General features: G+C 33.8%; 44 protein-coding genes and 10 pseudogenes (2 of these 54 cut by a window edge). 11 read left to right on the forward strand and 43 right to left on the reverse strand.

The genetic code is table 11. From position 1 onward, the window contains the following. From MHH71_RS27295 to MHH71_RS27305, 3 genes and pseudogenes are all read right to left on the reverse strand, one after another. On the reverse strand, positions 1 to 578 hold the 5' portion of the coding sequence (locus MHH71_RS27295; RefSeq protein ID WP_006097157.1) for an IS6 family transposase. Its footprint begins 109 nt before the window's first position; 578 of the gene's 687 nt are visible here — the first part of the coding sequence; its start codon is at positions 576 to 578; its stop codon lies beyond the left edge, outside the window. A 709-nt stretch (positions 579 to 1,287) separates the two neighbouring features. Beyond that, positions 1,288 to 1,691 (reverse strand): annotated as a pseudogene (locus tag MHH71_RS27300) (IS4 family transposase); the annotation flags it as partial. A 201-nt stretch (positions 1,692 to 1,892) separates the two neighbouring features. Next, the gene (locus MHH71_RS27305) at positions 1,893 to 3,557 is read right to left on the reverse strand and encodes a M4 family metallopeptidase (protein ID WP_006097154.1); all 1,665 of its coding nucleotides are present in this window, start codon (positions 3,555 to 3,557) and stop codon (positions 1,893 to 1,895) included. A 742-nt stretch (positions 3,558 to 4,299) separates the two neighbouring features. Here MHH71_RS27305 and MHH71_RS27310 point away from each other — a divergent pair. Both MHH71_RS27310 and MHH71_RS27315 read left to right on the forward strand, forming a co-directional pair. Further along, positions 4,300 to 4,944 carry a hypothetical protein gene (locus tag MHH71_RS27310; RefSeq protein WP_006097153.1) on the forward strand — a complete coding sequence of 215 codons (645 nt, stop codon included), beginning with the start codon at positions 4,300 to 4,302 and terminating at the stop codon, positions 4,942 to 4,944. A 305-nt stretch (positions 4,945 to 5,249) separates the two neighbouring features. Beyond that, a complete protein-coding gene (locus MHH71_RS27315; protein ID WP_340725660.1) occupies positions 5,250 to 5,822 on the forward strand; it encodes a tyrosine-type recombinase/integrase in 573 nt (190 codons plus the stop codon). Positions 5,823 to 5,922: 100 nt separating this feature from the next. On the opposite strand, the gene MHH71_RS27320 is transcribed toward MHH71_RS27315, so the two are convergent. From MHH71_RS27320 to MHH71_RS27345, 7 genes are all read right to left on the reverse strand, one after another. Continuing rightward, positions 5,923 to 6,597: an S-layer homology domain-containing protein gene (locus MHH71_RS27320; protein WP_006097151.1), complete on the reverse strand. Its 675-nt coding sequence runs from the start codon at positions 6,595 to 6,597 to the stop codon at positions 5,923 to 5,925. 1,040 nt (positions 6,598 to 7,637) lie between these two features. After that, a complete protein-coding gene (locus tag MHH71_RS27325) occupies positions 7,638 to 8,207 on the reverse strand; it encodes a dihydrofolate reductase family protein (RefSeq protein ID WP_327844058.1) in 570 nt (189 codons plus the stop codon). A 667-nt stretch (positions 8,208 to 8,874) separates the two neighbouring features. After that, on the reverse strand, positions 8,875 to 9,462 hold the full coding sequence (locus MHH71_RS27330) for a hypothetical protein (protein WP_006096852.1): 588 nt from the start codon (positions 9,460 to 9,462) through the stop codon (positions 8,875 to 8,877). Positions 9,463 to 9,623: 161 nt separating this feature from the next. Then, the gene (locus MHH71_RS30725) at positions 9,624 to 9,929 is read right to left on the reverse strand and encodes an IS3 family transposase (protein ID WP_078212156.1); all 306 of its coding nucleotides are present in this window, start codon (positions 9,927 to 9,929) and stop codon (positions 9,624 to 9,626) included. Between the two features lie 87 nt (positions 9,930 to 10,016). Next, positions 10,017 to 10,154 carry a hypothetical protein gene (locus tag MHH71_RS27335; protein WP_006096850.1) on the reverse strand — a complete coding sequence of 46 codons (138 nt, stop codon included), beginning with the start codon at positions 10,152 to 10,154 and terminating at the stop codon, positions 10,017 to 10,019. Between the two features lie 152 nt (positions 10,155 to 10,306). After that, the gene (locus MHH71_RS27340) at positions 10,307 to 11,257 is read right to left on the reverse strand and encodes a hypothetical protein (protein WP_006096849.1); all 951 of its coding nucleotides are present in this window, start codon (positions 11,255 to 11,257) and stop codon (positions 10,307 to 10,309) included. Positions 11,258 to 11,875: 618 nt separating this feature from the next. Next, on the reverse strand, positions 11,876 to 12,097 hold the full coding sequence (locus MHH71_RS27345) for a hypothetical protein (protein ID WP_016115623.1): 222 nt from the start codon (positions 12,095 to 12,097) through the stop codon (positions 11,876 to 11,878). A gap of 915 nt (positions 12,098 to 13,012) precedes the next feature. On the opposite strand from MHH71_RS27345, the gene MHH71_RS27350 reads away from it, so the two are divergent. Further along, on the forward strand, positions 13,013 to 13,402 hold the full coding sequence (locus MHH71_RS27350) for a VOC family protein (protein WP_006097000.1): 390 nt from the start codon (positions 13,013 to 13,015) through the stop codon (positions 13,400 to 13,402). Between the two features lie 754 nt (positions 13,403 to 14,156). Here MHH71_RS27350 and MHH71_RS27355 read toward each other — a convergent pair. Beyond that, positions 14,157 to 14,585 (reverse strand): hypothetical protein, encoded by a 429-nt coding sequence (locus MHH71_RS27355; protein ID WP_033799353.1) that lies wholly within the window; start codon positions 14,583 to 14,585, stop codon positions 14,157 to 14,159. A gap of 891 nt (positions 14,586 to 15,476) precedes the next feature. Beyond that, a complete protein-coding gene (locus MHH71_RS27360; RefSeq protein ID WP_006096998.1) occupies positions 15,477 to 16,238 on the reverse strand; it encodes a Nif3-like dinuclear metal center hexameric protein in 762 nt (253 codons plus the stop codon). 825 nt (positions 16,239 to 17,063) lie between these two features. On the opposite strand from MHH71_RS27360, the gene ltrA reads away from it, so the two are divergent. Next, a complete protein-coding gene (gene ltrA, locus MHH71_RS27365) occupies positions 17,064 to 18,713 on the forward strand; it encodes a group II intron reverse transcriptase/maturase (protein WP_006096946.1) in 1,650 nt (549 codons plus the stop codon). A 488-nt stretch (positions 18,714 to 19,201) separates the two neighbouring features. Here the strand turns inward: ltrA and MHH71_RS27370 are convergent, their stop codons facing one another. The 3 genes from MHH71_RS27370 to MHH71_RS27380 all read right to left on the reverse strand — a co-directional run bounded on the left by MHH71_RS27370 (position 19,202) and on the right by MHH71_RS27380 (position 20,776). After that, entirely contained in the window at positions 19,202 to 19,591 is a 390-nt protein-coding gene (locus tag MHH71_RS27370; RefSeq protein WP_033799383.1) for a cupredoxin domain-containing protein, read from the reverse strand. A gap of 408 nt (positions 19,592 to 19,999) precedes the next feature. Next, positions 20,000 to 20,452, reverse strand: coding sequence for a GNAT family N-acetyltransferase (locus MHH71_RS27375; protein ID WP_006097079.1), 453 nt, complete (start codon positions 20,450 to 20,452; stop codon positions 20,000 to 20,002). Positions 20,453 to 20,590: 138 nt separating this feature from the next. Next, positions 20,591 to 20,776, reverse strand: a complete 186-nt coding sequence (locus tag MHH71_RS27380; protein ID WP_033799382.1) for a hypothetical protein — start codon at positions 20,774 to 20,776, stop codon at positions 20,591 to 20,593. Between the two features lie 864 nt (positions 20,777 to 21,640). On the opposite strand from MHH71_RS27380, the gene MHH71_RS27385 reads away from it, so the two are divergent. Both MHH71_RS27385 and MHH71_RS27390 read left to right on the forward strand, forming a co-directional pair. After that, positions 21,641 to 21,850 carry a hypothetical protein gene (locus MHH71_RS27385; RefSeq protein ID WP_006097076.1) on the forward strand — a complete coding sequence of 70 codons (210 nt, stop codon included), beginning with the start codon at positions 21,641 to 21,643 and terminating at the stop codon, positions 21,848 to 21,850. A gap of 49 nt (positions 21,851 to 21,899) precedes the next feature. After that, positions 21,900 to 22,103: pseudogene (locus tag MHH71_RS27390) on the forward strand (IS66 family transposase); the annotation flags it as partial. Positions 22,104 to 22,280: 177 nt separating this feature from the next. Here the strand turns inward: MHH71_RS27390 and MHH71_RS27395 are convergent. After that, positions 22,281 to 23,716: pseudogene (locus MHH71_RS27395) on the reverse strand (IS4 family transposase). A 689-nt stretch (positions 23,717 to 24,405) separates the two neighbouring features. After that, positions 24,406 to 25,548 (reverse strand): annotated as a pseudogene (locus tag MHH71_RS27400) (IS3 family transposase). Between the two features lie 565 nt (positions 25,549 to 26,113). Here MHH71_RS27400 and MHH71_RS27405 point away from each other — a divergent pair. Next, a complete protein-coding gene (locus tag MHH71_RS27405) occupies positions 26,114 to 26,860 on the forward strand; it encodes an ABC transporter ATP-binding protein (RefSeq protein ID WP_002130391.1) in 747 nt (248 codons plus the stop codon). 17 nt (positions 26,861 to 26,877) lie between these two features. Beyond that, the gene (locus MHH71_RS27410) at positions 26,878 to 29,448 is read left to right on the forward strand and encodes an ABC transporter permease (RefSeq protein WP_006097675.1); all 2,571 of its coding nucleotides are present in this window, start codon (positions 26,878 to 26,880) and stop codon (positions 29,446 to 29,448) included. A 531-nt stretch (positions 29,449 to 29,979) separates the two neighbouring features. Here the strand turns inward: MHH71_RS27410 and MHH71_RS27415 are convergent. Continuing rightward, a complete protein-coding gene (locus tag MHH71_RS27415; RefSeq protein ID WP_078212195.1) occupies positions 29,980 to 30,258 on the reverse strand; it encodes an AbrB/MazE/SpoVT family DNA-binding domain-containing protein in 279 nt (92 codons plus the stop codon). Between the two features lie 363 nt (positions 30,259 to 30,621). Here MHH71_RS27415 and MHH71_RS27420 point away from each other — a divergent pair, with 363 nt between their 5' ends. Continuing rightward, entirely contained in the window at positions 30,622 to 31,851 is a 1,230-nt protein-coding gene (locus MHH71_RS27420) for an IS110 family transposase (protein WP_098019289.1), read from the forward strand. Positions 31,852 to 32,001: 150 nt separating this feature from the next. On the opposite strand, the gene MHH71_RS27425 is transcribed toward MHH71_RS27420, so the two are convergent. From MHH71_RS27425 to MHH71_RS27545, 24 genes and pseudogenes are all read right to left on the reverse strand, one after another. Further along, positions 32,002 to 32,190, reverse strand: coding sequence for a hypothetical protein (locus tag MHH71_RS27425; RefSeq protein ID WP_050774425.1), 189 nt, complete (start codon positions 32,188 to 32,190; stop codon positions 32,002 to 32,004). Between the two features lie 325 nt (positions 32,191 to 32,515). Further along, entirely contained in the window at positions 32,516 to 33,178 is a 663-nt protein-coding gene (locus tag MHH71_RS27430) for a restriction endonuclease (RefSeq protein ID WP_033799477.1), read from the reverse strand. Beyond that, positions 33,171 to 34,169, reverse strand: coding sequence for a DUF3991 and toprim domain-containing protein (locus MHH71_RS27435; protein ID WP_033799478.1), 999 nt, complete (start codon positions 34,167 to 34,169; stop codon positions 33,171 to 33,173). Before MHH71_RS27435 ends, MHH71_RS27430 begins: the two co-directional genes overlap by 8 nt. A gap of 58 nt (positions 34,170 to 34,227) precedes the next feature. Then, the gene (locus MHH71_RS27440) at positions 34,228 to 35,019 is read right to left on the reverse strand and encodes a hypothetical protein (RefSeq protein WP_244268565.1); all 792 of its coding nucleotides are present in this window, start codon (positions 35,017 to 35,019) and stop codon (positions 34,228 to 34,230) included. Between the two features lie 23 nt (positions 35,020 to 35,042). After that, the gene (locus MHH71_RS27445) at positions 35,043 to 37,697 is read right to left on the reverse strand and encodes a type IA DNA topoisomerase (RefSeq protein ID WP_340725661.1); all 2,655 of its coding nucleotides are present in this window, start codon (positions 37,695 to 37,697) and stop codon (positions 35,043 to 35,045) included. A 31-nt stretch (positions 37,698 to 37,728) separates the two neighbouring features. After that, a complete protein-coding gene (locus MHH71_RS27450) occupies positions 37,729 to 37,851 on the reverse strand; it encodes a hypothetical protein (protein ID WP_257143725.1) in 123 nt (40 codons plus the stop codon). Beyond that, entirely contained in the window at positions 37,848 to 38,036 is a 189-nt protein-coding gene (locus MHH71_RS27455; protein WP_006097678.1) for a hypothetical protein, read from the reverse strand. Before MHH71_RS27455 ends, MHH71_RS27450 begins: the two co-directional genes overlap by 4 nt. 68 nt (positions 38,037 to 38,104) lie before the next feature. Continuing rightward, positions 38,105 to 39,097 (reverse strand): hypothetical protein, encoded by a 993-nt coding sequence (locus tag MHH71_RS27460; protein WP_078212207.1) that lies wholly within the window; start codon positions 39,095 to 39,097, stop codon positions 38,105 to 38,107. Between the two features lie 92 nt (positions 39,098 to 39,189). Further along, positions 39,190 to 40,620 (reverse strand): annotated as a pseudogene (locus MHH71_RS27465) (ImmA/IrrE family metallo-endopeptidase); the annotation flags it as partial. A 94-nt stretch (positions 40,621 to 40,714) separates the two neighbouring features. After that, positions 40,715 to 42,532 (reverse strand): reverse transcriptase domain-containing protein, encoded by a 1,818-nt coding sequence (locus MHH71_RS27470; RefSeq protein WP_033799744.1) that lies wholly within the window; start codon positions 42,530 to 42,532, stop codon positions 40,715 to 40,717. Between the two features lie 603 nt (positions 42,533 to 43,135). Beyond that, positions 43,136 to 43,573: pseudogene (locus tag MHH71_RS27475) on the reverse strand (ArdC family protein); the annotation flags it as partial. Continuing rightward, positions 43,566 to 43,847, reverse strand: a complete 282-nt coding sequence (locus tag MHH71_RS27480; RefSeq protein WP_340725662.1) for a hypothetical protein — start codon at positions 43,845 to 43,847, stop codon at positions 43,566 to 43,568. The pseudogene MHH71_RS27475 and the gene MHH71_RS27480, both read right to left, overlap by 8 nt. Before the next feature lie 54 nt (positions 43,848 to 43,901). Further along, positions 43,902 to 44,318, reverse strand: a complete 417-nt coding sequence (locus tag MHH71_RS27485) for a hypothetical protein (RefSeq protein WP_006096895.1) — start codon at positions 44,316 to 44,318, stop codon at positions 43,902 to 43,904. Between the two features lie 19 nt (positions 44,319 to 44,337). Next, positions 44,338 to 44,808, reverse strand: coding sequence for a hypothetical protein (locus MHH71_RS27490; protein ID WP_033799313.1), 471 nt, complete (start codon positions 44,806 to 44,808; stop codon positions 44,338 to 44,340). Next, positions 44,805 to 46,013, reverse strand: a complete 1,209-nt coding sequence (mobP2, locus tag MHH71_RS27495; protein WP_340725663.1) for a MobP2 family relaxase — start codon at positions 46,011 to 46,013, stop codon at positions 44,805 to 44,807. Before mobP2 ends, MHH71_RS27490 begins: the two co-directional genes overlap by 4 nt. Continuing rightward, positions 46,010 to 46,267, reverse strand: a complete 258-nt coding sequence (locus MHH71_RS27500) for a hypothetical protein (RefSeq protein ID WP_033799480.1) — start codon at positions 46,265 to 46,267, stop codon at positions 46,010 to 46,012. Before MHH71_RS27500 ends, mobP2 begins: the two co-directional genes overlap by 4 nt. 257 nt (positions 46,268 to 46,524) lie before the next feature. Then, entirely contained in the window at positions 46,525 to 47,397 is an 873-nt protein-coding gene (locus MHH71_RS27505) for a hypothetical protein (protein ID WP_006097426.1), read from the reverse strand. Between the two features lie 21 nt (positions 47,398 to 47,418). Next, on the reverse strand, positions 47,419 to 48,018 hold the full coding sequence (locus MHH71_RS27510) for a hypothetical protein (RefSeq protein WP_006097427.1): 600 nt from the start codon (positions 48,016 to 48,018) through the stop codon (positions 47,419 to 47,421). Positions 48,019 to 48,067: 49 nt separating this feature from the next. Further along, positions 48,068 to 48,541 (reverse strand): annotated as a pseudogene (locus MHH71_RS27515) (C40 family peptidase); the annotation flags it as partial. A gap of 110 nt (positions 48,542 to 48,651) precedes the next feature. After that, a pseudogene (locus MHH71_RS27520) lies at positions 48,652 to 49,518 on the reverse strand (group II intron reverse transcriptase/maturase); the annotation flags it as partial. A gap of 18 nt (positions 49,519 to 49,536) precedes the next feature. After that, positions 49,537 to 51,294, reverse strand: a pseudogene (locus tag MHH71_RS27525) (VirB4 family type IV secretion system protein). Positions 51,295 to 51,303: 9 nt separating this feature from the next. Next, positions 51,304 to 52,153, reverse strand: a pseudogene (locus tag MHH71_RS27530) (hypothetical protein). Positions 52,154 to 52,166: 13 nt separating this feature from the next. Beyond that, entirely contained in the window at positions 52,167 to 52,457 is a 291-nt protein-coding gene (locus MHH71_RS27540; RefSeq protein ID WP_033798162.1) for a DUF5592 family protein, read from the reverse strand. Positions 52,458 to 52,520: 63 nt separating this feature from the next. Next, positions 52,521 to 53,165, reverse strand: a complete 645-nt coding sequence (locus MHH71_RS27545) for a hypothetical protein (RefSeq protein ID WP_139358629.1) — start codon at positions 53,163 to 53,165, stop codon at positions 52,521 to 52,523. Between the two features lie 59 nt (positions 53,166 to 53,224). Between MHH71_RS27545 and MHH71_RS27550 the strand changes: the two genes are divergently transcribed. Further along, on the forward strand, positions 53,225 to 53,395 hold the full coding sequence (locus MHH71_RS27550) for a hypothetical protein (protein ID WP_006097436.1): 171 nt from the start codon (positions 53,225 to 53,227) through the stop codon (positions 53,393 to 53,395). Positions 53,396 to 56,045: 2,650 nt separating this feature from the next. After that, a complete protein-coding gene (locus MHH71_RS27555; protein WP_006097438.1) occupies positions 56,046 to 56,765 on the forward strand; it encodes a hypothetical protein in 720 nt (239 codons plus the stop codon). A 32-nt stretch (positions 56,766 to 56,797) separates the two neighbouring features. Here the strand turns inward: MHH71_RS27555 and MHH71_RS27560 are convergent, their stop codons facing one another. Further along, positions 56,798 to 57,671 carry the 3' portion of a hypothetical protein gene (locus MHH71_RS27560; protein ID WP_006097439.1) on the reverse strand. It continues 581 nt past the right edge of the window, so 874 of the gene's 1,455 nt are visible here — the last part of the coding sequence; the start codon falls outside the window, past its right edge — the gene reads right to left on this strand; it ends in the stop codon at positions 56,798 to 56,800.

Genomic DNA, 57,671 nt, shown 5'->3' on the forward strand with positions numbered 1-57,671 from the left:
ATCGTACGTGAAGCATGACGAAGATTTCGAAATCCTGCGGATTTAGCAAAACGTCTCTTTACATGCCTATGATCCTGTTCAATAAGATTGTTTAAATGCTTGATAGTACAATGGATTGTAGTTTGATAAAATCCTTGTTTTCTTAATTTGTTAAATGCGCAAAGTAATGCTGGCGCTTTGTCTGTAGTGAGAACCGTTGGTTCTCCAAAATGGTTTACTAATCTTTTCATGAAGGCATAGGCAGCTTGATGATCTCGCTTTTTACGAAGTTGAATATCTAATGTGTGTCCCTCTTTATCAATTGCACGATAGAGATAACGCCATCCTCCCTTAACTTTGATATAAGTTTCATCCAAATGCCAAGATAAGCGTGCAGATTTATTTTTCATTTTCCAAATTTGATAGATGAGATTGTCATATTCATGAACCCATCGCATGATGGTTGTTGGCTGAACTGAAATACCGCGTTCTTTCAGGATTTCAGAGACATCGCGATAACTTAAAGAAAAACGGCAGTAGTAGCCGACAGCTACTAAAATAATATCTTTCTTGAATTGTTTTCCTTTAAAATATCTCATGTCTGATTCTCCTAGATCCTGTTTTCTAGAGTGTAGCTTCATGTAGAAAACTTTGCAACAGAACCCTCATGCTCATCAATTTAAGAAATTAATTGTTCCCAAAAACAATAAAAAACTCGATTTAAAATCAGGTTGGAAATAAAAGTAAGCCTATGACCTGTTTTTTCACGTATCTCGGCTGTACCCCCCAATGGGTGATCGGGTGATCCCCCTTGATTAAGCTTTATTATAAACATAAAATGTAATTAAAAGTATATGGGAGAAATATATGAAAAATAGACCGTGGTATTTACAAAGTAAATTTTTATATACAATATGTTTAATACTACCATTAATAGGGTATATAATTGTTTTGTCTAATAAAAAAAAATTCACACATGAAGAATGGCTACCATTTCTTTTAGTAGCAACAATTATGACTGCTTTTTGGTTATTAAAATTCCTTCCAACTAATATGTTTTTTATAGGAATAATCGTAACCATTATAACAATATATATAGTTATCAAAAATTAAATCTGTACCGTCAATATTTTTGTGTGTAACTTGTTTTCTTAAGTTGATGGGCATGGGGTAGCACCACATCGTCATCAAGCTAAGGTTATATGATTTTAATTTCAAGTGATATTTTTTATTGCTTCTAAAGATCTAGTATAGGTTATTTAAAGATTTGTATACCAAATAAACCCTATCGGGTTTCGTTTTTTTAGATTATGCTACATGATTGTGAGACATAGAAAAGTTGTATACGACACCTAAGATATCAAAGACTGTTTTCTTCTCATACCTATGGGATTTTCGTCCGTTTTTATGTAAGAGATTAAACAGCCGAAACAATATTCTTGTTAATTCTTGGGTGTCTTTTTGTAGAGCTTGATAAAGAAGTAGAAAATAATCTTTAATAATATAAATCGCTTTATATTCGCTTTATATTCGCTTAATTCTCGTTTCTTCTTGATGAGGAGTAATTGACGCATTTGAAACATGGTGGAGGAACAAAGAAGGATACTTATTAATTGTCCGTATAAGTGACATTCTAATCGTTCTAATTTTACAGAATTACAATGATGAATACGAAAAAATGATTTCCATGTTTTAAAAATCCTATCTCTCTGGCTAATTGCTCTAAATCATCAGGTGACATATATCGTTGCAACTCTATAGAAAACAATTCTAGTTCATCAAAAACGCCATCCTTTCCTATGATTCTACAGAAAGAATAGCGTATTTTTTCATTTTAAGGAAATTTAGTTTAGTTAGCTTGATAGCGATGGGGCGGTACCCCATTTCAGGGATCTTTTTATGTTAAATAAAAATTATTTAACACCAACAGCATCAAATGCTTTATTTACAGAAGTAACCTCAGCTGATTGTGTTCCATATAAATCTGCGGCTGACTGTACAAGGGCTTGTCTTGCTTGAGAAAATGTTGCCGATTCTGTTAGATATTGAGTATTTGCGCGATAAAAGATTTTACCCATTTTATCTTTACCAATACCATTTACAGTTACCCCATAATGAGTACCACCCTCTGCAACGAGATACGCTGCTTTATTGATAATCCCACTATTTGTGTGTACTAATTTGCTTTGATTCGTTCCTGTATAACGTTTAGAATAATGGTCTGGATCACCGTATTGTGTTGGATCGCTCATAGAACGAAGGGCTTGACCTGATTGGAAGAATAAATCTTCCCCAATTAAATAATCAGGTTTTGAATTATTATAATATTCAATTAATGTACCGAAAATATCTGACATTGCTTCATTAAGTGCGCCAGATTCATCTTGATATATTAAATTGGATGATGACTCTGTAACTGCATGTGTTAGTTCATGGCCAACAGCATCAATTGCGGCTGTAAATGAACGTGTTGATCCATCTCCATCCCCATATACCATTTGTTTTAGTTCCGGACTCCAAAATGCGTTTCCATACTGTTGTCCAAAATGAACAGATGAAACAATTTTAGCCCCATTTCCGTCATAGGAGTTTCTTCCCTGAACTTTTTTATAATAATCATATACCATTCCTGCATAAGTATGAGCATCTACAGCTGCTTGTGCATTTTTGCTTGTAAAACTGTTAGTGTTATTACTAAAAAGGACACCTGGAAGAAACGAAGTGTCATCATCACTTCCTTGATTTTGTGCATCATACGTATAAATTCCCTGTCCACGCGTTTTATCTGCTAAATAATAAGTATTATTAGATTTTAAGAGGTTCAAATTTTGGGTATTTCCAAATGAATCTTTCCCTGTCCCAGTTGTTACTGTTTCGGTAATATTTCTTGGATTTTTTGCTGCATGTAAGACTTCAATATGGTCTAGGATTTTTCCAGTCTCTGCTTCAACAAAATAATCATGGCTACCTGGTTGTGGGGATAAAAATCCTAAATGAACATAATATGCATAGGATACTGTGTCATCTTTTGCATATACTACAAGTTCAGATGTTGGTTTCACATCATAGTTTGGTTTAAATCCTAGTTCCTTTTCAGCAAAGGACACTGCTTCATTGGCAGAAATTTTTTGATTTGGTTGTTGTAATTTTTGGTCTAAATCAGGAATAACAGTTCCTGAAAAAACAGTTAATACTCCTTTATTATCAACATGTGCAACTTGTGTAGATCCCCATACTGGAACACCATTATATGTTTGTTGTAATCGAACAACTTTTGCTCCTAACGTATCATCTTCTTGTTTCTTTACAGTGAATGATTCTTTAGCACTTTTGGTACCTAGTTTATATTTATCCTTATTTTCATCAACATATCGAAATACTACATCCTCAGTTTTTGTTGAAGATGGTGTAGTCAGCTGTCCAGAAATAAACTCTGTAGACTTGATAGCCTCATTATACTTCTCTGTAGACAGCACATTATTTGATGTAGCTGCATAGCTAGATGTCGGTAAACTAATTGATGTAGCAACAATACCAGCTGACAATAAAACTACTAAACTTTGTTTCTTTGTTTTCATATTTCTTTCTCCTTTGTTTTTACATCCTGTTTTAAACAGAATATTTATATTTTTTGAAAATTATATATATACATATACATTCTGTAAAGGTAGTCAATTGTAAAAAATGGGAAATAATTCATATTATTTCAATCTGTTTACCTGTAATTTTGGTTGTACAAGACCTTAAAGTGTTGAGTTTTCTAGATTTTCATAATAAATATGCAATTTTGCATATTCGGGTCCCGCCACATGCCCAGCAAGCTAAGATTTTGAATTGTCCCCAGAACGATTATTTTTGGGACAATCGAATAACAAGTGACTTTCGCCTGTTTTTTGTAAAAAAACTTCCCCAATACTCATCTCAAAAACTATGTTCTTAAAACGTACATTTATAATTTATTTTCTTCACAGCAAAAAAGATAAGATCAAGGACTCGATCTTATCTTTAGCATAAGGAGAAAACAATAGGGTGATAACCATCACATTTCTATTATATTATAAATTCTGGAAATTTTTAATATTAAAACCATAAATAAATATGATATCTATATTGAGAAAATTAGTTATAAAAACAATAAAAATGAAAGTAAACTTTTGAATATTAATTTGCTTTCATTTTTAAAACACTAAATTTCAATGTTCTACTTTTTTAATATGTAATATTGCATACAATTTATAGTTGATAATCATTATTACTGTAACTATAATAGTTACAGTAAGGTTAATATTAAAATTACAACATGAATGGAGATGTTATAAAATGGGTATGAAAAAAATCATTTTAGCTGGTGCATTAGGAGCCGCAGCACTTGCAGGAACAAATTTACCAGGATTAGAAGTAACAAAAGCTAGTGCAGCTTCTATTGAATCAAATATATCAACAATTGAAGGTCGTGTAGTTGAGATTAGTAATAATGTTATATTTGTAGAATCAAAACAATATACAGATCCTATCAGTATCAATTTTGATTCTATACCAAATGTAAAAATAGGAGATCAAGTAAAAGTTACTGGTACAATGATGCGTAATTTTACTGAATATATGATTGCAAATTCTATTGAAAATAAATCATTAACACCAGGAATGCATTTAAAAGAAAATGGTCGACCTGATTATGTAGTAGGAGAAATTAGTGAAAAAGGAAAAATTGATGAATACGTAGACGTACCTATAGATTATGTACTTGTTAAATATCCTAAAATCAACGGTGGAGATGAAATTCTAGAAGTTTACTTAACACAAGGACAAAAACTTAATGTCGGTGACAAAGTTAAAGTAAATAATATGGAATTTGCACAATGGGGTGGAAGTTCTATAAATTGGAGCATAGAAAACAACATTGAAAAAATTCAAGAATCGAAAACTCCAAATCAAACTAATGATGATCAATGGATTTGGTCTTAGTAAAATATTATTATTTATTTTAGTTATTCTTTTCTATTAGTTATACCAACCAACAAATATATAAAATCCTAATGTATTTGTTTAAATTGTTTGACCATTAACATTAGTACTATCTAAAAAAAGAACTTGTAGTCCTTCTACAAGTTCTTTTTTGTTTTTTTACAAAACTGAAAATAAACTTTTGAATATTTGTTTACATTCATTTCCCCTAAAATATTGACTTCACCCCAATTCCCCTGATATCCTCAAAATTAGCAAGAAAAGTATACATTCAAAACGATATAAATAAAGAGGTACAGAAACAAATGAACAAAAAAACACATCTCATTGATGTCCAACCCATCCGAAGTAAAGATCAGATTGAAGATATGAAATGGGCTCTTAAACGTCACTGTTCAGAAAGAGACTACATCTTATTCACGATTGGGATCAATACAGGTCTACGAGTAAGTGATCTACTTCAATTAGAGACTCATATGATTTTAAAATTAAAACGAAAACGTAGAAAAGAATTAAAAGTAAAAGAGGGAAAAACGAAGAAAGAACGGATTATTAATCTTACTTCTATTTTTGACGAAATATATCAATACGCCCAAACAGTAGAAAATACCTGGTTATTCCCTTCACGTAAAGGAAATCAACCCATTAGTAAAATCCAAGCCTATCGACAATTGCAAAAAGCCGGAGACTTTGCCGGTGTAGAATCCATTGGGACCCACACCATGCGCAAAACCTTCGGTTATTGGTTCTATAAACAAACAAAAGATGTAGCAATGTTGCAAGACATACTAAATCACAGTACACCACAAATTACTCTTAAATATATTGGAATCAATAAAGAAGAAAAAGATAATGTACTAGATAATTTCTATATCTAATCACATATGATCAACATAAGGAAAAATTTGATATACAATCAGATTTAAAAACAAATTCCTGCAAAGAAAAAACCAACTCGTATGAGCCAGTTTTAAATAGTTAGTTTATTTGGAGCGGCTTTGATGATGCTGAGATAGCTTTATATAAGAATACAGCCAACTGTTCACGTGTTACGAAACCCTCTGGATCAAATTTGTTATCACCTATACCACTAGTTATACCATTACTATATAAAATTTTAATCTCTTCACTTGCCCAGTGACCTTGCGTATCATTAAATTGATGATCAAATTTCCTAGTTAATCCAAAGGCAGTTCTAAACGAAACTGCAATTTCTGCTCGTTTTATATCGCGCTTAGGATCAAATTTTTCATCCTTCAGATAAGGAAAAATGCCATTATTGTATACTGCCACAATTTCCTTTTCAAAATTTGAACCATCTATGTCATTGAAAGGTTTAAGATTCTTATAAGGACCGTCAGGAACCTTAATCATTCTATATAAAAATACTGCTAATTCTTCACGTTTCACTTTATCTTTGGCACCAAAATAACCATTACCAAATCCTAGCATTATATTATGATCAGCCATGTACTGAATCTCTTTATACGCCCAATGCGATTGAGGTACATCTATAAAACTACTTGTTTGAGCGCTCGCTTCTTTTATATTCTGATTTGAGTTATTACTTGTTGTTTCAGCAAAAGAATTCTGCGCAAAAAAAGTCGAACCAAGTACCGCTGCACATACACCCGAAATAATTAATTTTTTCATTTCTTTCTCTCCTAATTATTATAATAATAAATATCTCTATATAATTATATATATATATAATTATATAGCAACAAAAATTTATTTTTATATTTGGATAAAACAAATATATTAATCAAAAAAAGAATCCCTTATTTCTTTTGGGATTCTTTTTCTAATTTCTAAGACTGCTCACACAAATGATCTGCACATCAATTCTTCTTTGATATACAGATCATTTGTATGATAATTTTTATAAATAATTGCGGAATAATAAACTTACATAAATGCTTTTAAAAGCTCTTGTACGAATGGAAGTACTCCACCTAAAAATTTTAAAACTGCCATTGCGATTGCCATGTTATTTCCTCCTCTTTTAATTTCTGAATATTAGGAATTATATAAATTCATTATATTACAGACTTAAGAATATAACAATATCTTTTTTTATTCTCTCTAAGATTTCGAAATATGCCCATAACAAAATTTTTTACGCCACATTTATTCATGATAATTAAGTTCACTTTTTTCGTTTTGGGGTGGATTTGTTTTCTTAAGTTGATGGGCATGGGTACTACCCCAACAAGACTTTTTTATTATTTTTTGGGACCGATATTGAAATAAAATCGGATCATGGCATTACGTTTTTGCAAAGTATTTTCTTTGATTTGGAAAATATTATAATGTAATTTATATAAGGAGATTTTTAAATAGAGTGATAAAACATGTTAAAAAAGAAATCTGATCCTATATTGAAGATAATTTTGATGGTTGTTGCTGCTGGTATAATAACTCTGACTTTTTTCTCAGACCAATCTAATACAATGAAATGGTTAATGCGGACTTGTTGGACCATTATATTTATCTATTGTAGCTTTGAAATAAAGTTTGATTAAAGAGGATTCTTCCTTAGCAGATTTATGTTTGGGTTTTTATAAAAAAGTTTAATTATTTTCTACCTATGTTATTCAAGAATCGCGCCTTATTGTTGAAGAAATGACAATTACTATCGAGTATTTCTTAATGATATTTATTGTATTTTATCTTTGGAATGTGCAATATTATTAATTCTCATTCAAATGATAGATTAGTTGCACAACGCCAGAGGAGAACGTTCTTGTATTAACCATTTTTAAATTCAACCTCTGCTTTATATCAATAAACAACGGTTTTCCTTCTCCCAAAATAACAGGGTGAACAGATAATCTAAATTCATCCACAAGCCCTAAATTGATAAATGTTGTAATTAGACTTGCTCCGCCATATAGCCATATGTCTTTACCAGACTTTTTCTTTAATTTATTTACTTCTTCAAGAATATTATCATTTATGAATATTGCTTTATTATCACTCCCTTTTTGTGTTCTAGAAAACACATATTTTTCTTTACTGTGAACTAATTCCCAAACTTCTTTTTCAGCTTTGGTACCTTCAATTCCTGGAGTAAATTGTCCCCATAAATCGTAGCTTTTTCTTCCATATAAAATAGTATCAATTTGATTTAAGAAATCAATAAACCCCATCTCAGAGTCCATGATACACCAATCAACTTCCCCATTTTTCCCTTCAATAAAACCATCTAAAGTAACTGCTAAATCTAAAATTATTCTTCTTTGTCTTACGTTATTGGACATAATTCTTCCTCCCCTTAATCATTTATATATTGTTTCTCCCGCCAAGTTTTTTTAAAATCCACACTATTATTTTTATAAAAATCCTTCGTATGTCTAATCTTTTATTTTTTAACTTATTATCATACACCCTAATCATACAATTGAAACAAAGTGTTTTCAGTAACTAACTAATGGATGATTAGGGTTAACCCATAATAGACAATGACAAGCTCTTTATTATAAACAGACGTAACGAAACCTAGTTATAAGTTCAATAGGTTGCGTTTGGAAATAGAAGTCAGCCTATAACTCAAAATTACACGTATCTCGGCTGTACCCCTAATTAAATCCCAGAGTGGCCCCTCATACCCCGAATCGTTTCCGTACCCCATATATCTCCACTTGGATGGGAACATATTACGTTGACAGGTGATTATGTGTGGGACTTAAACCAAAAAACAAATTTCAATAATTTAAGACCATTACGAGACAAAAATCCAGTTGTATAGAGATAATAAAGCTCTTTAATTTTATCTTCAGAAAGGCAATAACCTCACATCAACAATATGATGGGAGGTTATTAAAGTTATTTAAAATTTGTTTTTTGTTTTAATGGTTTCGATTTTTGCAAATAATAATGTTGTTTAATTTGAGAAGCGAATATTAAAAACATAACCCTTCTTGATTGCTACTTTACGATTAGTTCCTCATATTGATATCGAGGGTCTAATGTGATTGTACCGTCTTTACTCTTGACAACACGAACTTTATTACCAAAATCCGCACTATCATACGTTTCACTCTTTACCCATACCTTATCGTATTTACCATCTACAAATAATTCTAATGTTGGATGTGTGAAGATGATTTTCTCTTTTTCAACATGTTTACCTATGATTTCTGCTTCCATCGGTTTACCATCATCTATCAGTTTACTATTCTGATACCCCTCGATAATAGGAAATACAACGAACAAGATAAAAAGTACACCAAAGACGGTTACTTTCTTTTTCTTACTCCATTTCTTGTTTTCCTTCTTCTTCACTTCGTCTTCTTTTAACTCTTGTAAGATTTCTTTTATTTCTTCTATTTCTTCTTTTAGTTCTTCTAGTCCTTCTTCGTCTTCCTCTATCTCATATACATTATCCTTAACCAAACGAATGTTAGGATTGTTTTCTTTTATTTCTTCTAAGTCTTCTTCTGTTACATCAAACTTATAATGTACGTTTCCGTCTTTATCAACTACTCGAATGTGAACGACTTCTTTCTCCGACATCTGACCTACCCCTTTTAGAATAACTTTCTTCTTAACTATAAAAATACCGGAATATCCCCATTCTCATCATACAGGATAAAAAGTATAAGTTCTAATTAATACCATTTTTCAAATCATCTATTTTATTTTTGAAATGACTTTATTATTTTTTAACAACTTTATTATTCGTGAACATGAGTTCGATATTCGTATGGACTTAGGTTTTTTAATTTCTTCTGAAAACGATGATAGTTATAAAAATGAATATATTTATGTACGGCAAATTTAATTTCTTCTACTGAACGAAATGAACTCAGATTAAAACACTCCGCTTTGAAATGACTGAAGAAATTCTCCATACAAGCATTGTCCCAACAATTCGCCTTTCTGGACATACTAGCTTTCATCATATGTTTTTTTAGGAAATCATTATATTGGCGTGAAGTATACTGGGAACCCTGATCACTATGCAAAAGAATCCCTTGCACGTTTCGTTGTTTTTTTCCTTGTTTAACGTATCAATAACTAACTGTATATCATGACGATGGCTAATATGATAAGCCACAATTTCATTATTATAAAGGTCCTTTATGGCAGACAGATGTAGCTTTTTCCCATTGAAAATAAGCAAGTTCTTCTAAAAATACAGGTGTAACATATCGTTGTAATTCTTCTGCAAATGGTAGTAGTTCATCTTGAATCGAGAGATTCATAAGAAAACGTCATCCTTTCTAATTTAGCTTGTTTAGAAAGGATAACGTTTTTTTGTATTTGAGAGTATTAAAATCTCTTGAATTGATGGGCATGTATGGTGATCCTATATGGATGAGATAATAAAAAAGCTAGCAAAATGCTAGCTTTTTTATTATTTTGAAGTAAGTGCAACTAAAACATCTACTGGATAGTCAACGGAGTTTTTCACTTTATATTCTGTCGGACTTGTAAGACCCTTAAATTGATCACCAAGTTGACCGAAAACATTATCCCAAATACCATTTTGGTCAGACGTCCATTTTTTTAATTTTTCCCCTGGAATAACTGAATATGTAGCTACCTGTTGATATAATGCAGTTCTATATTGATCATATGCATAATCAGTCTTTGGATTAAAGTCAAATGTTTTTGTAACTGTATTTTCTGAATTTAAAGTAATACCATAACCAAAACTTGCAGTTAATGATTGATTTACTGTTGCAATCCCCTCAAGACCTACTTCCATCCCAATTGTATAAGATAACCCTACAGTTACATTATGCGAAATACCACTTGTAACCGCTTTGCTCCAATGATAACCTGAATTTTTATCTACTATATTTGAATCAATTAATTTCCAATTTACTTCTTTTTTCAATTTAGTATCTTCTAAAATTGGATCAGTTTTAGGAATTGCTATTGTATATAATACGTCTCCTTTGTTACCTGTTTTTTCATATTCTTCTCCAACGTTAAGCCAAGTACCATCAGCTTTTAAAATCTTATGTTTAGAATTAGCATCTATTTTTAATCCATAAACTCTTGCTCCATTACTCTTAGCAACAACATCTACATATACATAATCAATTAATTTTCCATCTTCTGTAGACACATGCCATTCACTAGGAAATTCTTCATAAGGACCTGTAGGAATGTAAGGAAGTTGCGTACCATTTTTAACAACCTGAGCTGCTGTCATAGGTGCTTTTGATCCTTGTGAATCTACTACAATTGGAAGATTTCCTACATTCGTAGTAGTATCCGCTGAAGAAAATCCTGGTGCTACAAATAAAGCTGTACTTAATACAAATGCTGCGGGAATTATTTTTTTCATACGATTCATGATATATCTCCTATTCTTTCAGTGTTTCTATAAAATTATAAAAATGAAATTATACTGTACATTGCTTATAATTTTACTGTGAAATAAAATTAAATTACCTTTGATATGTTCATCTTATTATAAAAATCTTTCAAACTACTTTCATAAATGTTACAAAAGTCTTTCATTGATTTTAAAGGCTTTGAAATTTCTAAAATACATTTATCAAACTCAAATTATAGTATTTAATTTCAGGATGATCCTTGAACCCAATAGTCGTTTTCGTTTTACTTTATGACATAAATAACTTTTGCCATGTGTAAATGTATTTGTTGTTGGTGATTCACATATGCATCAAACCATAAAATATAGCCAGCTGTAATACATTGTTCTAACAAGCTTTTCTAAAAATGAAGAAGTAAGATGTTTATGTAATTCTTCAGCAAATAATAGCTAGGATCTATGCCCATCAAGCTAAGATTTTGAAGTACCCCCAAAACGAAAATTTTGTGCCTTTTATAGCAACAAAGTTCATTTTTTTCGTTTTGGGTTTAACCTGCTCTGTTAGGTTGTTTTACATGTGGTGCTTACCCCATGTAAAACAAACCCCGCCCTTTAGAAACGGGCTTACATCACTGCTTATGTACAACACAGTGTAGCATCGCTAAAGGCATCTTCGGGAATATATACCTTACCATCTTTTATTTCATACGGAATGTTATTTCTTTTTAGTTTAGCTGTATCGACAGTGTCAACAGTGCTACCCCATTGTTCTAACTTACCGTTGTACTTTTGACAAGCAGATAACACTAAAAGAGCTGTAAAGCAGAAAAATAGATTTCTAAAACGATGTTTCTTCATAATACCCCTCCTCTTCCTTGATTGTGCCATTCGGAAGAAACGATTTGTCATAAAAATTGGATGTATATTCCATACATGCAAGGTTCACATAAAACCACTTCTCGGTAGCAAACATGTTAATGCCGTAATTACATAAAGAAAAAGAATCCCTTATGATTTCTGGGATTCTTTTTCTTGTTTAAAGTTTGCTCACACAAATGATCTGCACATCAATTCGGTTTTGATATACAGATCATTTGTATGATAATTTTTATAAATAAGTGCAGAGAATTCTATTACATGAATGCTTTTAGAAGTGTTGCTACTAATGGAATTACTCCACCTAAGAATGATAAAACTGCCATTGCGATTGCCATATTATTTCCTCCTCTTATTTTGTATAGTAAGGTAATAAACTTACATGAATGCTTTTAGAAGTGTTGCTACTAATGGGATTACTCCACCTAAGAATGATAAAACTGCCATTGCGATTGTCATATTATTTCCTCCTCTTGAAATTTCTGAATATTACGAATTCTATAAATTCATTATATTACAGATTTAAGAATATAACAATATCTTTTTTTATTCTCTCTAAGATTTCGAAATATGCCCATAACAACATTTCTCACGCCACATTTATTCATGATAATTGAGTTCACTTTTTTCGTTTTGGGGTGGACTTGTTTTCTTAAGTTGATGGGCATGTATAGTGACCCCATGTAGGTTCTATATCTCTATCAAATGGTTTTTGCACCAGAACCCTTCAAAGTCTTAGCTTGATAGGCATGAAATTCATACCAAAGTCCTACTGTTTATTAATTTATACGTCTTTCATCTTAGATAGCTCTCCCCTGAATGATGGATTTTAATCCAGATATCTCTAATATATAATAGCTATTGTAAGGCTTTTAAAATTTAAAAGGAGGGAATTGCATGAAGAATTGGGTTCAGTTTAGATTTGCAAGACCAACAGATAAATTTGAAGAAGTTATAGGTTTTTATGAAACAGGATTGGGTTTAAACCGTATAGGGGAGTTTCAAAATCATGAAGGATACGACGGGGTTATGTTTGGATTACCTGATGAAGAGTATCATTTAGAGTTCACAAGGCACGTTAATGGAAGTCCATGTCCTGCGCCGACAAAAGATAATTTACTAGTTTTTTATATGCCTAATAAAGATGAAATTGAAAAAATAACGAATCGATTAAATAAAATGGGCTATCATGAAGTTGAACCGGAAAATCCGTATTGGATAGAGAAGGGAACGACGATAGAAGATCCGGATGGTTGGAGAATTGTACTCATGAATGCAGTTGGATAAAACAAGCTTTTTTAAATATTTAATAGTAAGTATTTTTATTCCTAAGTTCCATGCAATCTAAAAAAATGCAAGAGAAATCTTTGTAAGGAAAAACGAAAAACATACAGTATTAAACCTACCAAGAAACTTTGTTTACATAAAGTTTCTTGGTTTTTTATTAGATGTACTAACGCTTTTTAGGATGTATCACTAATAATCTAGAAAAAATCCCCTGGTATTTAATTGTAATTCAGAATATTTAGATGTATAATGAGTATAGTATAAATCAATCTTTTATCCCCACTAATCAAAAAAGGGTTGTAAAGCAGAAAGCAGGAATCCATAACGGGTTCCTGTTTTCTATTTATAAAATAGTACAGCTCTGGATTCGATAACAAAAGTATCATTATTTCATTGGATTTTCTGAAATTTTAAGTGTTGAGATCCAATTTATTTTATAATGAGGATTAAATGTAAATAAGAAATGAGCTTTACAAAAGATATAAAATGTTAAACTCATAAAATCCAGTGATATCAGTACGTGTGCATGATATCACTGGGTTTTTATTTGGATATTTAACGGTGGATTTTACAAATTATAAAAAGATGTAAGCTTAGTTTTACTTTTTAAATATGAACCGTCCTAAAAAGTGAACAGCGTTTAAAAAGGTATATTCATTTTGAACACTGTCATAGTAAGGATTTTCAGTCCTTAGCATACAATTTTATTTTTCGATATGGTGAGGCTCCTACTGTGTACATATACACACACGTATTATTCTATATGAGCAAATTTAACTTTATTTGGATCTACCTTTGCGTTTATCACTTTGACCTTTATAGAATAGGTAGCTTCTTCTAGAGAATTTATAGGGGCTGAAAATGGTTGGAAAGATGAATGCTTATGATTAGGGATAGTTGCACTTGTTACATATGATAAATCACCTATTAAATTATAAAACTCAAATACTACTCGGCTTGGTTCTTGTTCATTAGCTGAACTTACATCAGCAATCCCAATAAAAGTATTAAAATAAGGGTAGTATCTTATGGCATCCCCATCATAAAGCCAAAATTCACTTTCATTTACGGATGATTTTTCATTGTTAATTTGAGCGGAAACTGTATTCTGAGCAGGACTATAAAATGTACCAAAGACTAGAAAACCTATACTCATTACCGGAATAAGAATTCTTTTCTTCAATTTAACGACTCCTTTAATTACAGTTTTTAACAATTTAATAATACTATTTTCCCTTTAAAGTGTAAATATGGAAAAATTTTTTATCAAAGAAGCAAAATGATATGTCAAAAAACAAGAAGCACCGAAAAATACGATTGATACAAAAATAACCTACCTAATTGGGTTTACCACACCATTTTGGTGAGATTACGCCCGCTCCCCCTTTTGTGTAAAGTCATAAAGAAAAGACACCCTAAGGTGCCTTCCTCTGACTTGAACCATTTTCATTTAATACGAATCTATCCGTATTATCCCTTTGTTATAGATGTAAACACAGCCTATAAAACAGAGTCGTCTATATACACCAGATTGTTAGTTCACAAAATACAAGAGATTTGAGATCAGTATCGGAGTAACGCCACATCCCCTATAATGATTGATATGTTACGCCTTTCAAAAGAATCTGATTTATAGAACGTGTCAAAATTTATATTTTACTATATTTAATATTCATTTAGTGTATTTTTCGTTAATATGTATAATTACATAAAGGGATATCGTCAGCATTTCGGAAAAAACGACGCTAAGAGCATGCAAGGTTTTATACAGTTTTTCGGCTAATCCAGTAACAAACGAGAATCCTAAAACCACGCGAGGATAGGAATGTATAAAAAAATGCATAGATCCATAGAACAAAAAAAGGAGGATCCCTTGTGAGAGTAGGGATCCTCTTTGTCCTCGCTACTGATAATGAGACGTTATGTTAACCTTTCATGTATAAGGTATACAAATAAACTTTTTAATTATCCTTCATATAAAAATGGATTCTCTTATAGCATATCTATATGTATTATTTACAAAAAAGTTTAATTAAATCTCATAACAACAGCATATAAAAGCGTTATCTATGTCTTATTTTATATTTGCTTCATAATGCTCTTCATTAAGTCTCACTACTTCAAGTTCTTTTTTATTCTCATTCAATTTCAATGCTAAACTTTGAATTCCAAAGAATTCTGTGAAAGTATGACTCCCAATGATAAGATTTATCCCTTTAAACTGAGCATATTGAATCGTATACAAATTACATTCACCTGTAATGTATACGTCACACTTATTTTCAACTGCTTCCTTAAGGCAAGTTGTTGACCCTCCATTACCACAGACTAAGCCCACTCGCTTCACCTTTTTGTCATTAAACCGCCAAAATTTAACTGGTTCTTCAAGTATATTTTCGATATTTTCCACCAATTCATTAAATTCAATTTCTTTATCATATTCTGCGATTCTACCAAAATATAACCCTTCCCATTCGTGGGTTCTTTTAACATTTTCTAAATTCAATTTTTTTAATAAACTATCATTTGTTCCAAAGTTACAGTCATCAAGTGGCAAGTGATTATAGTAGTGACTTATACCATACTCTGCTAGTTTTTCTATGCATGCCTCTTTTAATCCATATATTTCATCCCATGCATCGTGGTGTGTCACCATCATATCAACTCCATGAATTCTTGCTTCCTCAATAGTTTCAAGCGTTAGGTTAACACAGTATCCTAATTTTTTAACTTTTTTATCTGCATGGTATGTAATCCCAGATTCACTAGAATAGATTTTCTTATTTGTTACATTAAAAAGTTCATTAATTCTTTCAACAATATGTAAAACATCCATATACTTACCTCCTCAATTTCATCCTATATTTCTTTATTATATTATAAAACATGTTCATTTTTTCTAAAAGAGTTTAAAATTAACAAAGAACTTCGTCAATTAGTTAGAGATGGAGAAAAGATTGAAGCTATTAAAAAAGCCCGATAGGTTTTGGGATTATCATTATTTGAAGCTAAAAATTATGTTGATTCTTTATAGATAACTTCCGAGAACGATAATTATGGTGCGACAAGAAGTTGCATTCCCACAGTGTAGCTTACGCTACCCCTCTAGACGCAAAGAAGGTCTCCATCCGAAACTGTATTTCTGGTAACGGGAATGTAGGTTGCATGAGGAAATGCGGAAACAGAGGACAAATGCATGGTCCGGAACACTGCTAGGAGAAGATAGGTATGGTAAACGAGAGTGAAGGTTTGTAAGCTTCGTAAACGTTAGCTCAAGATAATGCATGGCTTTGCTTGGGTATTGGCAAGAGGAAAAGTAGGGTCATAATACTACTGTGCTGCGTCCCGCATCTTGCTCGGAGTAAAGAACCTGCCTAACCCTATCGCATCTGTGGAATGTGGAACTTGGTAAGCCCTATGTTATCTGTATAAACAGTAGAGAGATCGAAAGGTCAAACGATGTAACAGAGGGTATGGGATATGGGAGAAAGCAAATGCCGTTATACCGAAAGGTAACAGGAAAGCAAAAATGTATAACTGAACGGATACTGTCGTCCTTTTGAACACATTATGACAGACTTGAAAGAGGGCCCACTTCCCATAGGTCTTCAACACATAAATACATTTGTGGTTAACTTTTGATGAAAAGGAGCGTGCAGTTATGAACACCTCAGAACGAGCGTCGGCGCACGCTTCATATACAAATTGGAATTCAGTAGATTGGCATACAGTCCAAAAGTATGTGATGAAGCTACGACAAAGAATTTATCGTGCCGAACAACAAAAGAAACTTAGAAGAGTCAGGAAACTTCAACGATTACTCCTACGGAGTGAAGCTAACTTACTGTTGTCCATTAGAAAAGTAACACAACAGAATAACGGAAAGCGTACCTCTGGAGTAGACGGTTATACAGCACTTCATTCTGGAAAAAGAAACGAATTATACCGACAGCTAAAGAGGCTCAGTATATTTCAACATCTTCCCAAGCCAGCGAAACGAACCTATATCGCTAAAAAAAACGGAAAACTGAGACCTCTCGGTATTCCAACTATCAAAGACAGAGTCTATCAAAATATGGTGAAAACGGCGCTAGAACCGCAATGGGAAGCACGATTTGACCCCGCCTCATACGGGTTCCGACCGAAGCGGAGTACACACGATGCCATTAGTAATATCTTTAATAAGATTAACACAAACAGTAAGAAAAAGTGGATATTTGAAGGTGATTTTAAAGGATGCTTTGACCATCTAAGTCATCATTGGATACGAAAACAAACTTACAGTTTTCCAGGAAAAACACTGATTCAGCGATGGTTGGAGGCTGGATATATAGATCAACATTCTTTCTCTGAAACAAAGGAAGGAACTCCGCAAGGAGGAATTATATCCCCGCTTCTAGCTAACATTGCATTACACGGAATGGAGGAGGAACTTGGCGTTATATATCGAAAGACATATAAATCCAATGAAAGCTACGCAATTCATCCTAAATGCAAAATAGCGATTGTTCGATACGCGGATGATTTCGTTGTCTTAACAGAAACGAAACAACAGGCTCAATCCATATATGAAAAGATACAACCGTACTTGAATAAAAGAGGACTTGAGCTGAGTATTGAAAAAACAAAGGTGACTCACATTGAAGAGGGATTTGATTTCCTAGGTTTTTCCGTACGTCAGTACAAAACGTGGAAAGGGAATAAATTACTGATTAAACCCAGCAAAGATAGCGTTAAGAAGGCAAAGGAAAAGATAAGGAATACGTTCCGCATCATGAGAGGACAGCCTATTGGGGAACTCATTAAAGTGTTAAACCCAATTATTAGAGGGTATGGACAATATTGGAGACATGTCGTATCTCAAAAGACATATGATAAAATCGGTCATTATATTTTCGAGAAAATATGTAAACATCTTATCCGATTGCACCCTAAGAAATCATGGAAATGGATAAAGAAGACTTACTTCAAAAAGCCTCATCACGGAGGCAAGGAATCTTGGACTCCGACCTGTCCTCTAACAAATATCCAGCTCTTACAAATGCCTTGGTTTAAAATTAAACGGCATGTGATGGTCTTATATAAGAACAGTCCCGATGACCCTACTCTTAAAGAATACTGGGAAAAGCGAGACCGTAAGGTCTTTGATGGAACAAATACCTTAGATAGAATTAAACTGGCGAAAAAACAAGGGTATCGTTGTGCGTTATGCAGACAACCACTACAAAATGGAGAAAAGGTTATTATACGTGATTTACCAATACACTCAAATAAGGTTACAAAGCTAGTACATGTACCTTGCATCAAGTAAGAAGTTGTTTGGATAAAAAGAAGGCTTGAGCCGTATGACGGGAAAGCTGTCACGTACGGTTCTTAGGAGAGTTAGGGGCAGTGATGCCCCTCGCTTATCCGACTAAAAAGTAAAGCCGTTGTTGCTTTAAAATAAAGTTTGATCAAATTGATACTAATAACCTTGATAAACGATCATAGAAAAGAGCGTGTGTTGAAAAAAGATTGATCAAAACACGCTCTTAATATATTCAATTGAATTATTCTTTTATAAAAAAGTTTGATCATTTTCTACCTGTATTGCTCCACAATCGCGCCCGATTGTGGAAGATCTTAATTACTATGTTTTATTGAACAAACCTACCTCTTTACTTTACAAAAAGTGAGCGTTTACCTTTTTGTAAGAACATCTGTTTGTGGAGGGGAGTTAGCGGTTATAATGATGTCTGGGTAATAATAAGTAAGTTACCGTTGCTTATTAAAAAAACAAGGCCCGATTGGCCCTGCTTGTTATTTGACTATTACTTTTCCATCCATTCCTTTCTGGAAATGGTACCGACATATCAATTCATATGTACCGGGCTTTTTAGGTTTCACGGTAATGTTTTTTTCTTTTCCCGGCTGGACTTCGGCGTCAATTCTGAGCTTTTCCACTGTGAAGGTGTGCTCTTTCTTACCTTGGTTTTTCAATATCAACGTTGTCGTTCTTCCAATCGGGATAGTGATTACTTTCGGATTAAAGTAATCATCGTTCAACCCGACCTCAATCACTTTCACTGACTCAATAGGCTGTGTTACGACGCCGGATTCGGCAAATACACTGAGTGATCCTGGAGTTGTCACAACCACAATCATCGTAAGCAAAACGACCAATCCAGTTAACCGCTTTTTTACAGACATTCGCAATCCTCCCTTTCCTAAGCACTATTGTTTTCCAATTCATAAAATATTATCACTATAAATGGGGTTCCAACGTGTTTCAAATAGTAACTCTTTTATCTGAAACAGTGACAAAGAAAAAAGATCGACTCTAATGACGATCTTCTGGAATCCATTCTTCTTCAATTAATCTGCACCATTAGTTTAAGTGTAATACTTCACATTCAAATAAATATTTTCATCATCCTCAAGTTGATCTTCAACAATCTGGTCCGATTGCGGAACAAGAAAAAATCCAGCACATCAACACAGGATTTTTGATCAAACTTTATTATAAACGATCAAACTTTTTTATAAATTATCAAACTTTGTTTTAAAGCCACACCGTATTTACATAATTATCGAACTCGGAAGTCAATGAATCTCTTTTTACAAATTTAGATAATGCGTAGTGTGGAGATAGATATCCCCTTTTAAGAATCCTGTGGAGATGTAAAATTTGTCAGCCTGTTCTGTGTCCGTGTAAAGTACCAAGACTTTATAATGCTTTCTCGCATCACAAATGATGGTATTTAACAGGAACTTTCCTAGCCCATTTCTCCGATTATCTTTAGCAATATAGAATCTTCTCAACCGGCCAATCTCTTGTCTTTTTGAGGATGGATCTATATTAAGCCCTCCAATACCAACTAACACATTTTTCTTGTTAAATACACCGTATAAGGATTCTCCGTGCTTATCAAAAGTGTTGATACCAGCCTTATAATCATTAACTAGCCTTTCAAGAAAACGAAAGCCATCTTTCTTGCTCTCTTGTACTAAATGAGTGAGATCATTATAAAACAGATCTTGTTGTATCTGTCTAACTTCAAAATCTTTCATATTTCTCCCCCTGATGATTAAGTCTATATACTATATTCTTGTTAAAAAAGAGGAATCCCTTTCTGTATATTCCATACATATCAAGTAGACATAACGCCCAAAAAGCGGAAGTTGTTTTACCTAAAAATACAGCCTTTACTATATATTTTTATTCATACCTTTAGAGGAGTTTTTTGCTACAGAATAGCCTGTCATTCCAGATATAAAGCTCGGTGGTAAACTCCAAAAAAAGAATCCCCATTTGTTTGTAATTACTGACAGAATGAGAAAAAAAACAGGAAGTCCTATCATGACCATGAGGGAAATTTTTTGATATTTGTTCAAAGGTTTACACTCCTTTCAAAATAAACAGCAAATCTCTCTTCATTTTGGAGATGGTATTGTATTTTATTGTTTTGCTAATCTACAATTTCGTATAATGCTATAAGTCCCCATAGACAAGAACATGATACTCAGTCCGATAAACGTAGTACCCGTCCCCATGTTGCCCTGTGAGAAGTTCTCGATTGCATATAACACCATGGTCAACATACTGATAAACAGAGTAACAATAGTAAAAGGATGTATCTTTACCATCTTTTCCATCTCCATTTCATAATCTTATGTATACATATTATACCAATGAAGTTGTAGGTTAGATACAGATTTTCCCTGTATGTCCTATACATGTTCGATTAACATAACGCAATATTATCAGCAGTAACCAAATCCCAGAAAACCATTCATACCAAAAGTTTTCCAGCTTTCCGTTCCCTTCTCTATATGCAGTATTTCATACATTCCTGTCACAACAGCATTTGGCAGTTCAAATCGTCCTCGCAACCTGCATGAAATCCTGCATATCTTTAGCGTATAAAAAATTCAGTTTCCGCTTCCTAAAACTGTCTTAGCGTATATTTTCGTTAAAATGTTGGTGGTACGAATAATTCACCTTTCTTAACAACAATATAGTTAAATATGGTAAAATAGTAATTGGATTGAAATACAATATACTTGGGGGGACAACCACATCACTATCAAGTTAAGACTGCATTAGGAAATTTTCAGGGGAGTTTTTTTGCTTTTTATAGGGGATCAGTGTAGATTATTTAAAAATTCGCATACGAAATAAACCCTAATTAATATAGGCATTACTACCATAATGGGTATTGTATGAAAAAAATATTTTATGAAAGCAAGTGAAGAAAAATGAATAATAAATTAATTCAACGTAAATGGGCATTAGTTGTAGCAATTTTGTTTACAATATCATCTATTATGCATCTAGCAGGAGGAGATATTAAGGTTGATCCTTATGGAATGGGAGAGTTATTGGCAGATTTTTTAATCCCCATATTATTTTATGTTTTGGCATTTAAAAAGAAGAAAGAAAAACAACTTCAAGATAATCTGAACTAGTAATTTATAGTCGCTAGTTTTTTTGGGGGAAGAATCATGTTTTTATTCTGTTGAAACTTTTTTATTAGACGATCGTTTAGAAATCGATAACAATAAAAGTGAATGTTCTATTAAACTATTTGTGAGCGGGAGAAAAAAATGGTTATTTTCAAATACACCGAGAGGTGTTAGAGGAAGTGCCATCATGTATAAAGTGGTTGAAGCCGTAAAAGAGAACAATTTAAGTTCCTATCATTATCTTCTATATTTATTTATTTGAAACGCTCCTAAATATCGATTTAAACAATAAGGCCTCACCATACATGCCCATCAACTTAAGAGTGTAAACAAACTGAACTTTCGTTCAGCCGGGTTAAAACATTCTTAAAATAGATGTATATTCTTAAAAATGCGCATACCAAATAAACCCTAACGGGTTTCACTTTTTTAATTATGCAATTTTCTTTTGTTTTCTCAATCCATTATACTCATAGACAACACCCATAATATCAAAGACAGTCTTCTTCTCATATCTGTGAGATTTTCGTCCATTCTTCTGTAGAAGATGGAACAGGCGGATTAAAATCTTTGTTATTTCTCGGGTGTTTTGCTGTATAGTTTGATAAAGAATGTATAGATGGTCTTGAATCATTCCAATGGCCTTATATTCGCTTAATTCTCTTTTCTTCTTTTGTAAAATTAATTGTCGCATCTTAAACATAGTAGAAGAACATAGAAAAATAGCGATGAGTTTTCCATAAATGTGGCATTCTAATCGCTCTCGTTTGACATTGTGCCAATCATGAATTTGAAATAAGGATTTCCAAGTTTTAAAGATAATTTCAATCTGCCAGCGGAGGGAATAAAAATCATGTATTTGTTCCATCGGAACCCATTCCAAAGGTGTATTGATAACATAAATGTTCATACCAGCTAATCGTTTGCTTTTCTCTGAGTATGTAATGCCCTTTTTACTTTCGGTATACACTTGTTTTTTCTTAGGTTCTCGAAGTTGTTTTTCAGTTAATCGATATATAATAACGCGTGTAAATAGTTTTTTATCCTTTCCAATATAAGCATCTGTTATTTCATGGACCTGTCCTGGTTTTAAGATATTCATAATGTGTTCTAAATCAACTTTGATGTACTGAGACTGTTTTTTTACTGTCCCATTTCGAAAGTATTCAGGAAACTCATTTTTGATATACACCATATTATTTAATTTCAGCCGCGATATATAATATACCCCACGTTGGTCCATTTGATCTAAATCGTCCAGTGAATAATAACCCAAATCTCGAATACAGAGGTCGCCAGGCCGTAATGTCGCTAAACATTCTGTTCCAAAGGTTTTATCATTATTCTTCCCTGGTTCAACTTGAAAATTTAAAAACTGCCCACTATGTAAATCATATTCTAATTGAATCTTTATACCTGCTGTTTGTGCACAACCACCCGAACCGGGATACACACTAGCTAAGTGTTTTGGTACTTGAAAATCGTTGCATCTAAAATACGAATTCGTTGAAAATGGGTTAGTGAAGAACTTGGAATCACTGAAGTTTCATAAACTTTATTTTTTAATAATGCAGAGAAAACATGTTTTAAAAAACAAACAGCTTTTTTATTGAACCGTTTATTTAGTCCTTCTGGACTAATAAGAGTTCCTGTAGCTGCATGTAGTTGACTACACAGTCTAACTAAAGAATCACTCGCTATCCGTTGACTCATCCAAACACAGATAGTGGCTAAGTCATGTCCTGAAAACTTACGCTTTCGTTGAACAAAATCTAACTCTCTAGCAAGCTCTTCTAAAAATGAAGGAGTAAAATATTGATATAATTCCTCAGCAAATAATTGGTGTTCATCTTGAATCGAAAGATTCATAAAAAATGCCATCCTTTCTGCATATTTCTACAAAAAGAATAGCGATTTTTTCGCTATATGGATACAAATTTATCTTAACTTGATGGTGATGTATGGTACCATCGTATAACCCAAAAAATATTGCTTTCACAAGGGTTTAGTAATTTTTTCACATATAACTTTCTCTTATTAAATATCAACTTCTAATGGTATAATATGTATAAAATATTGATAAATGGAGCCTTTTTAATGAAAAATTATAAAAAAGCTAGTAAATGGTTTTATTTTTCCTTCAATTTCGTAATGTTTATAGCCTCAATATTTGCATTCATTATTAGTATCATAGATTATAAAATCTGGCTCATTTCTTGTACATTTCTGTTACTCTCTATTAGCTGTTTAATTTCATGTTTTAAAGAAATTAAACTCAAAAAATCTGAGTGATTTTCAGTTAAAGTGGGAAATCCTCATGCTCATCAATTTAAGAAATTAATTGTTCCCAAAAACAATAAAAATAAACTTCGTTGTTATAAAAGCTACAAAAATTTTATTCTGGGGGCATTATAAAATTTTAAGTTGATGGGCATGGGGCGATACCCCATCGCTATCAAGCTAACAAAACTAAATTTCTTTAAAATGAAAAAATACGCTATTCTTTCTGTAGAATCATAGGTGGTCTGACCCCATTTGGTGAGACAAAGAAAAAACACCTAGACAACATGTTTCCTATAAGCTATAGGTGACATGTTATCTAATTTTCTCTGAATCCGTTCATTATTATAGTAGTGGATGTATTCATCCACAGTTTGTATTATACTAGCATTATTCGATTGTTTTATATTTTGCGCATAGAATCCTTCGGATTTCAAGTGAGAATGAAAGGATTCTATGAGGGCATTATCATGGCAGTTTCCTGTACGAGACATGCTTGTGATAATGCCTTTTTCTTTGGCATATGTTTGAAATTGTTTTGATGTATACACTTTTCCTTGATCCGAATGTAAAATCGTATCAATCACATTTCGCTTTCTTAAAGCTTCTTTTAGAGTATCTAATACAAGAGAAACATCCTGTGTCTCACCTATTTTATAACTTATAATTTCATTGTTAAACCCATCTATAATAGATGAAAAATAAAGAGTCTTATTGCCGAACATCAAATACGTGATATCCGTGAACCATTTTTCATTAGGCTTGGTAGCTTTAAATCTTCGTTGTATTCTATTTTTAGCTACCACTGGTTCATGACCGAGTACAAATATCTTTTTCTTTTTTCTAACCCGAGATAATACGTAATACTTTTTTATGATTGATTACGATGTTAAATTGATTACGTAGACAAGCTGTAACCCGACGATATCCATACCGATATTTATGATGTTGACATATTTCTATTACGGTTTTTTCTTCATGATTAGTTACTGTTTTCTCCTGCTTTTTCCAACGATAATAAGTAGCACGTGAAATATCAAATATGGAACACAGTTCTGCAATTGTAAAAATTGATTGCCATTCCTTTATCATTTTCATTATTTCTTCTTTTCCTCCCACCTCCTTAAAATTTCTTGGCACTTTTCCAGCAATATAATCTTTGCCTTTAAATAACGTATTTCTAATTCTTTTTGTTCAAGTTCTGTTAACTTTTTTAAGCCTTTTCCATGTACAGATTGTCTTCCAATAGATTGTTCAAACCGATAGGTTTCGCCTTCACGATACCATTTCATCCAAGTTTTAATTTGAGCCACATGTTTAATTCCTAAGGCATCCATAATTTCTTTATTTTTGAATCCTTGGTGTTTCATTTCAACTACTTTCCACTTTATTTCGGCGGGATAATGCGTCTTTTTCCCCATACGAAAAACACCTCCATTAAAATCATAACTGATACTTACGATTTAGAGAGGTGTTTTTTATCGTCTCATTCTCAGGGTTCACTCCAAATAGTAAGGATGGCGTTTTTTTCGTTTTATAGATACAATTTTTCTTTAGCTCGATGAGCATACGGCAGGATCAAAGGTATAAGAAATATAAAAGGTGTAGAAAATTGTCAAAAAATACAAAAATATTATTGAATATATTTTAATAGTATTATATCATAAGGAATATTATGGTATAAAATATGTAATTTCAACTAAAAAAGTAATTAGAACAATTATTTGCGAAAAATATTATTTCCTAACAATTGACGAATTCAGAAATGCTTTTGACGTAGTAAAAGGCTGTGGTTTTGAAGTTTGGTTAAATAACTACTCCTACACTGTAGTTGGTGGTATTTGCAAAGATAGTACACCAGGTGAATAAGTAGAGTGCTAATTAAACCTTAATATACTATAAAACAACAGGTATCTATTACTTTTTCATTAAGAAGAAAGTAATAGATACCTGTTGTTTTATAAATACTAATATAGGGAGACATTTATGGGGATTATAGAAGTTAAGAATTTAGAGAAATCATTTTTCATTGAAAAGAAAATGATAAACATCCTGAAAGGGGTAAATCTTGAAGTAAAGCAAGGAGAATTCCTATGTATCATGGGTGCGAGTGGCTCAGGTAAAACTACTTTGTTGCAATTACTTGGGGGGATAGATCAAACGACAAAAGGAGAAGTTAAAATAGGGGATACAGAAATCTCAATGATGAATGAAAAAGAATTGGCACTATTCCGAAGAAGGAAAATAGGATTCATTTTTCAGCAGTTTAACTTAATACCTATTTTTAATGCGGAAGAAAATGTTACCCTTCCTTTATTATTGGATAATGTCGAACAACAAAAAGCCACAAATCAAGCAAAAAAACTTTTGAAAATTGTTGGTTTAGAAGGCAAGGAGGAAAATCTTCCTTCTCAACTTTCTGGAGGTCAACAACAACGAGTAGCGATTGCTAGAGCTTTTGCTAATGATCCTGAAATTATATTAGCAGATGAACCGACAGGAGCATTAGATTCTGAAAATAGTAAAAATATAATTACTGTACTTAGGAATGCTTGTGATGACTTAAATCAAACGGCAGTTGTAGTAACACATGATCCTTTTGTAGCAGCTCATGCGGACAGGGTTGTTTTTCTATTGGATGGTTTAATAATTCATGAATACGAGGAAACTAACGAAAAGATTTCAGAGAAAGTTAAGCGTATTCAAGAAATAATGAACACACACTTTCAATAGAATGGGAGGTTTTGAAAATGTGGATTTTCAAATATGCTATAAAATCAATTAAGGAAAACCGATTAAGAACATCACTTATTGCCCTTGGTACAGCTTTAGGTGTTATGTTAGCCACAATGTTGTTACTAGGAAATAATTCTGTCGAAGAAACAGTAAAACAGCAAGTTAAGAACAATTACGGTGACTACAATTTGCAATTCGGTTATATGAAAAATGATCAATATTTAGATGACAAAGAAGTAGATCAAATAAAAAATATTAAAAACCTTAAAACTGTATCAAAGGTATTAATACCATATGTAATACCTAATAAACCGGAAATTTTAAACCAACCGGCGTATTGGGGAGTCGAACCAAATTCACCTGAAATCCGTGCTTATAAGATTGATCAAGGGAGATATCCAGAGAAAGGAGCAGAAGTTGCGATTACAAAATCCTATGTAGAGAAAAATGGGATTAAATTAGGTGAAAAAATTGAAATGCCTTTTCCACCTTTTAATAAAAAAACAGTAACAGTAGTTGGTATTATTAATCCACCAACAATGTCTGCAATGAAGCAAACTGCATTCTTTCCTATTCAGTGGCTACAAAATGAATTGAATTTGAAAAATAAATATAATTTAGTGCAAATAAAAGCGGCTAATGCTAATGAAAAAGCCCTTTTAGTTTCGGAAATAAAAAGCGTGTTAAATGGCGTGAAAATTGATCAACGTTTATATATTGATAAAGCATTTGAACGCTTAAATGTAATGAAACCTTTAATTTGGGGACTAGGTGGAGTTGCCCTATTTGTTGTGGCTCTTTTAGTCATGGGAAGCTTTTTCTTATCTGTACGTGATCGTCTTAAACAATGGGCCTTATTACGTGCCCTTGGAAGTGGATCTGTTCAAATAATAGGTGTAGTCCTACTTGAGTCTTTAATAATTGGTAGTATAGGTTCCTTAATAGGAGTTACAATGGGTACTTTATTTTATCGTTTAGTATCGGGATTGATTAATAGGTGGATAGGAGGGGCAACTGTTGATAGTGAGACTTTTATAATCTCATGGGGCCTATTAATTTCAACTTTTATTGTAGGAATTATGATGTCTATTATAGGGTCTATTATTCCAGCGATGTCTATAAGAAAAATTCCACCTGTAGAAGCTTTTAGACCTGTGATTTTGTCTGTAAATAAAAAGGAAAAGAAAATAAGTATAATTAGTTTCTTTGTAGCGATAGTTGGTATTGGCATTGGAACTTGTGCAACTTTCTTAGAGAAGTTAATTAAAGTAAATATTGGACCTATAGGAGCATTTTTATTTGTAATAGGTTTATTGTTTGCTATACCGTTCATCATTAGAGTTATTACACCAATAATCACTAAACCTTTCCAGCGCGTCTTTCGTATAGAAACTTCCATAAGTAGTCGAAACGTGATACGTAATAGACAAAAAGCAGCGATTTCAGTTGCAATATTATCTTTTGGATTTATGTTAGCGTTGGTGGGAAGTATGTATATGAATTCAATGCAGGAAGGTATGAGGCAAGGGATAAAGAAAAGCATGCCAGCCGATTTATCTATTCGAGTACCAATGTTAGGTCGAGCAAATGAACATATTCCTTTTGAATGGTTAGAAAAAATAAAGCAAATTAAAGGTGTACAAAATACAGCAGCTATTGCAACAGATACCAAATCTGAATTAATTGATTATGATTTCAAAAAGGCTGATCCTGAATGGTACGAATTCGTGCGTAAGAATGATGTTAGCCCAAATATTATGGAGGTTTCTGGAATAGATTTAGCTGCATTTAATGAGATAAAAAAAATTAAAGTAGCATCAGGGCGAAGTTTAGAAGAACCTCTAAAAGAGGGCGAAGGAATTCTTTCAAAGAAAACAGCTGATTATTTAGGGATAAAAATAAATGACAAAATCAAAGTGCAATCAACAGGTCATGAGCCACAGTTTATTAAAATTACATCGATATTAGAACAAAGTTTACAAATGAATACAATGGGAGTATTTGTTAATGAGGAATGGGCAAAAAAGAACTTCCAAATAAAAGGTTATGAATCTATAGAAATAATGGTAGATTCTCATAAGAATATTAATGAAATACAACAGAAGGTTAACCAAGTTATGAAGAATGGAACTAATATAGAACTTATTAATAGTACAGATTTATTAAAGGAACAGCTAACATTGTTAAATCAAATGTTACTATTGATTCAGTTATTAGTTGGTATTATTTTTGTAATTTCTGGTATTGGTTTAATGAATGCAATTATAGCAAGTATATATGAACGTCGTGCTGAAATAAGTATGATTCGAGCTGTTGGTGCAATTCCCGGACAAATGAAAAAAATTATTTGGTTAGAAGGTACTTTTTTAGGAGTAATAGCAAGCATTATTGCAGCGTTTGGTGGAATTATATTTAGTTATATTGTGTTACCTAGTTTGGATTTAAAGATAGTAGATATTCCTTACCTACAAATATTATCTTTGGTCATAGTTAGTATATTATTGGGAACATGTGCAGGGTTAATTGCTGCATATCAAATTAGAAAGTTTAAATTACATGATACATTAAAGGAATTATCATCTTAATTTAAACTTATCAGATTGAGTTTTAAATAACTTTAATAACCTCCTACCAAATCAACAGGTAGGAGGTTATTGTCTTTTGGAGAACAAAATTAAACAACACTATTATTTCTGTACTACACACCAATAGCAAAAGGTATAGATAGATATAAAGGGAGTAGATGTTGTATATGTGTTAATTTATGAGAAAATATAGCAAGACCAGTATTAATGGTTAAAAATCAACGTTCAGCTTGGCACCTACCATGTGTCCATTAACTAAAAAAATTAGTTGTTCCCCAAAACGATAAAAATGAATGTCGGTTTTATAACAAACACAAATTTTTCGTTTAGAGGGTACTTTGGAAAATTAGCTTGATAGCAATGTGGCGCTACCCCTATTACTGTTAAAACGAGAATATAGAACTATCGTAGCACACAGAATTCAAAACAGGGAAAGAATCCCTTGATGAAGTATCTTAATTTATTTATTAAAAATACGGTACGTGAAATTATATAGAGATATCTTAAAAAAGCCCCTCTAAAAGGAGCCAATTATTTTACAAGATTCTTCTGTAATTGCTCTATTATAATCTCTGCACCTGCTAGACTTAGCGTAATCTTTCCGTCTGCTAAAGTAATATTTTCATCAGATACTTCACCTGTTATTGCACAAGCACCATGCGCTTCATATTTTTTCAAGATAATCTTTTCACCTTCTACATAAATCTCTAATGGTGTCTTTTCTTCAATTTCCAACGTGCGCCTTAACTCCATTGGTATAACTATACGTCCTAATGGATCTAATTTTCGAGTTACTCCTGTTGATTTCATGAAATCTCTCCCTCGTATATTATTTTTTAGTTACTCTTTCAAGCGACGATTTAACACAATGTTCTCTTGGACGTCCGAGGATATTCCTAGATAATGAAAGTAAGGATCATTTGGGACAATTCTCCCTCTCCCTGTAGGCTTTAACTACATTAAAAGACTGTTTCCCAGTGTTCGCTTTATTCTTCCTACTCACAGGCTGTTCTCCTTGATTCAAACCTAGCTGTTAGTAGCGCTAGGGCGGCTTTTGAAGCAAGGGTAAATTCTTATACACGAGGATGTTGGTCAGCGTTCACACTAGGGATATCCCCAGACGTCCAAGAAAGAGATTTTCCAATGATTCTAAAAGAAAGGAGGAACTCTCTCATGAAACTATTTGTTGGTTTAGATGTGAGCTCTCAAGATGCAAAAGTTTGTTTTTTAAATGGTGAAGGTGATCGATTAGAATCGTTCACCATTACAAATGACTTACCTGGAGCCATAATATTAAAAGAAAAAATTCTGAACACAGCTTCCAAATTAACCTGTGAAGTGATTAAGATTGGCTTAGAATCTACGTCGATTTATAGCTACCATCCAGCTATGTTTCTTCACAATGATAAGGAGCTAAGAACCTACGGTTCTCAAGTGTTTATGATTAATCCAAAACAAATTGCAAACTTTAAGAAAAGTTATCCAGAGATGGATAAAACAGATGCCATTGATGCATTTGTCATTGCAGACTATGTTCGTTTTGGACGTCATACGATGTCGATTGTGAAGGAAGAGCAATACATTGCCTTACAACAGTTAACTCGTTCTCGTTATCAACTCGTACATGCCTTAACAAAAGAAAAACAACATTTTCTTCAACACTTAGGATTAAAGTGTAGTCAATTTACACAAGACGTTGGGTCCTCTGTCTTCGGAAATGCCATGATGGAATTATTCTTAGAACGATTCAGCTTAGAAGAACTCGCTCAAATGCCCTTACAAGATCTCGCTCTTTTTCTTCAGGAAAAAGGAAAAAATCGTTTTGGTAATCCAGAAGAAATAGCAAAATCTATTCAAAAAGCTGTCAGAGGATCCTATCGTTTAAGTAAAGTGGTAGAAGATTCTATTGACCTTCTACTAAGCACCTCCATCCAGATTATGCGCACGTATCAAGCTCAAATTAAAGAGATTGAGAAAGGTATAGAAAGTTTGATGTCATCGCTACCTCAAACGCTTGAAAGCATTCCAGGTATAGGTCCTGTATTCGCAGCCGGTATTGTGGCTGAAATTGGTCAAATTGAACGCTTTACCGATGAAACACGAATTGCCAAATACGCAGGTCTATTCTGGAAGAAATATCAGTCTGGTCGCTTTACTGCAGAAAACACGTCATTAACACGATCAGGGAATCAGTATCTACGTTATTACTTAGTTGAAGCCGCCAACTCTGTAAGGCGTCATGTCCCTGAATATCGTGACTATTATGCGAAAAAATCTGCCGAAGTACCTAAGCATAAGCACAAACGAGCCCTCGCATTAACCGCAAGAAAATTTGTTCGTTTGGTGGATGCGCTACTACGCAACAACCAAATTTACACGCCCGGAAGGAGCGTTGATAGATGATGTCTACTGACATTCTTCCTCCTTCTATATTCCATTAATTTACAAATCATTAATGGTCTAGTTTCGTATTGCCTTTTTTAAGCTGAAATAACAAATTAAGTGTTTAAATTACTAGAATCATTACTTGACATCACACCACAGGTCTTTTCTTTACATCATTTTGATTACTATCATATTTTTTTCTAACTCATTGACCTGCAAATGATACGGTGTCCCTGTTGCTTCTAATGCCTTGCAAAACATTTGATAATACTTAAAATTGCTAAGATCGAAACCAATTTGACCTTTTGTAAGGAAATGTCTTACGTCTTCGATTACTTCAACTGACCTCTTTTTCATTGTAATCACTCCTTATCAAATACGCTCTTATAAGGTCATTGCAACTCTCTTTTCACGGCCTTGCAAGGTCTATATGTTAAATTTTCTGAATTTTTATTTTTAATAACGGGAGAATACGTGCAAATTTATATAAATTAACAAGAAATACTTTAAAACATCATTTGAGGTCCATAAATCTCTTCAAATAAGATTTTAATTTAACGGATACCTATTGCGTTAGAGGTAATGATAAAATCCGTTACAAAGGAATCTGAGAAGCCGTTTTTTTATAAGAACTTCTTTTTTTGAATAAAATTAAAAATGAGCTGAATAAAGTGCTTTCAACTCATTTATTGACCGCTTCCGTATGTGTACAAGATGGAAATTGGGAACAACCAAAAAACTTATTATCATTTTTCTTTGAATATCGAATGACTAATTGATTTTTACAAACCGGACATTTCCGTTCTGCTGGATTGACTTGCTGATACACATCTTTCGCTTTTTGTTCTGGATTCACTTTGGTAATCAAATTCTGAAGCTCAAAACGATCAATAAGTTTCACCTGGCATGCTTTTGCTAATTCTTCAGCTTGTTTTGTAAATACACTATTGGTTACGATCCATGCCTCGTCAGCCTTGTAGTATGCTTTTCCTGCATATACTTCTTGTACAGCCCGAATCCCAACTCGATTCTTTATCCCATATCGTTTCGCCTGGATTACAATACGATTTCTCCCTTTTAATATGACGTCTACACCGTAATCACAAGAGCGTTTGGTGACTTCTGGACGATATCCAAGTTCTCGAAAAAGAGCCTTTAGATATACTTCAAATTGAAATCCATCCATTTTGTCAATGTAACGAATCCCCGACTTCGCCATCCTCTTCAGAATTCGAATTTCACGTATTTTTCCAACACTCCATTTTAAGATATGAAAGATAATATAAAGACCCATTCCATACAAAAAAAGCTGTAATACACCTGATATTGGTAATGTATTAGACACTTCGCTCCATCTCCTTTTTTGGTGTTAGTTTCTTTTGCTGCGGTTGCGTTTGTTTATAAAGCTGTTGCTGTTTTTCAGTTGATTGTATGACTGCCTTCAGTGCATCATTCCAATCTTTCTCCTGTGATGGAAGATGCATTTGGACACGTGGTGTAATCGTTAAAGCTCCTATCTTTTCCGTAAATTCTTTCCCCGCTTTATCATTATCTACTGCGAGGACAATTCGATTCACGGGAAATCCTTCATCTTTTGTCTCTTTAAATGTACGTAAAACAGTCTTCATCTTTAAACCATTCATACTAATCAGCCTTGCATTTTGAAGACGGTTTTGTTGTAACGTCCAATAGGAAAGAAGATCAATCGGGCTCTCGAAATAATAAATGGATGTTGGTTTCCCAACATCCACCATAAATCCTGTATGTGGTTTTCCATTCGGCAAAATTTGCTTGAAAGAACCTCGTTTATTTTCCATCTTAACTGTCCCTTGACGTTCTGCGCCTACTATATCTCCTGTTCCACCTTGTTCTCGCCATTTAAACACGACATTCTTCTTTTTATCTTGTGCAACGAGATCCTGCCCAATCAACCAATTGACTAATCGGGAATCAATTTTCCGCTCCTGAGTTAAATATTGCTTAATCGCTTGTTTATCCTGGACTTCCAAATGACCTGGATAACGAAATGGCCCATCTTGTTTTGGCTCTTCTTCCTTAGATGATGTAAAGGTTGGATAATCACCAAGATTCACATCACGGACAGCTTCTTGAAAAGACATACCATAATACATTTTCGCAAAACTAATTGCTCCATATCCTTTCTCTCCTCGACTATTCCACGCAAACATATTATCTCGAATAATAAGGCTATCATGCTCCGTATGTCGGTAATAGTTTCCCTCTTTTTGAAATTTTTCTCCTTTGGCCTCTAAATACGACAACAAATCCACATCTTTTGCTTTCATGACTTCCTCCTCTGCCAGTCGATATGTCATGTTGGCACCTCCCCTTGTTGTGAATGGTTTCAAGAATAAAAAAAGAGAACTGTTTGTATCAGTTCTCTCCTATCGGTATCATATTCCCTATATTTTTGTCCTTTGGCTCTGTGAAAATATCAAATGGGTTTTTAGTAACCGTATAACAGCATAGCTTTTCATTCATCAGTTTCATTACCTTTTGATTTTTTTCTATATAATAATTTTCAGTAAAATGAATCCAATCCACCACATTATCTTCATCAGTCGACGAGTATTTGAATAGCTTGTTTTCTTCTAATTTACAAATTAAATGCTTCATTTCTTGCAAGGGTAGCATAATCTCGAATTCAGACGTGTGAAACTCCTTGTCTAGGTCGATCAACACCGTTGTATCACAGCAACCTGAACCATATGAATGCATAACATCACATGACCAGTCAACAATCGATAACAAAGTCAATAGTTTATATTTGTGTATGGATCTTCCAAAACAAACGATGGGAATATACACAGAATCTGATTGTAACAGTGCATTCATAATAATCGTTTGTTTAAGATCTAACATGGGTCTTTTTTTTGCTCTTATATGCTCCAATCTAGGTTCCAATTTGAGTAAAAGTTCATCCAAATGTGGCAAATTCTCTTCAGGTTTTTCTCTTTCTTCCAAAATATCTTGAAACTCCATTTCACCCTCTAAATAATGTGCAAGGGTTTCTATTGTGAATAAGCTAGAAAAAAAACGATAATATCTATAGTCATGAAAAACTCTTCCCTGCAATGTTTTTTCTTCAAAAAACAAAATTTCTAACGGATCACAACTTGATTGAAGGTTTATATTAAATTCTTTCATTTCTCTTATAAAATTCATAATGCGTTCACACCCTCTCATTTTTATTTGCCAAATAAGAATTTTAATCGTTTCTCTTGTGTACTGTAGGATAACCGAGCGTCAAATTTCTTCCCATTATTTTTGGACTCAAACCCTTTGATTTGATCGGTCATATTCTTTTCTAATATTTTGATCACATTGTTACTACTAATTTTCTTTCCAGACACGATCCCTGGAATAATGAATTCACAAGTCTTTTTATATTGCTCGCATAAGTAATTTGATTTACCTACAATTACTCGGCTCTTGCATAGCGGACATTTCCCTAGTGTACGATCTTCCATTGTTGGAAAACGAAACTTTAGCCCCTCCTTATCCAAGTATAGTGCCGCTGTAAATTCACCCTTTTCTCCTTTAAATCCTTGAATGAAGTCTGAACATTGCCCCGTCAAAATCTTTTTTAGTTGAGAAGGGGGAATCGCTTTTTCTTTGATTTTTGCTGGCAGCATGAACTTACAACCATTTTTATATTCTGTGCACCCAAAAAATGTTTTTCGATGAAGAATGTCCCCTTTCTTACAGTCTGGACACTTCCCAAGAGACAGCTCTTCTGTCGTTGGAAACTGGAACTGTACTTTGCCTTCTCGGAATACTAAATACGCTGAAAACTCTTTCTCACCGGATTTAAAGCCTTTTAACAGATCCGTTTTCTTACTTTCAAACAGCTTTTTTACTTGTGCTTCAGGAATCGATTTCTCTTTAATTTTCTTCGGTATACGGATCTCACATTCTGGATAATTACTACATCCATAGAAGTTGCCCTTATGAAGGATTTTCCCCTTTTTACATGGGCAACGGCATACTTCAATTTGTTGATTCCAATTCAAAATCATTTCATCCGCTACTTTTTCTTCTGTTTCTCCAAGTTTTGCAACGGTTTCTTTTACAAATGTATTCGTATTTTCCACAAATTCACCGTATTGCATTTCCTTCTTTTCGATCATATGAATCATCCCTTCCATTTCAGCCGTATAAGCTGGATTTTTGATTTCATCTATCGGAAATTTTTCTACAAATGCACGACCAATTTTCGTAGTACGAATTTGGCCATTGGTAACTGTGATGTAATTTCTCGTTGCGAGTTTTGGAATAAAGGTCTCCTCTGTCGCAACCGTCCCAATACGTTTTCCTTTCATTAGCTCTTTTAAATGGTCATCATCTAATTTACGACCGGCGGTCTCCATAAACGTTAGAATGGAGCTTTCAGTATGAAATGCTGGTTTCTTTGTTTTCGACTGCATTAAGTCATGTTTTACGATTTGGAACGAGTCTCCCTCATATAAAAAAGGGATTTGAAAGCTTTCCACAGAACCTTCTTCCATGTCCTCATGAAATACGCTTAAAAATCCCTTCTCTTGAAGAACTTTCTCTTTTGTACTGTATATGTTTTCCTCTCGATCTATAAACTGTGCCTCACGTACCAAATAAATAGCCGGTGGCATAAAATTCCCAATAAATCGTTTCACAATGAGGTCATATAATTGAATTTCTAATGGTTTTCTATTGGTCCCGTTATATGGTTTTGTAGTCGGGATGATGGCAAAGTGACTATCTACCAGCTCGTCGTTAAATGTGGCATGTTTTTCTGTAATGGTAGATGCATCTACCATCCGTACCAGATCCGCATAATTGGTACACTGCAAGGCTTGGAATACTTCTTGTACTCTGCCTACCTTTTCCGTTGGCAAATGCCTGGACGATGAACGAGGATACGAAATCCAGCCTTCTTCATATAAACTCTGAATATGTTTTTTTGCGGTCTCTGCACTCACTTTCAATTTCGAATGCGCCTCTTTATACAAATCCGTCAGGTTATATAACAATTTTGGTTTCTTTTTTCTGGTATTCTCTTTAAACTCCGTTACGGTTAACGCTGTACCGACTAGTTTTGTCCCAAGCTTTTGTAAAGGAGCTGAATCTAATAACTGGTCTTCTGTTTTCATAACAGCTTCTAATCCATTCTCTGTGATGAGTTTTAGATTATAGTAGGTCTGTTCCTTATAATTTTCTATGGCTACCTCACGTTGCCAAATCTCATGTAACATGCACATTTGCACACGCCCCGTTGCCAATAAGAATTGATTTTTAGCAAGTTTCGTTGTACATCCTCTCGTCACATTGATTCCAAGAAGATAATCTAGGTATTGCCTTGCTTTTGCGGAGTTTGCAAGCCCGTCATAATGTTCTCCTGGCTCTAACCGGTTTAATCCTGCCTCTAATTCGGCTGGCTCATACGAAGCAAGCCAGAGGCGAGATTGTCGTTTATTTACGCCCGCATATTCATACATTTCACGATAAATCAACTCGCCTTCACGGTCTCCATCACAAGCGTTGACCACATGATCTACATCCTGACGTTGCAACAATTCTACTAATATATTGATTTGTTCGATGTAATCCGGTTTTACTTTGTATTCTGGCTCTACTAAAATCGGTAAATGTGCAAACTGAAATTCTTTGTACTTCTCATCTATTTCTTCTGGATTCTTCAGCTCTAATAAATGACCAGAACACCAACTAATAATATATTTTTGATTTTCAAAGTAACCAAAGTATGGCTTACTTCCCATATGCTTCTTTGCATTTCGAAATCGTGGTGATTTCAATAATTCGTATGCAACTTTTGGCTTTTCCGCAATAAATAATGTTTTTCCCACCATTCATTCCTCCTCATAATATGTAAAACTTTTAATTTTGACGCTTCATTCTTCGTACTTTGAACCGTTTTATTGCACATTGTACTGCCCATATACAAATGTTCATTGCCACGGTCACAAGTAACATACAGCTAGCAAATAACCATGGGTTCATGACATCTTTCTCCATTCCCAATCTTTCTGTAGAAAGACATACATTTGTTTTTTCTCTGACAATATTTCGCGTACAATTTGAATTTTTTCTTTTGGGAACGAAATAAAAATCAATTCTTCTGCATTTTTCGTTTCCGCCCATACACCCGTATAATCGATGTCTACAATTTCAACGATATTTACCATCCTTTTCTCTCCTTTCGCTTTTAAAAAGAAGAAGAGCACTGTTTCACAGTACTCTCCTCAACCTATATCTATCTAGAATGTTCCATTTCCGCTTCTTTTGGCTGCTCTTTCTTTTTTACGTTTTTAAACTGATGAAAAAGTTGTGCGAATTTATTTTGACTTTTTGGTTCTTTCTCCTGGCTCGATTCTTTTTTACTATTTTTATCATATTCTTGTTTTTCTTGATCTAAGGCTTTTTCAATGCTGGACAACTTTTCCCGCTGGGAATCTGTTAGATTCATTCCTTTTAACTCCTGAAGAGCTTCCTTTTTCAACCGATATACTTCAGGATATGAATGCGTCTTCTCAAACTCTTTCATTTCTTTAACACGTTCTTCCCGACTTTTCGTATACCTTTCTTCTTGTTGTACTGGTTGTTTCTCGTTTGACTTTTCTTTAGATGCCTGCCTGTTAGAATGAGGTTCTTTTTCTGTCTCCCTTCCAAGCATCGCCAACACTTCTGCCTTATACTGTTGTTTATACTCGTTCTCTTCTTGAGAAGGAGCAATCTCTTCTAAAACTTGTTCCTTATATGACTCTTTATAAGCCTCTTTGGGGATTTCTTTAGGTATCAGCACCGCTTGATTTTTTTCAATTAATGGCTCTTGAGGCTGTGAAGACTGTTCAACTTGATATTCCATCTTTTGATTGGCTGTTTCGTCCATTCTTTGCCGTTCGATAGCTCTTTGTTTTATCAAATTTTTTACCACATCAGACAACTGCTTCTCTCCTGTAAGTCGAAGAGAAGATTTCGACCAATTTTCACCATCTATTTCTTGTTCATATACTCTCACTTTCCCGGTATCATGATGAACATCAATTGTAATATCTCCTTGCCCCCAGTCCATTGCGCTTGTCACAGAGGGAATCGCAATGCGAGTAATACCTGGTTCCACCCCTCGTTGTTTCTCATGCATATTTCCTTCAGGAAATCTTTCTATTGGTTTACCAGCTGTTTTTAATGCATATTTGTACAATGCCTCTTTTACCTCTTCTTGTTTGACTTGTTCTTTTATATTCATTTTCCATTCCTCCTTTAAATAAAAAAATCACTTTCCATTTTGAACGATAAGTGATGACAGTTTTTCTTCATTCAGTTGTGCAAGCAAATCATTTACCGTTCCAGTTCCACTTCTTGTTTCTTTTTCTTCGTTACATTTTGGAATTGTGCAAAGTTCGAGAATGGTTCAAACTGTTTTTCCCGATCAGCCACTTTCGATTCGGTTTGCTTCGTAACTGTAACTCCTTCTTTGTTCAACTTTTCTTGAACTTTACTTTCTAATTGATTAACGGATTCTTGGGTAATGAGTTCATTATCAATTGCTACATTTTTCGTTGCAAAATAACGTTCTTCCACCTGTACACGGCTTATAATACTATCAATATCGTTCACTGTTTCATTAGATTGAGCACGTTTAAACGCTTCATATTTTTCACTTAATTCTTTCTCCATCGAAGCTGTAACATGTTTAGCCGTATGAGGAAGTGGTTGTAATTTTTGTTCTAATGACTCAATTGGTGCATATCCTTCCTGTTTCATTTCTTTATATAATTCCACCTCTTTTTCACTAAACGTTAACTCTTTTTGATCCTCAGCTTTATCTACAAAGTCTACTTCTCTTTGTACCCATTTATCATATATTGCTATTTTGACTAGATCATTTAAATCAATCTGTGCATCTTTTTGATGTACAACAAACGAACTTCCTTTCCCATCAAAAACAGAGTTATGGACTGTCTCATATAAATCTGGTTGCAAAATTTTATTTAAGTGAACATCTTTTACACTACCGTTTTTTTCCGTTAAAGATACAGATAAACCTTCTTGATTTGGTTCTTCTTCCTTCCGTATTGGTATGTCAGTAATCTCTTTAGTAAAAGCATCCATCATGTGTATTTTTCCACCATACATATCTTGCACATCTTTATACAACACTTCGATTGTAACCAAATGGGCTTTCTCATGATATGGAGATGCATATAAACCATCTGACTCTGTTTTTGCCATACTATCTACCTCTTTCCCTTTTTTATTATTGATTTCTTTATCTAAAATACTTTCAATTGTTTCAATAAATTCCACAGACGTTTCATGTACTTCTTTTAGCAATTTGGATTTATCTTTTAACTCTTTCCCTTGCGTCCAGTTTGCTAAGTATCCTAACGAATACTCGCTTGTATCAATTCCAAAATAGGAAGAAACCGTATAAGCTGCCATTTCTGCCTGAAACTCTTTTTCTGGTGCCGTGTAATTCATATGTGTTTCGGCTGTGTGAAGTTTGGCATGGGCAAGCTCATGAAGAAGTGTTTTCACATTCTGTAATTCACTATTTCGTGGATTTAAAGCAACTTCTTTTGTTAGGGTATAGCTCACCCCCTTTGCGACCCCAAGCTCTTGTTTCGGTTCAATAATTTTCACACCGTTTTTTTCCGCAATAGCTTCCATACCTTTGTACAAACTCTTATAATCTTTCACAGTTCCTTCTAGCCAACGATTTGGAAAAATATGAGGCAAATCTTCCGCTTTTGCGTTCGTGTAGGATAAGCGCCCAGCGCCTTATTCTATTACTAGAACAGGTTTCCAAACGCTCTCCCCCGAACCGGACGTACACGTCTCCATGTATCCGGCTCTCCACTTATCAATCTAGCTTTCCTGCGTGCAATCTATCATGGCAGGAGATACACAATGGAATGGTTTTTCTTTTACGAGCAATCATATGTTGTTCCCAACGCTTTTTTCCTTTAAGGTCTTTTAACTTCCGGACATGATGCATTTCGATAGGAACGTTTTCAATCCCACAATATCCACATTTGAAAGATGCTAATTTTTTTATTAAGCTATTTCTTGCATCAAAATAGAATTTAGGAGGTTGATTGTCATTGAAAAAATAAGATTTTTCTTTTGTTTTTAATTTATGGAAACCTTCATCATAAAAGAGTCTCGTTTGCTGACCATTTTTAGTCCTATATTTAACTCCGAACTTTCCATTTATATTGTACTTAGCAATAATTTGTTTAACTGATTTCCTATATTTTCGTGCGTATGTTTTGAACATACTGTACTTCATGAAATATAGAAAATGGTGCAAAGTGCTTACATTATTGGCAAGTTTGTAATATTCATATAGTCCTTTAATTTCCGCATTATAAATGCTCAGAATTTCGAGATCATCATAACTAATTAAATATGTTCTATGAATTGGCTTCCATTTATTATCCCTTGAAAATTTAATAGCCCTAAGTTCTTTTAGTTTTTCCACCCAAGCCTCGCGAGGTACATAAAGGTGACATTTATAGCTGTTTCCTCGTGTCTTCGCCCCATCTTTTCGCTTCTTTAGCTGTTGAGATCGTACAACTACAATGTCGTAGCCTAGAAACCTAGCTTTCTTATGACTGTGTGTGATTAATGTCTTTTCTTGTAATAGTTCTAGGTTTAGCTTTTGCGAGATAAAGACCGTAAGGTCTTTTTTAACTCTTATTGCATCTTCTTTACTTCCTATGATTCCAATGATGAAATCATCTGCGTAGCGGACATATTGTAGGCGTTTGAAATTTTCATCCATAGGGTCGAAGTAAGGGTGTTTATACATATCTTTTTCTAATTTTTTATATTGCTTAATAAGAGGTTTCTTTTCTTCTTCAGATAATTGATGCCAAACAGGTTTGTACTTATCTTTGAATCTTCTTGCACGTTTTTGATATTTGATATATGCCTTTGTCGTTCTACGTTTCGTATCTTTTTCAAATTGATTCTTGTACTCTTCAATATATTGATCCAGTTCATTAAGATAAATATTTGCTAAGATTGGGCTAATAATTCCACCTTGAGGTGTACCACTATAGGTTCGGTGATATGCCCAGTTCTCTACGTAGCCCGCCTTTAGAAATTTCCATATTAGACGTATGAATCTTTCATCCTTTATTGTCTTACGAAGAATTCCAATTAAAATGTGGTGATCTATATTATCAAAAAAACCTTTTATATCTCCTTCTATGAACCATCGAACCCCATTAAATCGTTCTTTACACTGGACTAGTGCTGTATGGCAACTAAAGTGGGGTCTAAATCCATGTGAATTTTTTGAGAATCGTTGTTCAAATATCGATTCAAGAATTTTCCTTACTACCTCTTGGACTAACTTATCATCGAATGAAGGAATACCTAACGGTCTTCTTCCACCTCTCTTTTTAGGGATAAAAGTTCTTTTCACGGGATTAGGTTGATAGCTTTCATCTTTTAATTTTTCAATGACTTTTTCGATTCTATTTAAACTCATTCCATCAATTGTGAATCCATCTACACCTTTTGTCATGTTGCCTGGATTTGCATAGATTTTGTTGTACGCTGCCATGTAAAACATTGGGTTATAAAGATTTCTGTATACCCTTTCAAAGGTATAGTCTTGATCTTTGGCCTTTCTAGCTAGATTGTCTAAAATCACATTAGGATTTCTCAACGTGTCTCCCACACTTTCCTGTATTTTTTAGACTAGATAAGCTGTTCTCCTTTGCCATGTACTAGGCTTTCCCTAGCTCGGACTACTACGAGAACTCCGTTACCTTATTAAATATTCAGATACCATTTTGTATCATAGCTAAAATTGTTAGCATTTTAACTTAGGTAATCCCCATTTAGCATCTCTAACGACGAGCTTATGATAATGTCGGATGTGACGTTTGCCCTTTTCCTCTTATTGAGGTTGATTGACTGTGGACCATCTGAAAATTACGCACACAAACAACGTATTTTCCATATGTGATAAAGTAACCAAACACCTTTACCAGCTTCAGTCACATAACGTTTGTAGCTACCTTCCGTTATGGGTGACGTTTAAACCCCCTTGGACTGTCATTCAAGCAGTGTAGCCTTCATCCTTATTTATCATCTTTCACCGGCCACCCAGTTGCGATTTGGTAACTAACCGACTAGTGACGTCCCAACATGCTATGGTCGCCGTAGAATTTCTTCTGAACGGGTAAGTTGGGTAGTGATAGAGCTTTGATGGTCTACTCTACGCTATTGCTACATAGCGAATCGTTAGAGCGCCTTATGGGCGCACTTGCGACACATCGAATACATAGCCGACAGAAAAATATAGACGACCTGGTTTCACTTCTATACTTTTAGATTCAATCTGTTTTTTCTCTTCTTCATTCGCTTTTGCAACAGGTTTCCAAGTTCCCCTTTTGTCTTTAAATTTTGCTGTTGTTCGGTTCGGAACAAGGATCTGTATTCCTTTCTCACCCTTATTAACCGAAAATCCTTTTTCTTTCCAAAAAGAAAAGGAACCCACGGCTCTGGATCCCTCAAATTGATTCTGTATTAATGCAATATTGGATGGTGAATAGTGATAAAACTTTGCCATAAATGATAAATATTCTTTTAAATCTTCTGGTGAACGAAAATAACCTTCTATGCTTTTTTCCATCTTTTTTGTTAGTGCTACTACCTTTTGTTTTTTCTCTTCAAATGAAACAGGGGAACGCTTTTTACTCATTGTTTTCCGCTCCCTTTGATGAAGCTTCTATTAATTCATCCATCGTTTCTTCATTCCAAGTTTCTAAGTCTGTTGGAACACATATTTTATGAGTTTTCATGTTGATGGGAATCAGTAAATCGTTTTCTGGAAGCTCAATATAATCAAATAACTCTTGTTCTTCCTCTTCTGTTAATGGGATTGTAACTTCTTGATTTGCGACGTGAAAAGTAACTTCTCTTTCGCCAATACATTTTATAATTCCAAGTTCAATATCTTCATGAAACAATAGCATTTTATCTTCTCCTCTTTTGTTAGTTTAAACAATATTAAAAATCGAAATGTCACACTATCTATGTTGAATTGCTTCCCTCATTTCTTCTCTCAACTCAATTAATTTAAGCATATTTTCTTTTATTTCTTTAATTACATTCTCACTAATATTGATTTCCATCTCTTCGAAATGAGGAAAGTCAAACGGATTAAATTTACCTTCTTTTAAGTGACACATAAATTCAGTACCATCTTTCAATGTGATTTCGGCGGAACCATCTCCAATCCACCTAGTATCATAAAAATCAATCGTACCTTCACTAAAAGAACTATATTTCTCCATTTCCTCAAAAAAAGGTTTTAAAATTTCATTTCTTCTTTCATAAGCCCAATCAGGATTTGCTCTTTCACATTTTATATTTTCACAGATATATCGAGACTGACCATAGTTTCCTTCTCTTGTGTATGATCCACAAACATCACACTTTCCCATTACACGCACCAACCTTTCTTTATAAATTCACTTCCTCCACTGGAACAAACACGTCTTGTTGTTGTCCCTTTGAAGCTTGATGATCCATCTTCTTTTGTCTTTTATGTGCAATTCTATCCTCTACTACTTTTCTTATATGCGTTGTTGCTTCTGTTTCTGCAATATCAGTTGTGCAAACCCCTTGATACTGTTCATGCTCATAGATGCCATTCATAAACTCAATTAACATCTGTGTATTTTTATCAGCACTATTCGTACCAAGTCGGATTTTTGTAAGTTCTTCTTTCAACACCTCATGAAGGTGCTTTGTCACGACTTCTGTAATATATCGAAGCGACCATTCTTGCTGTTTTGCTTGCTCATGATCTCTACACATTTTTGCAAGTGCTACACCGTTATAGCGAATTTGATGTTCTTCCATATAAGCCCTAAAGTAATGATCTGTTTCCTCGTCAATCGTAAATACCCGCTTTACTTCGTTCTCTTTCATCGTTCATATCCCCTCTCATTTTGTTGTTGGATTTCTCTTTGAAGACGCTCATAATAACGTTGATTTTTCCAACTTTCATATTCACTTTTGAATGCACCTTCCATTTTCCTAAGTGCATACTGCATCGAAACATTTTGTTGAAAGTTCTTTTGCTGAATGGGCTTTCGATCTAACATTTTATCAATGCGCTGTCGTTCTTTATCGTATGCTTTCATCTCTTGTAAAAACGCATTTCCCATTCGCTTGTGAAGCTCTTCTATCTTATTTCCTTTATAATTTTCATAGCGTTTCTTATCACCAGAACCTTCTCCATATGCTCTCTTTAATACATCTACTTCTTTATCTAACTTTTGAAGAAACTGTTTATAATCTTCTTTATGATGCTTCTCAATATATTTTTTCGTTAATGCATCGAGATGAGGACGGAGTGGGCGCAATGTATTGTAACTGTATTGCCATTGCCTTTTATCTTCTGGTAAGCGTTTATAAATGAACTGGAATAATGGTTTTAGCTCTCGATTGCGCCATGTGAATGTGGAATCTTCTTTCTTTTTTGCAACCATATTCTTTCGAATCAAATCGTTAATCTGTTTTTGTTCCTGACCACGATCCATAATATTTTGAACAACTTTTCCTTTCATCGCATCTAATGTTTTTTGTTTTCGCTTCCCTCGTTCTCTCGTTGGAAATGGCTCAACAGTTGCGACATGAATGTGAAGGTTATCCGTATTATAGTGAATCGCTCCTGACCAAATTGCTGTATGTTCTAGCTTCTCTCTTTTTAACATTTCTTTCATCGCTAACCGGGTGACATCCATTAATTTTGTTTCATCTACAGTACGTGTTCTAGGATCGTACACGCCATGTTCAGCGAGCCAGTCATTATCAAAAGTGATGACATCTTGCCACATAATACTTTTATTTTTTTGAGCGAGCTGAAACATCTTTTTTAGGTCTTTCTTTTCATTTTCCTTTAAACCGTTACTATGCTCTGTGAAGAGGGAAGATGTCTTCTTTGAATCTCCCATATAATCCTGATACAGAGAAAACATTTTCTGATGTGCTTCCCCTTCTCTTTTCGCATCTTCTCGGTCAACGTACTCCACATAATCCTGAAATGTCTTTCCATCTGCCGTAACAAAACGAGACACTGTCACCACACCAGGCGTCACCGTTGCTTGTGAAGGACTTGTTGTTTGGCTCATACCTCATCATCCTGCGTCATCATTTGTAAAAAGGCATTCATTTCTTTTACAGCTTCGAAACAACTTTCCATCGCATAGATATTTTTTTCTAGCAACTGTTGAAGATACAATTCACGATTTTGTTGTTCACGATAGAATGCTAATGTTTCAAGTTTCCCTTGTAAGAATTTATCTCTTGAAAGTCCTTTTGCCTTTGCAATTTCATCAATTCGTTTCACCGCAATTGGATTCATATTTCGAACTCTTATCTCCATTTTCATTTCCTCCTCCAAATTTGGGATCTCCACTAAAAATAGTGAGAAGAGCATAAGGGGTTTTTGTTCCCACCTAGGGTGTGAAGCTAGGCAAAGCCTAGCAAAACCGTGGGAACAAGAAGAACTCCGAAAAGTCGAGTCGAGGTCGACTCAAATCCCCCTCTAGTTGAGTCACGGTCGAGTCACTTTTCTGCTCAGGTTGACTCGAGGTGGAGTCGTAAACATAGAAAGTTGAGTCATGGTCGACCCAACTTTTTTCACGAATGCTCTACATCTTTTGCCTTCTCATCTAATTTTTTAATCTTTTCTCTGACTTGCCCTTGCTCCCATTTATATAGTTCAACCTTCTCTTTTGACTGGCTAATATTCGTTTCTTTTGAGTTGATTTTTGCGTCGGTTTCCATTTTTTCTGTTTCAGTTTGGTACTTAGAATCGTTCTTCCATTCTGTGATTTGCTCTTGCCACTGTGTTTGTTTAGAGCTTTCTTGCTTCATGACTTCATCGTACTGTTTTACTTTATCTTTTAAGATTTTTTGTTCCATACCGATAAACACTTTCGTATACGTACCTTTACTCTTTTGTGAAATGCCCTCTTCTATTTCTGTTTTCTTTTGGTCGGAGAAGAAGGATTTTAAGAACGTTTGCTTTTCATCTTCCTTTGAAGTTTCCTTTTCTTTTTCTGTCTTTTGCTTCGTTTCTACTGTCACATCTGGATTATTTTTTTCAAATACATCAAGTGCAACTGCTTGCCATTTTGATGATAATTCTTTCACTTGTACAACCAAATTTTTATCATCCTGATACACAACTTTTACTGGTAATTGAAGATTTGGATTTGCTTTTTCCTGTGCTTGAAATTGATAGTGTTCTCCATCTCCTCCCTCTACATGAAGAAACATTTCTATTGTATGGGAAGCTGGATCATATGCTCTTTTCTCTATCGTCATTGTTCGATTTCCAAATAACGTAACCGGCTTTTTCAACTCTGTATGATAGACCGGTTCTTCATAGGGTAAATATAATTTCGAAGTAAAAAAACCGAAAAAACCAACAAACATAAATCCAACAATTAAACCGTATATCCATGATTTTTTACGTCTTAAATTCACACTATTATTTACAACTTCCATTTACTCAACACCTCACTTTTTTTAAGATGTAACGAGCTGAACCGCTAGTTCTTCTACATTGGTTACTTGCCAACTCTCTTGATTTTTTTGCACCGTTACTTTCATAACATTTTTCGTTTTATCTGTTGTCCCATTCGCTCCAATCGTCACTGTATTTTGAAATTCTGCAACGACTTCTACCTGTGAAGCACCAATCCTATAGGCTTGTAAGTATAACTTCATATCAGATGGCTTAGATATATATGTGTCTCCCATTTCAAATGTATCCGTTGGATAAAAAAGCTGAAACACTTCATCCTTCATTAATTTTTTTGCTTGTTCTCTTCGCCCTTCATATCCTTGTTTTTCTCGATGAAATGATAGTTGAATAAACTTTTCTACCGCTGAAAGATATGATAATCGCTCTTGTTCCTGTTCTGAAGGAAGTGTTTCTTTCACCTTCTTTTTCAGCTCTTCATTTTCAGTTTTTAACACCTGATTACGAATTTTTAATTGCTTTACATCACCCGTCTCATCGTTACGATAATACAAAAAGATGTTCAAAAAAGTAACGCCTGCAATGACAATCGCAAGCGTTAAAAACCAGACTTTTCTTTTATCTTTTTCATTCGTTTCACTCACTGATTCCGCCTCCTTAACTTGTAATCTCTTATCCAGTTTTGTTATCGTTTTAATAACGTCTCACATGTCCTTTAAACACTTTAGCCCAGTATGGATTCGATACAATTTCAATTGAGACACCTTTATTCGTTTGACAACCAATGAAAGTATTTTGGTCAATTACAATTCCAACATGACCGTCATGTTTATACGTATCAAAGAAAATAACATCACCAGCTTTCATTTCCATTGGTGAGATTTGTGTACCAATTTTATTTAAGGTTTCTGTACTTACAGCTCCCATTGGACTCACATTCATTCCGACCTGTTCAAATGCCCAACGTACAAAACTGCTACAATCAAAAATCCCTCTTGCAATGTCATTTGTGTTACGTCCACCACCAAATACATACGTAGAACGTCCAATCCATTGACGCCCTACATCGGCAACTTGCGAGCCAGAAGAACCGCCTCCTGCGCTCCCTCCACCGCCATTTACTGGTGCACCAGGTATATAATATTTCAACACGGCATCCACATATAAGTAGAGTAAGCACCCAACGCCTTGCTACATTACTGTAGTAGGTTTTCAAGTGCTCCTCCCCGAACCGGACTTACATCTCTCAATGTATCCGGCTCTCCATCTGTCTCCTGCTAGACTTCTCCTTTGTGCCTTTTAACGTGGCACTCTTTACATAACGCTATGGTTTTACGATTCCTTGAAACCATACGTTTCTCTAGAAAGGATTTGTTCGGCTTATTTTTAATGTCTTTCAATCTCTTTACGTGATGCATATGAATTGTGGTATTAGTTTTCCCACACAACTCACATTGTTCTGCTTTGATTCGATCAGAGAGTTTCGTTTCACTTAGCACATATTTTGTATCTGGAATTAAATCCAAGGTCGCTTCTTTTGACTGTTTCTCTCGGGGAAAACTACGTTCAATAAAATGGGTTTGCTTTTCTCCTCGAGATGTTTTATATGTGACAGTAAATCGTCTATTTTTCTCATAGCGTTTTCGATTCTCTTTTGTTTTAACTCTATACTTAGATGCAAATGTTTTTAGCATAGAGTAATACATAAAGTAAGCAAAACGATGCATATGATTGCTCACGTTTTCTGCTAGCCGATAATAGTTGTACAATCCTCTTATTTCACTGTTATATTGAGCGACAATCTCTAAATCTTCATTATGAATGAAGTACCCTCTTTCTTTTGGCATCCAAGTGCCATCGGCACTCATTTTAATAGCTTGGTATTTCTTTAACTTGTTGACCCAAGCTTCGTGAGGCATTTTCAATTGAACTTTTCCATTAAGGTATCTACATACTCTTCCAATCGCATCTTTTCGAGGTTCACTTCCTCTAAAAATACGAATGTTGTAACCGAGAAATCCTGCATGTTTTTCGGAAGCATGGGTAATAAGCGTTTTTTCTTGTGACAATTCCAATTGAAGTGTTTCCATTAGATATTCAGTCAATGTTTCCTTAATATTTCTTGCATCGTACTTCGAGCCAATATCTAGGTTGTTGCTGTCTTATTGCATAATGAATTTGTACTGTGTTAATTCAAATAGCTTCTTAATCTCTTCTACTGCTGCTAAACTAGCATCCTCTGGAACAAAGTCACGAATCGAATGACTCGCAAATACAATGCCTGCAAAATATTTTCGAGCTTCTCGGCTAAACTTGATCGTGAATTGCACCGCATGTTGACTTCGTTCACTCGTATTAATTAAATGATGAGCTTCATCCATAATGATGAGATACCGAATGACATCTTCAAATTGTATTTCTTTTCTATCAAATGCTTTCCACTGTGGCTTTCCGTTTTCTAACATCTCATCCCACATCAAGTTCATAACGCTGAAAATCTGAGCTTGATAGATTTCCGGTTTTAAACTCATCAGGTGGCGCAATGAAAAAAAGACGATTTTCTCTTTTGAGAAATCGTCTATCGTTGAAATGCCATTAAATAAGTGTCCAAAATTATCTACTAAATTGATTAGATTTAATTCAATCAACTCTAACCGTTTCTTACGAGTATCGCTGACATTAGAACGGTGAATTCCCTTTTCTATATCTTCATATAGTTCTGTGCGAACAAGATACAAATAATTTGAGAAAATAGGATACTCGTTCGCTAACAAACCTGTAATATTATTTTCCGCACCTGGTTCATCATTCCACAGTTCCTTTTCCACATACATTTTACGAAGTAAATTCTCATATTCTTTAATTTCATCATCCTTTGCTTCTGGTGCAATAAAACGATAAAAGATACTAAGTTTAGATAGATGTTGAGTAAAGGATACTTCTTCTGTTTCAGCCGTTTTATATACTTGGAGTGGATTGATTTGTCCTTGTGATCCATCTAATGCAATTTGCTTCCCGTTATACTCTTGCACAATATCTTCAAACTCACCTGTAATATCAAAGCCTCGAATCTTATACCCCTTCATTGCATTATCACTCATGATTTTTTTCAGTAAAGTAGATTTACCCGCACCCATCTTTCCGATAACCACGCCATTTTAACTTTTACGTTGTTTATCTTTATGGAACAAATCAAAAATGACACTCCCCTTTGTCTTGGTTGTGCCATAGTAAATACCATATGGGTCATTTAGAAATGTAAAGTGAAATGGGAATCCCCCTGCTAAAGCAAGAGCTGGTATTTCTTTCCCATTTCGTTTATTAATATATTTCTTCTGCATCTCAAAACTTGATGTTAAAGAAGCCCATTCATGTTCTTGTTCATTTAGGAATATGGCACCTCTAAAATTATAAGATTCTAGTGTTTCCATGACTTCTTTTGCTTGTTTTTCTAGCTCTGCCATCGTTCGTGCTGAAATATAAATGCGTAAATGTACTCGCTTCAGCACCTCGCCTTTTGATACTTGCTGATATAACGTTTCTAACTCACTAAACTGTTGTTCCGCTTCAATTCGCTCAATATTATCTTTAGCGTTCGCATGGCGAACGCTTTGTTCTGCCATTGATTTATTAATCGATTCAACCACAATTTTTCGGCTATCACTGATAATATCAAGCGTTGTAATAACATTTGGCATATTCATGATTGGTTCTAACCAAAAATCATTTACCGTTGTTTGATACCCATATACATGAATGCAGGTTTGTAATCCATCTCCACCTTGAACATATACTTCTTGGAATTTAATCCCCCCTTGTGGCTGAATCTTGGCAACCAATTCCTTATTGATTTGTTTCTTTTCTTTTTTCTCTTCGTTCTTTTGTTTTCTCTTAAAAAACTGAAATACAGACACGTTCATCACCTCTTCTTATTTTTTCGTACCAATTTTTGAATTTTGATTATGCAATTTATATAAAATTTCTATCTTCTTTTCCTCTTCCATCTCTAACAATGGGATGCATCGTTGCAAGTACCGTTTTGACGATTCCACTCGTTCTTTCACAACAAATTCGTTCTCACCATACACGAATAAAAAGTACTCCCGGTTTGTGCGCCCCCATTCTAAATACTGAAGTTCTTTCAGTTTTTGTACGAGAAAGCGTTCATATAGCGGATTCTGACATGTTTCAATTTTCTTCAGTAGAAAACGTTGTTGCGGTTCCGTAGAAACTGGAAAATTCATCGATACAATCTTGATGGACTCTTGATATGATTGATAATAGTGTGCAAGATGATAAATCGCATATTCTGCCTCTTCCTCGTTCATCGAATAGATATCTATACCTTGGATCTGTAAGATATCTACAAAACCTTGTTCTTCTCGAAATTCAAAGACACCCGATTCCGTCATATCAATAATCGGAATTACCTCAGCAATACTCTTTTTGATATGAGGTGGCTTCTCTTTCTTTTTGGATTTTTTTCTTTTTTTCCGTCTTCCCTTTGCTTCCCGAATCCTCGTCAATCCTCGCTGTTTTTTTCACAACATCTTTCTTCTTTCCAAGATGTTGCATCAAGTTTTTCTTCTTTTTCTTTACCGGCATTTCTTCTTCTCTCAAAGGAGCAACCGTTGGTTGTGCTTCTTTCTTTTCCTGAAATCCTTTGATTTTTACGACTCCCCCTGGCTTTTTTTCTTGCTTTGGCAACTCCAGGGACGTCTTGGCTTTACTCTTCTTTTCTACTCCTCTATTCATTTCTTTTTCATTGAATAAGGCCATTCCATTTCCTCCTTTAGTCTTGTTCCTGGTCAATTGCACAATACGTAGAACGTTTTCTAGCTAACATAATAAACAGCACCTCAAACATCCGTTTTTGTGGGTTGGTATTGGGACGAACAATTAAAAGGACACCTACAATCAACATAAAAATATAATAGGGAATTTGAAACATCGGATGAACCAAGGGCTTGGTTGTCATGGTGAAAACCACAAGCCCTATAATGAACAAGAGATCAAAAAGATATAACACTTTGTTGATTTTCAATTCCGTTCGTATTTCTTTTGGAATACGATAGTTTGCCATTTTCATTTCCTCCTTTTCAAGCGAAAAAAATAAGCATTCCATGTATGCTTACTGTGTTGTAATCTATGCATCTTTTCTACGATTCTTGGGTGGATTTTGATTTGTATTTTGCCCTTCATTCTTATTTTTGCGTTTGTTTCGCAAGCCCTCTCCTGTATTTTGTCCAAGCTGATAAGAACGTCTTGTCTTTTGTACTGTTGGAGAATTATGAAATGCATTAGAGAGACGATCCTTTGCATATTGACCAATCGTACGGTTTTCTCTTTGCGTTGCTGGAATATCCTCTGTAGAACTTGGTGCCGTATCTACCGGACGAGATGAACCAGAGAAATTTTCATCACTTGAAGATGTTCCGCTATGACTTGGTTGAGAAGGTTCTGGTGCGCTTGATGGTGTTCCGCTTCCACCTGATTGAGATCCTCCTGTTGTACTTGATGGTACTCCACTACTACTTGGTTGAGATCCTCCTGGCGCACTTGATGGCGCTCCACTTCCACCATTCGCACGAGTTGTGTTCCCTTCTGAATTCCCCTTACTTTGAGGAGGTGTAATCCCTTGAGAATTAGAACCCTTGGCTTCACCTGCTGTATTTTTTGTTGGATTAGCTGAAGTTCCATGTTCTCCATTTTGAGCATCTTTATCAAAACCGGATGATTTAATTTCATCTTGCAAGGACGAAGCGCCACCGCCTGCCTCGCCTTGGGACACTTGACTTTTTTCTGTTCCAGAACCTGATTGACCCATTTCGAATATTAGGAGTGTTGAAAATGCCAGATATAATACGACTTATTCTTTTTACATTTGTAGCAATTAGTTCAATTTTCTCCTTAGTAAAGGAGTTTAAAAAGCCCAAGAAAAATGGATTTTTAATTTCAATTGAATTCTTACTCTTTATAGGAATGATACTATTAATAAAAGAGATTTTAATTTATGTATAATAAATTTCTCTCCATGAATAAATCCCAATATTCCGTCAATAATGTAGATATGCTGTATGCCGAAACCCATTTAAATTTCTTTCTCCGTCCCCCTTTTGGAGATGCCTTGGAGTTGAGCAGTTAGCTTTTGCTAGCTGCTCTTTTTAATTTTGGATTCCTCCTTGCACTTCTCGCAATACACCATATCTCCAATATCAATTGTATCTTCTTTGTATTGTGGGATTCCGCATCTGTATTCTCATCACCATCCGTTATCTAAGTATGCTTGTTTCGGGATTAAGTGTTCACTTTTGTATTGATCCGCCCATTTAGTTCTTCTCACTTCTACAAAGTACGCTGTTTCTACTGGCACTATAAAGTCTTGCGCAATGCGTGTTCCTCTCTCAATTACATCCACCTTAAGTATGTAAATTATAAGTTTAAATACTAAGTTTATTTATTGAAAATAAACCATAATAATTTTTATGTAAACAAGTTACATTTTTCTTTCAATCTCTAATACACAAAATTCTTCAACTAATCGATTATATTTACACATACGATTGGAGAAAATAAGTATTAATAGTTTACAAATATCTGTTTTCCAAGAAACCTTCACTTCAAAAAAACACAAAGGTGTTAAGTGAGAAATAATTCACAAAATATCAATGTCTTGTAAACAAATTCACTGATTACAGCACGATAATTAGCATTAACATATCAACAGACATTAACATATTAACGGAAACAAAGATAAAAATGTTAATTTCATATCAACAGTAACTTAATTATTAAACTAATATTGATTTAAAGTTAATGAGTATATTAATAGAAGGATATTTTTTCTAAACTCTTAATAAATCATAGGCCATTAGCACTGATCGAAAAAAACTATAAAACGAATAGCCCCTTGTAAAGTATATATAGTTGTAAAAAAGAAAACACCTTCACAGATCCTCTATAAATAATTCACTAAATAAAAAAGTGTTAACCATTCCCTACAAATAACCTCTGGTAGATTACTGCTATTCGTTTAAATAAACTATAAAACGTACAAATCATTATCAAATACTGTTTTGAATCACTTTAAATTTTAATGAAGACTCAAGAATCAACTATATATAATTTCCACAGAACGAAAAACATCGATATTTATACACTTATAATCGATATAACATTAACAACTAAAGAGGCTTTCATTACTACAGTTAATGTCTTGTTAATATCAGTTCTATTACATATCAATTTCATATTTCATGTTAATGTCATTCTCTCTAATGAACCTAAATTATATATACAAAAATAAAATTCAATCCACCGGCTGAATAATATTTAGTACTCAAGTGCGTAAAAATGCTTACCATACACAAATATACTATTTATGAAATTTCACATCTAACTTGATTCTAGAAGCACTGGATCGATTCTTTTTACTGTGATAAGACATAATTAAAGATTAATATCACCAAGGAAGAAGACTATATTATCAGCGTAGCAATTCGTATCCAGCTTAATGTTATTACAAAGTTTTAATATCATCCATATTTTATGTATAAATCTCTATTTTTCTTTTTATAAATACTGTACAGATTGTTTTGTTAATCTCATAGTAATCTTAAGTCGTTTTACTAATACATAATTAACTCACTATCATCAATGTTATATCGATGTGCATGTAGTTTTAGTTGATACAACATTAACAATTATAATATATTTTGTTTTTATAGTAATGTCTTGTTGATATACTCTTCATTACATGTTAATTTCATATTTCATGTTAATGTCTGTTTTCAAGGTGTTTGAGATAATAGAGTGCCCCAGCATCTAACATATCAATCTCAATCTCTCTAATTTGCTTAAATCATCCTATAAACAACAGTTAAGTTCGCGCTATAAGCTAAACATTATCCATATTCAATTACATATAAACACTTATCTGTGCATGAGCATAATATTTTGTGCGCTTCATATAAGCTTACTAGTGGTAAATTAGATATATTGAACCAACTAAATTCTATATCATAACAAAATACTCTTGCAGTTTTATATAAAATAAACAATGAAATCAATACTAATCATAACAGGAAACATACTATTCATATCACTTCTATAAGAATAACAGGGCTAGAGAAACATTAACTCTATTTAAAAGATTAAAGGATCAATAACTTACTAGTATTATTTAGCTACTAGCATCATCACATTAGTAGTATTGCCTTTTTGTATCTTTTTATACATTTAAATTGAAATTGGAATTTAATAACCTACTTTTCTCATTTTCCACAGAACGCAGTCAATATATCCTCATAATATGTTTACAAAACACTTATATTTCCTTATCATTAATAATAAGCAATTTAATATGTTAATCTCATGGCAACTATAAGCCGCATTTCTAGTGCAAAATATACTTATTATCATTAATATAACATTGATATTTATATGTTTTTAGTTAACAAAACATTGACGTTCTAAACAAATTGTAGATTTATAGTCAATGTTTTGTTAATACACTCTTGGTTATATGTTAATCTCACATTTCATGTAAATACCTACTAACTTAGGTATTTACATTGATATCATCGAGATAACTATTAACATGTTGATTTCAGTCCACATGTTAATGTTAATTCAAGTGTGTATTTGATGATTTTTTCAAGGAGGTAGGACAATGATTGATCAAAAAAGCGATGATGATATATTAAACGATAATGTTTTTGAAAAGGCATGGAGGATAACAGAATTCTCTAAATTAGTCGGACGTCACCATAACACAGTGTATAATTGGTTCAATATTTTAGAAGAAAAAGGGCTACATGAAACTTTAAGAACCCATAACACAAACGAAAAGCTCTATAACACTTTAGATCTTGAAATCGCTCTTTTTATAAAACAAAAAAGAGATGAGAAGTGGTCTTTAGATGCTATTATTGAACTTTTACCACATCAATATGATTTAAGACCAGTACCATTAGAGAATCAAGCAAATGAAGTATCTACCCAATTAAACCTTCAAGCAACTGCAGAAATCATTGAAAAAATGGTAAATACGCAAATAGAAGAAAAAATAAAAAATATTGAATCTCAGTATGAAAAGAAGATAGAAAATATATTAAAACAGCTACCACAACCTGAAGATGCAGAAGCTTTAAAGATACGTCAACGTCAAGAAAGACTAGATAATTTCATTATTGAACATAGAGCACGCCAGGAATTAAGAAAGCAAGCAGAAGGCCTCTGGAATAGCAAACCTGATGAGGAACGTATTAAAAAGGTAGGATGGTTTAAAAAAGAAGAAGATTTAGCTAAAAAGCAACTCTTCATTGAGCAGTACATACATGATAATATCATTGATTATATGAAATCTCTCATGAATACGACGGTGGAATAAGAAAAAGTCTGGAGCGAGCTCCAGACTTTTTCTTATTTTGTAGTACCAAACATCTTATCTGGATCTAAAAAGTCCGCTAATTCAGCATCTTCATTGGCTCCAGCTTCTGTATTTTCTTCGTCACTACCCATATCGATAAAATCACCAAAGGCAAAACCTAAGTCCTCATCCTCATCTATACTTTCTATCGTACTAATTTGAGACTTTTTGTACTGAATTTGACTTTGCTTCTCTTTAAATTCATTAAACTCTTCAACTAATCCCTTAGATAATCTTGATGGTAATGCATCAGTTTTATAAAACGTATATACACTTCCCAAGAAATCATTCTTACTTACTAAATATCCATTAAAAACAGTACCGTTTATAGGTAAATTATTTGAGACTTCTACTTTAGCATCATCCATGAAGGAATCATCAATGTTTTTTTGTTCATCTAGGATAGCAAGCATACCAAAATGATGCACTTTTGATGCTTCAACAGAACCATCGTTATTCTTTTTCATTAAATCAATTGGATGATGGAAAGAGCTTCCTCTTAATGATTCTTTAAACATTTCTACAATTGCATGGCTATTTTCAATCTGGTTCATATTACGTGAAACCTTATTAATTACTAAACAACCTGTTTTCTCAAGTAAAATACGTTTAAAGTCTTGAGAATCAAGTATTACAGATGTTCCAGATCCATTTGCAGCTGTATTTAATTCATGAATAATTTCACTAATACGTTGATTTGCATAATCACGTGCATTGGCAATACCTTTTTTCTCATTTTCATTTAGCTCTTTAAATTCATCATAAAAGTGCTGATTATCAGCAAATACTACAAACGCTACACCTTTTGATTTATCATTAGCTAATTTCCAAATCTCCTGAGAAAATTTATTAACTTGTCTTAGTACA

This window comes from Bacillus sp. FSL H8-0534, assembly GCF_038005885.1.
Classification (GTDB): Bacteria; Bacillota; Bacilli; order Bacillales; family Bacillaceae_G; genus Bacillus_A; species Bacillus_A pseudomycoides.

Excerpts from the sequence above, each read along its gene's own strand:
- MHH71_RS27305 (WP_006097154.1), bottom strand. The coding sequence starts at position 3,557 with ATGAAAACAAAGAAACAAAGTTTAGTAGTTTTATTGTCAGCTGGTATT.
- MHH71_RS27310 (WP_006097153.1), top strand. The coding sequence starts at position 4,300 with ATGGGTATGAAAAAAATCATTTTAGCTGGTGCATTAGGAGCCGCAGCA.
- MHH71_RS27315 (WP_340725660.1), top strand. The coding sequence starts at position 5,250 with ATGAACAAAAAAACACATCTCATTGATGTCCAACCCATCCGAAGTAAA.
- MHH71_RS27320 (WP_006097151.1), bottom strand. The coding sequence starts at position 6,597 with ATGAAAAAATTAATTATTTCGGGTGTATGTGCAGCGGTACTTGGTTCG.
- MHH71_RS27325 (WP_327844058.1), bottom strand. The coding sequence starts at position 8,207 with ATGTCCAATAACGTAAGACAAAGAAGAATAATTTTAGATTTAGCAGTT.
- MHH71_RS27330 (WP_006096852.1), bottom strand. The coding sequence starts at position 9,462 with ATGTCGGAGAAAGAAGTCGTTCACATTCGAGTAGTTGATAAAGACGGA.
- MHH71_RS27335 (WP_006096850.1), bottom strand. The coding sequence starts at position 10,154 with ATGAATCTCTCGATTCAAGATGAACTACTACCATTTGCAGAAGAATTA.
- MHH71_RS27340 (WP_006096849.1), bottom strand. The coding sequence starts at position 11,257 with ATGAATCGTATGAAAAAAATAATTCCCGCAGCATTTGTATTAAGTACA.
- MHH71_RS27345 (WP_016115623.1), bottom strand. The coding sequence starts at position 12,097 with ATGAAGAAACATCGTTTTAGAAATCTATTTTTCTGCTTTACAGCTCTT.
- MHH71_RS27350 (WP_006097000.1), top strand. The coding sequence starts at position 13,013 with ATGAAGAATTGGGTTCAGTTTAGATTTGCAAGACCAACAGATAAATTT.
- MHH71_RS27360 (WP_006096998.1), bottom strand. The coding sequence starts at position 16,238 with ATGGATGTTTTACATATTGTTGAAAGAATTAATGAACTTTTTAATGTA.
- ltrA (WP_006096946.1), top strand. The coding sequence starts at position 17,064 with ATGAACACCTCAGAACGAGCGTCGGCGCACGCTTCATATACAAATTGG.
- MHH71_RS27370 (WP_033799383.1), bottom strand. The coding sequence starts at position 19,591 with ATGTCTGTAAAAAAGCGGTTAACTGGATTGGTCGTTTTGCTTACGATG.
- MHH71_RS27375 (WP_006097079.1), bottom strand. The coding sequence starts at position 20,452 with ATGAAAGATTTTGAAGTTAGACAGATACAACAAGATCTGTTTTATAAT.
- MHH71_RS27385 (WP_006097076.1), top strand. The coding sequence starts at position 21,641 with ATGAATAATAAATTAATTCAACGTAAATGGGCATTAGTTGTAGCAATT.
- MHH71_RS27405 (WP_002130391.1), top strand. The coding sequence starts at position 26,114 with ATGGGGATTATAGAAGTTAAGAATTTAGAGAAATCATTTTTCATTGAA.
- MHH71_RS27410 (WP_006097675.1), top strand. The coding sequence starts at position 26,878 with ATGTGGATTTTCAAATATGCTATAAAATCAATTAAGGAAAACCGATTA.
- MHH71_RS27415 (WP_078212195.1), bottom strand. The coding sequence starts at position 30,258 with ATGAAATCAACAGGAGTAACTCGAAAATTAGATCCATTAGGACGTATA.
- MHH71_RS27420 (WP_098019289.1), top strand. The coding sequence starts at position 30,622 with ATGAAACTATTTGTTGGTTTAGATGTGAGCTCTCAAGATGCAAAAGTT.
- MHH71_RS27425 (WP_050774425.1), bottom strand. The coding sequence starts at position 32,190 with ATGAAAAAGAGGTCAGTTGAAGTAATCGAAGACGTAAGACATTTCCTT.
- MHH71_RS27435 (WP_033799478.1), bottom strand. The coding sequence starts at position 34,169 with ATGACATATCGACTGGCAGAGGAGGAAGTCATGAAAGCAAAAGATGTG.
- MHH71_RS27440 (WP_244268565.1), bottom strand. The coding sequence starts at position 35,019 with ATGAATTTTATAAGAGAAATGAAAGAATTTAATATAAACCTTCAATCA.
- MHH71_RS27450 (WP_257143725.1), bottom strand. The coding sequence starts at position 37,851 with ATGAACCCATGGTTATTTGCTAGCTGTATGTTACTTGTGACCGTGGCA.
- MHH71_RS27455 (WP_006097678.1), bottom strand. The coding sequence starts at position 38,036 with ATGGTAAATATCGTTGAAATTGTAGACATCGATTATACGGGTGTATGG.
- MHH71_RS27460 (WP_078212207.1), bottom strand. The coding sequence starts at position 39,097 with ATGAATATAAAAGAACAAGTCAAACAAGAAGAGGTAAAAGAGGCATTG.
- MHH71_RS27480 (WP_340725662.1), bottom strand. The coding sequence starts at position 43,847 with ATGCTATTGTTTCATGAAGATATTGAACTTGGAATTATAAAATGTATT.
- MHH71_RS27485 (WP_006096895.1), bottom strand. The coding sequence starts at position 44,318 with ATGGGAAAGTGTGATGTTTGTGGATCATACACAAGAGAAGGAAACTAT.
- MHH71_RS27490 (WP_033799313.1), bottom strand. The coding sequence starts at position 44,808 with ATGAAAGAGAACGAAGTAAAGCGGGTATTTACGATTGACGAGGAAACA.
- mobP2 (WP_340725663.1), bottom strand. The coding sequence starts at position 46,013 with ATGAGCCAAACAACAAGTCCTTCACAAGCAACGGTGACGCCTGGTGTG.
- MHH71_RS27500 (WP_033799480.1), bottom strand. The coding sequence starts at position 46,267 with ATGGAGATAAGAGTTCGAAATATGAATCCAATTGCGGTGAAACGAATT.
- MHH71_RS27505 (WP_006097426.1), bottom strand. The coding sequence starts at position 47,397 with ATGGAAGTTGTAAATAATAGTGTGAATTTAAGACGTAAAAAATCATGG.
- MHH71_RS27540 (WP_033798162.1), bottom strand. The coding sequence starts at position 52,457 with ATGGCAAACTATCGTATTCCAAAAGAAATACGAACGGAATTGAAAATC.
- MHH71_RS27550 (WP_006097436.1), top strand. The coding sequence starts at position 53,225 with ATGCCAGATATAATACGACTTATTCTTTTTACATTTGTAGCAATTAGT.
- MHH71_RS27555 (WP_006097438.1), top strand. The coding sequence starts at position 56,046 with ATGATTGATCAAAAAAGCGATGATGATATATTAAACGATAATGTTTTT.